This window comes from Tepidimonas sp. HKU78 (assembly GCF_049860815.1).
Lineage (GTDB): Bacteria > Pseudomonadota > Gammaproteobacteria > Burkholderiales > Burkholderiaceae_C > Tepidimonas.
The window spans coordinates 956,718-1,012,077 of the sequence record NZ_CP187547.1; the positions used below are offsets into that span (position 1 = coordinate 956,718).

The 55,360-nt window shown below is 67.4% G+C and carries 52 protein-coding genes, 1 tRNA gene and 1 pseudogene (2 of these 54 only partly in view); 38 read left to right on the forward strand and 16 right to left on the reverse strand.

All coding sequences use genetic code 11. From position 1 onward, the window contains the following. From rpsC to ACPYIS_RS04695, 5 genes are all read left to right on the forward strand, one after another. On the forward strand, positions 1-544 hold the 3' portion of the coding sequence (rpsC, locus tag ACPYIS_RS04675) for a 30S ribosomal protein S3 (RefSeq protein ID WP_424859898.1). Its footprint begins 314 nt before the window's first position; 544 of the gene's 858 nt are visible here — the last part of the coding sequence; its start codon lies beyond the left edge, outside the window; the stop codon is at positions 542-544. A gap of 2 nt (positions 545-546) precedes the next feature. Then, positions 547-963 carry a 50S ribosomal protein L16 gene (rplP, locus tag ACPYIS_RS04680; RefSeq protein ID WP_424859897.1) on the forward strand — a complete coding sequence of 139 codons (417 nt, stop codon included), beginning with the start codon at positions 547-549 and terminating at the stop codon, positions 961-963. A gap of 13 nt (positions 964-976) precedes the next feature. Beyond that, positions 977-1,177, forward strand: a complete 201-nt coding sequence (rpmC, locus tag ACPYIS_RS04685; RefSeq protein WP_314227453.1) for a 50S ribosomal protein L29 — start codon at positions 977-979, stop codon at positions 1,175-1,177. Positions 1,178-1,189: 12 nt separating this feature from the next. Next, positions 1,190-1,453: a 30S ribosomal protein S17 gene (gene rpsQ, locus ACPYIS_RS04690; RefSeq protein WP_424859896.1), complete on the forward strand. Its 264-nt coding sequence runs from the start codon at positions 1,190-1,192 to the stop codon at positions 1,451-1,453. A gap of 101 nt (positions 1,454-1,554) precedes the next feature. After that, the gene (locus ACPYIS_RS04695) at positions 1,555-2,076 is read left to right on the forward strand and encodes a peroxiredoxin (RefSeq protein ID WP_058615892.1); all 522 of its coding nucleotides are present in this window, start codon (positions 1,555-1,557) and stop codon (positions 2,074-2,076) included. Here the strand turns inward: ACPYIS_RS04695 and ACPYIS_RS04700 are convergent. Together ACPYIS_RS04700 and ACPYIS_RS04705 are read right to left on the reverse strand one after the other, a co-directional pair. Next, on the reverse strand, positions 2,021-2,587 hold the full coding sequence (locus ACPYIS_RS04700; RefSeq protein ID WP_424895015.1) for a GNAT family N-acetyltransferase: 567 nt from the start codon (positions 2,585-2,587) through the stop codon (positions 2,021-2,023). The two genes, ACPYIS_RS04695 and ACPYIS_RS04700, sit on opposite strands and share 56 nt — an antisense overlap. A 61-nt stretch (positions 2,588-2,648) precedes the next feature. Then, positions 2,649-3,329, reverse strand: coding sequence for a cytochrome b/b6 domain-containing protein (locus ACPYIS_RS04705; RefSeq protein ID WP_424895014.1), 681 nt, complete (start codon positions 3,327-3,329; stop codon positions 2,649-2,651). Positions 3,330-3,393: 64 nt separating this feature from the next. Between ACPYIS_RS04705 and ACPYIS_RS04710 the strand changes: the two genes are divergently transcribed. Further along, positions 3,394-3,837, forward strand: a complete 444-nt coding sequence (locus tag ACPYIS_RS04710; RefSeq protein WP_058615895.1) for a c-type cytochrome — start codon at positions 3,394-3,396, stop codon at positions 3,835-3,837. Between the two features lie 82 nt (positions 3,838-3,919). Here the strand turns inward: ACPYIS_RS04710 and ACPYIS_RS04715 are convergent, their stop codons facing one another. Continuing rightward, on the reverse strand, positions 3,920-4,429 hold the full coding sequence (locus tag ACPYIS_RS04715) for a TlpA disulfide reductase family protein (RefSeq protein WP_424895013.1): 510 nt from the start codon (positions 4,427-4,429) through the stop codon (positions 3,920-3,922). 206 nt (positions 4,430-4,635) lie between these two features. Here ACPYIS_RS04715 and ACPYIS_RS04720 point away from each other — a divergent pair, with 206 nt between their 5' ends. Genes ACPYIS_RS04720 through ACPYIS_RS04730 form a run of 3 tightly spaced genes read left to right on the forward strand, consistent with a single transcriptional unit; the run spans position 4,636 to position 11,348 of the window. Continuing rightward, on the forward strand, positions 4,636-5,013 hold the full coding sequence (locus ACPYIS_RS04720) for a response regulator (RefSeq protein ID WP_058615897.1): 378 nt from the start codon (positions 4,636-4,638) through the stop codon (positions 5,011-5,013). 43 nt (positions 5,014-5,056) lie between these two features. Then, positions 5,057-10,399, forward strand: a complete 5,343-nt coding sequence (locus ACPYIS_RS04725) for a PAS domain S-box protein (protein ID WP_425973920.1) — start codon at positions 5,057-5,059, stop codon at positions 10,397-10,399. Beyond that, positions 10,389-11,348: a diguanylate cyclase gene (locus ACPYIS_RS04730; RefSeq protein ID WP_299021949.1), complete on the forward strand. Its 960-nt coding sequence runs from the start codon at positions 10,389-10,391 to the stop codon at positions 11,346-11,348. The genes ACPYIS_RS04725 and ACPYIS_RS04730 overlap by 11 nt, the downstream gene beginning before the upstream one ends. A 23-nt stretch (positions 11,349-11,371) precedes the next feature. Here the strand turns inward: ACPYIS_RS04730 and ACPYIS_RS04735 are convergent, their stop codons facing one another. Next, entirely contained in the window at positions 11,372-11,788 is a 417-nt protein-coding gene (locus ACPYIS_RS04735; RefSeq protein ID WP_058615900.1) for a thioredoxin family protein, read from the reverse strand. A 31-nt stretch (positions 11,789-11,819) separates the two neighbouring features. Here ACPYIS_RS04735 and ACPYIS_RS04740 point away from each other — a divergent pair, with 31 nt between their 5' ends. The 4 genes from ACPYIS_RS04740 to ptsP are packed head-to-tail and all read left to right on the forward strand — an operon-like array spanning position 11,820 to position 14,840. Continuing rightward, the gene (locus tag ACPYIS_RS04740) at positions 11,820-12,410 is read left to right on the forward strand and encodes a hypothetical protein (protein WP_153004436.1); all 591 of its coding nucleotides are present in this window, start codon (positions 11,820-11,822) and stop codon (positions 12,408-12,410) included. Between the two features lie 21 nt (positions 12,411-12,431). Continuing rightward, complete coding sequence (locus tag ACPYIS_RS04745; RefSeq protein WP_058615902.1) at positions 12,432-12,878, forward strand: PTS sugar transporter subunit IIA; 447 nt, start codon at positions 12,432-12,434, stop codon at positions 12,876-12,878. After that, positions 12,847-13,116: an HPr family phosphocarrier protein gene (locus ACPYIS_RS04750; protein ID WP_058615903.1), complete on the forward strand. Its 270-nt coding sequence runs from the start codon at positions 12,847-12,849 to the stop codon at positions 13,114-13,116. The genes ACPYIS_RS04745 and ACPYIS_RS04750 overlap by 32 nt, the downstream gene beginning before the upstream one ends. Continuing rightward, positions 13,113-14,840, forward strand: a complete 1,728-nt coding sequence (gene ptsP / locus ACPYIS_RS04755; protein WP_424859892.1) for a phosphoenolpyruvate--protein phosphotransferase — start codon at positions 13,113-13,115, stop codon at positions 14,838-14,840. The genes ACPYIS_RS04750 and ptsP overlap by 4 nt, the downstream gene beginning before the upstream one ends. A 507-nt stretch (positions 14,841-15,347) precedes the next feature. Here ptsP and ACPYIS_RS04760 read toward each other — a convergent pair. Beyond that, positions 15,348-16,586 (reverse strand): IS256 family transposase, encoded by a 1,239-nt coding sequence (locus ACPYIS_RS04760; RefSeq protein WP_132963481.1) that lies wholly within the window; start codon positions 16,584-16,586, stop codon positions 15,348-15,350. Between the two features lie 45 nt (positions 16,587-16,631). Between ACPYIS_RS04760 and bcsA the strand changes: the two genes are divergently transcribed. The 4 genes from bcsA to ACPYIS_RS04780 all read left to right on the forward strand — a co-directional run bounded on the left by bcsA (position 16,632) and on the right by ACPYIS_RS04780 (position 24,333). Then, positions 16,632-18,566: a UDP-forming cellulose synthase catalytic subunit gene (gene bcsA / locus ACPYIS_RS04765; protein ID WP_425974102.1), complete on the forward strand. Its 1,935-nt coding sequence runs from the start codon at positions 16,632-16,634 to the stop codon at positions 18,564-18,566. A 47-nt stretch (positions 18,567-18,613) separates the two neighbouring features. Next, positions 18,614-20,902: a cellulose biosynthesis cyclic di-GMP-binding regulatory protein BcsB gene (locus ACPYIS_RS04770; protein WP_424859890.1), complete on the forward strand. Its 2,289-nt coding sequence runs from the start codon at positions 18,614-18,616 to the stop codon at positions 20,900-20,902. Between the two features lie 90 nt (positions 20,903-20,992). After that, entirely contained in the window at positions 20,993-22,033 is a 1,041-nt protein-coding gene (locus tag ACPYIS_RS04775) for a glycosyl hydrolase family 8 (protein WP_424859889.1), read from the forward strand. Positions 22,034-22,131: 98 nt separating this feature from the next. Further along, complete coding sequence (locus ACPYIS_RS04780) at positions 22,132-24,333, forward strand: cellulose synthase subunit BcsC-related outer membrane protein (protein WP_424859888.1); 2,202 nt, start codon at positions 22,132-22,134, stop codon at positions 24,331-24,333. Positions 24,334-24,359: 26 nt separating this feature from the next. Here ACPYIS_RS04780 and lipA read toward each other — a convergent pair whose 3' ends face one another. From lipA to ACPYIS_RS04795, 3 genes are read right to left on the reverse strand one after another with little or no spacing between them, the layout of a single operon-like run. Then, on the reverse strand, positions 24,360-25,334 hold the full coding sequence (gene lipA, locus ACPYIS_RS04785) for a lipoyl synthase (RefSeq protein WP_424859887.1): 975 nt from the start codon (positions 25,332-25,334) through the stop codon (positions 24,360-24,362). Between the two features lie 41 nt (positions 25,335-25,375). After that, entirely contained in the window at positions 25,376-25,999 is a 624-nt protein-coding gene (gene lipB / locus ACPYIS_RS04790) for a lipoyl(octanoyl) transferase LipB (protein ID WP_299022102.1), read from the reverse strand. 47 nt (positions 26,000-26,046) lie between these two features. Continuing rightward, a complete protein-coding gene (locus tag ACPYIS_RS04795; protein ID WP_299022059.1) occupies positions 26,047-26,313 on the reverse strand; it encodes a YbeD family protein in 267 nt (88 codons plus the stop codon). Positions 26,314-26,580: 267 nt separating this feature from the next. Here ACPYIS_RS04795 and ACPYIS_RS04800 point away from each other — a divergent pair, with 267 nt between their 5' ends. The 11 genes from ACPYIS_RS04800 to ACPYIS_RS04850 all read left to right on the forward strand — a co-directional run bounded on the left by ACPYIS_RS04800 (position 26,581) and on the right by ACPYIS_RS04850 (position 35,475). Continuing rightward, positions 26,581-27,033: an ATP synthase subunit I gene (locus ACPYIS_RS04800; protein ID WP_299022061.1), complete on the forward strand. Its 453-nt coding sequence runs from the start codon at positions 26,581-26,583 to the stop codon at positions 27,031-27,033. Between the two features lie 29 nt (positions 27,034-27,062). Continuing rightward, positions 27,063-27,932 (forward strand): F0F1 ATP synthase subunit A, encoded by an 870-nt coding sequence (atpB, locus tag ACPYIS_RS04805; RefSeq protein WP_299022064.1) that lies wholly within the window; start codon positions 27,063-27,065, stop codon positions 27,930-27,932. A 50-nt stretch (positions 27,933-27,982) separates the two neighbouring features. Next, complete coding sequence (gene atpE / locus ACPYIS_RS04810) at positions 27,983-28,228, forward strand: F0F1 ATP synthase subunit C (protein ID WP_043702567.1); 246 nt, start codon at positions 27,983-27,985, stop codon at positions 28,226-28,228. 115 nt (positions 28,229-28,343) lie between these two features. Then, positions 28,344-28,814: a F0F1 ATP synthase subunit B gene (locus ACPYIS_RS04815; protein ID WP_299022075.1), complete on the forward strand. Its 471-nt coding sequence runs from the start codon at positions 28,344-28,346 to the stop codon at positions 28,812-28,814. A gap of 33 nt (positions 28,815-28,847) precedes the next feature. Then, positions 28,848-29,378, forward strand: a complete 531-nt coding sequence (locus tag ACPYIS_RS04820; RefSeq protein ID WP_299022077.1) for a F0F1 ATP synthase subunit delta — start codon at positions 28,848-28,850, stop codon at positions 29,376-29,378. A 46-nt stretch (positions 29,379-29,424) separates the two neighbouring features. Then, positions 29,425-30,981 (forward strand): F0F1 ATP synthase subunit alpha, encoded by a 1,557-nt coding sequence (gene atpA / locus ACPYIS_RS04825; RefSeq protein ID WP_314226901.1) that lies wholly within the window; start codon positions 29,425-29,427, stop codon positions 30,979-30,981. A 38-nt stretch (positions 30,982-31,019) separates the two neighbouring features. Continuing rightward, positions 31,020-31,892 (forward strand): F0F1 ATP synthase subunit gamma, encoded by an 873-nt coding sequence (gene atpG, locus ACPYIS_RS04830; protein WP_299022082.1) that lies wholly within the window; start codon positions 31,020-31,022, stop codon positions 31,890-31,892. A gap of 45 nt (positions 31,893-31,937) precedes the next feature. Next, complete coding sequence (gene atpD / locus ACPYIS_RS04835) at positions 31,938-33,347, forward strand: F0F1 ATP synthase subunit beta (RefSeq protein WP_299022085.1); 1,410 nt, start codon at positions 31,938-31,940, stop codon at positions 33,345-33,347. 74 nt (positions 33,348-33,421) lie between these two features. Next, complete coding sequence (locus tag ACPYIS_RS04840; RefSeq protein WP_299022088.1) at positions 33,422-33,838, forward strand: F0F1 ATP synthase subunit epsilon; 417 nt, start codon at positions 33,422-33,424, stop codon at positions 33,836-33,838. A gap of 10 nt (positions 33,839-33,848) precedes the next feature. After that, positions 33,849-34,853: a YheT family hydrolase gene (locus tag ACPYIS_RS04845; protein ID WP_424895010.1), complete on the forward strand. Its 1,005-nt coding sequence runs from the start codon at positions 33,849-33,851 to the stop codon at positions 34,851-34,853. Between the two features lie 55 nt (positions 34,854-34,908). Beyond that, on the forward strand, positions 34,909-35,475 hold the full coding sequence (locus ACPYIS_RS04850; protein ID WP_424895009.1) for a DUF2946 family protein: 567 nt from the start codon (positions 34,909-34,911) through the stop codon (positions 35,473-35,475). Here the strand turns inward: ACPYIS_RS04850 and aroQ are convergent. Beyond that, complete coding sequence (gene aroQ, locus ACPYIS_RS04855; protein WP_424895008.1) at positions 35,418-35,885, reverse strand: type II 3-dehydroquinate dehydratase; 468 nt, start codon at positions 35,883-35,885, stop codon at positions 35,418-35,420. The genes ACPYIS_RS04850 and aroQ overlap by 58 nt on opposite strands. Before the next feature lie 35 nt (positions 35,886-35,920). Continuing rightward, positions 35,921-36,430, reverse strand: a complete 510-nt coding sequence (locus ACPYIS_RS04860; protein ID WP_424859884.1) for a c-type cytochrome — start codon at positions 36,428-36,430, stop codon at positions 35,921-35,923. A 212-nt stretch (positions 36,431-36,642) separates the two neighbouring features. Here ACPYIS_RS04860 and ACPYIS_RS04865 point away from each other — a divergent pair. Then, positions 36,643-36,718, forward strand: a tRNA-Arg gene (locus ACPYIS_RS04865). A gap of 263 nt (positions 36,719-36,981) precedes the next feature. Here ACPYIS_RS04865 and ACPYIS_RS04870 read toward each other — a convergent pair. Next, a complete protein-coding gene (locus ACPYIS_RS04870; RefSeq protein ID WP_144326362.1) occupies positions 36,982-37,203 on the reverse strand; it encodes a helix-turn-helix domain-containing protein in 222 nt (73 codons plus the stop codon). A 157-nt stretch (positions 37,204-37,360) separates the two neighbouring features. Here ACPYIS_RS04870 and ACPYIS_RS04875 point away from each other — a divergent pair, with 157 nt between their 5' ends. The 9 genes from ACPYIS_RS04875 to ACPYIS_RS04915 all read left to right on the forward strand — a co-directional run bounded on the left by ACPYIS_RS04875 (position 37,361) and on the right by ACPYIS_RS04915 (position 49,044). Further along, positions 37,361-37,597, forward strand: a complete 237-nt coding sequence (locus ACPYIS_RS04875; protein ID WP_144326361.1) for a hypothetical protein — start codon at positions 37,361-37,363, stop codon at positions 37,595-37,597. Next, positions 37,590-38,891, forward strand: a complete 1,302-nt coding sequence (locus ACPYIS_RS04880) for an Arm DNA-binding domain-containing protein (protein ID WP_424859883.1) — start codon at positions 37,590-37,592, stop codon at positions 38,889-38,891. Before ACPYIS_RS04875 ends, ACPYIS_RS04880 begins: the two co-directional genes overlap by 8 nt. Continuing rightward, the gene (locus ACPYIS_RS04885; RefSeq protein ID WP_424859882.1) at positions 38,878-39,867 is read left to right on the forward strand and encodes an HD domain-containing protein; all 990 of its coding nucleotides are present in this window, start codon (positions 38,878-38,880) and stop codon (positions 39,865-39,867) included. The genes ACPYIS_RS04880 and ACPYIS_RS04885 overlap by 14 nt, the downstream gene beginning before the upstream one ends. Before the next feature lie 86 nt (positions 39,868-39,953). Beyond that, a complete protein-coding gene (locus tag ACPYIS_RS04890; RefSeq protein ID WP_185969597.1) occupies positions 39,954-40,583 on the forward strand; it encodes a hypothetical protein in 630 nt (209 codons plus the stop codon). Further along, positions 40,573-43,347, forward strand: a complete 2,775-nt coding sequence (locus ACPYIS_RS04895) for a hypothetical protein (protein ID WP_425973925.1) — start codon at positions 40,573-40,575, stop codon at positions 43,345-43,347. The genes ACPYIS_RS04890 and ACPYIS_RS04895 overlap by 11 nt, the downstream gene beginning before the upstream one ends. Continuing rightward, entirely contained in the window at positions 43,344-46,541 is a 3,198-nt protein-coding gene (locus tag ACPYIS_RS04900; protein ID WP_424895006.1) for a hypothetical protein, read from the forward strand. The genes ACPYIS_RS04895 and ACPYIS_RS04900 overlap by 4 nt, the downstream gene beginning before the upstream one ends. Before the next feature lie 528 nt (positions 46,542-47,069). Then, complete coding sequence (locus ACPYIS_RS04905) at positions 47,070-48,059, forward strand: IS5 family transposase (protein WP_066708478.1); 990 nt, start codon at positions 47,070-47,072, stop codon at positions 48,057-48,059. Between the two features lie 291 nt (positions 48,060-48,350). Further along, complete coding sequence (locus ACPYIS_RS04910) at positions 48,351-48,653, forward strand: type II toxin-antitoxin system HigB family toxin (protein ID WP_424859879.1); 303 nt, start codon at positions 48,351-48,353, stop codon at positions 48,651-48,653. A 19-nt stretch (positions 48,654-48,672) separates the two neighbouring features. Next, positions 48,673-49,044: a helix-turn-helix domain-containing protein gene (locus tag ACPYIS_RS04915; protein WP_424859878.1), complete on the forward strand. Its 372-nt coding sequence runs from the start codon at positions 48,673-48,675 to the stop codon at positions 49,042-49,044. A gap of 390 nt (positions 49,045-49,434) precedes the next feature. Here the strand turns inward: ACPYIS_RS04915 and ACPYIS_RS04920 are convergent. From ACPYIS_RS04920 to ACPYIS_RS04940, 5 genes and pseudogenes are all read right to left on the reverse strand, one after another. Further along, positions 49,435-50,606 (reverse strand): IS3 family transposase gene (locus ACPYIS_RS04920; protein ID WP_424859250.1). Its coding sequence is split into 2 segments (ribosomal slippage): positions 49,435-50,351 and positions 50,351-50,606, totalling 1,173 coding nucleotides; the frame shifts between segments, so codons are not numbered across the junction. A gap of 60 nt (positions 50,607-50,666) precedes the next feature. Continuing rightward, on the reverse strand, positions 50,667-53,591 hold the full coding sequence (locus ACPYIS_RS04925) for a type III restriction-modification system endonuclease (protein ID WP_425973928.1): 2,925 nt from the start codon (positions 53,589-53,591) through the stop codon (positions 50,667-50,669). Positions 53,592-53,603: 12 nt separating this feature from the next. Then, positions 53,604-54,245 (reverse strand): hypothetical protein, encoded by a 642-nt coding sequence (locus tag ACPYIS_RS04930; RefSeq protein WP_424895005.1) that lies wholly within the window; start codon positions 54,243-54,245, stop codon positions 53,604-53,606. Continuing rightward, positions 54,246-54,536 (reverse strand): annotated as a pseudogene (locus tag ACPYIS_RS04935) (DNA methyltransferase); the annotation flags it as partial. Between the two features lie 99 nt (positions 54,537-54,635). Continuing rightward, positions 54,636-55,360 carry the 3' portion of an IS256 family transposase gene (locus ACPYIS_RS04940; RefSeq protein WP_425973930.1) on the reverse strand. The gene runs 577 nt beyond the window's last position, so 725 of the gene's 1,302 nt are visible here — the last part of the coding sequence; its start codon lies off the right edge, out of view — the gene reads right to left on this strand; its stop codon occupies positions 54,636-54,638.

Here is a 55,360-nt window from a genome sequence, read left to right on the forward strand (position 1 = left end):
AATCCGCAAGCCCGAAGTCGACGCGCAGCTCATCGCCGACAGCATCACCCAGCAGCTGGAGAAGCGCATCATGTTCCGCCGCGCGATGAAGCGCGCGATGCAGAACGCCATGCGCCTGGGCGCGCAGGGCGTCAAGATCATGTCGTCGGGCCGCTTGAACGGCATCGAGATCGCGCGCACCGAGTGGTACCGCGAAGGTCGCGTGCCGCTGCACACGCTGCGCGCCGACATCGACTACGGCACCTCGGTGGCCAAGACCACGTATGGCACCATCGGTGTCAAGGTCTGGGTCTACAAGGGTGACAACCTGGGCCGCAACGACGTGCCGTCGCTCGACAGCACGCCGCGCCCCGACGACGAGCGCCGTCCGCGCGGCCCGCGCCGCGACGGCGCGCGCCCGGCCCGTGGCAGCGCCCGCCGTGGCAGCAATGCCGCACCGGCCGACGGCAGCGACAAGCCCGCCGAGGCCACTGCACAACCCGCCGTTAAGCGCGTTCGGTCCGACGCACCCGCATCTGCAGCAGCGGACGGCAAAGGAGAATAAACATGTTGCAACCAGCCCGTCGCAAATTCCGCAAGGAACACAAGGGCCGCAACACCGGAGTCGCCACCAGCGGCACCACGGTGGTGTTCGGTGATTTCGGCCTCAAGGCCACCGACCGCGGCCGCCTGACCGCGCGCCAGATCGAGGCGGCGCGTCGCGCCATCTCGCGCCACGTCAAGCGGGGGGGACGGATTTGGATCCGCGTCTTCCCGGACAAGCCCATCACGAAAAAGCCGGCCGAGGTCCGCATGGGCAACGGCAAGGGCAACGTGGAGTTCTACGTCGCCGAGATCCAGCCCGGCAAGGTGCTGTACGAGATCGTCGGCGTGCCCGAGCAGCTCGCCCGTGAGGCGTTCCAGCTCGCCGCGGCCAAGCTGCCGCTGCGCACCACGTTCGTGACCCGCATGTTGGGCCAGTGAGGAGGAGCCGACCATGAAATCCGCTGAACTGCGCCAAAAAGACGTCGCCGCCCTGCAGGCCGAAATCCAGTCGCTGCAAAAGGCCCACTTCAACCTGCGCATGCAAAAGGCCACGCAGCAGTTGGCCAACACCGCGGCGCTGCGGCAAACCCGCCGCGCCATCGCGCGCGCCAAGACCATCCTGGCCGAAAAGCTGGCGGCCGCCGGCCAGTAAGGAGAGACCACCATGACGCAAACCAAAGTCAAGCGTACGCTGATTGGCAAGGTGGTCAGCGACAAGCGCGCCAAGACCATCACCGTGCTGGTCGAGCGCCGCGTCAAGCACGAGCTCTACGACAAGATCGTGATCAAGTCGAGCAAGTACCACGCCCACGACGAAAACGGCGAGTACAAGCTGGGCGACATCGTCGAGATCACCGAGAGCCGTCCGCTGTCCAAAACCAAAAACTGGGTGGCCACGCGCCTGGTGCAAAAGGCCTCCGAGGTCTGACGCCCAGCGCGGCGCCGGCCCGGAAATCCTGCCCTGTTGTCAGGGCAAAGGGGACGACCGACAATGCGGTCGTCCTTTTTTACTTAGCGAGGAGGTTTTCCATGATCCAAGTGGGTGATACCCTGCCCGACGTGACGCTGATGGAGTTCGTCGAGACCGAAGGCGAGGGCTGCAGCATCGGCCCGCGCCCCGTACCCGTGCGCGCCGAAGCGGCGGGCAAGACGATCGCGCTCTTTGCCGTGCCTGGCGCGTTCACGCCCACTTGCTCGGCGCAGCACGTGCCAGGGTATCTGCAGCGCTACGACGAGCTGCGCGCGGCTGGCGTGGACGAAATTTGGTGCGTCAGCGTCAACGATGTGTTCGTCATGGGCGCGTGGGCCCGGGACCAGGGGTGCGCTGGCAAGATACGCATGCTGGCCGACGGCAGTGCGGCGTTCGCCCGCGCCACGGGGCTGACGCTGGATCTGACCGCCCGCGGCCTGGGGTTGCGCAGCAACCGGTACTCGATGTTGGTCCAAGACGGCGTGGTGCGCACGCTCAACGTCGAGGGGCCGGGCGAGTTTGCGGTCAGCGACGCCGATACGTTGCTGGCCCAGGCGCGTCGGCTCCAAGCCGCAGCTTGAGGTAGTGCGCGCCCGGCAACGGGTTGTGGTAGTAAGGCGGGATTTCCTCAAACCCCAGCTCGTGGTAGAGCGCGCGCGCTGCCTCCATGTCGCGCAAGGTGTCGAGCAGCATGCAGTCGTAGCCCGCCTGCTCGGCCAACAGCACGATCCGTTCGGCCAGCTGCCGCCCCAGCCCAAAGCCCCGAAACGGCCGACGCACGAACAGCCGCTTCATCTCGCAGGCGTTGCCGTGGTCGCTCTCCAGCAGGGGGCGCATCGCGCAGCAGCCGGCCGGCTCGCCATCGACCGTGGCCAACACCAGTGCGCCCTGCGGCGGCGCGTAGACACCTGGCAGCGTGGCCAGCTCCTCGGCAAAGCCCTGGAAGCCCAAATCGATGCCGATGTCGTCCTGATACTCCAAAAATAGCGTGCGCACCGCGTCGAGCGCCGGGCCTTGCGGTGCCACCCACAAGCGAATGTCCGGTTCGGCGGCCGCGTCACCACACGGCGGCGGGTCGGATGCCTCGTTCATGCCGCGATGATAGAGCCAAGCGCGGTGCCTGGGTGGCGCGTGCGATGCAGGACAGGCGACCCTAGGCAGCGCCCAACGAAACGATCCAAACGGTGACGGCGACGCTGACGGCCGCCACGGCCAGGGCCCGCAGCCGCTCGCGCCAGCCATCGGCGCTGGCGGGGGTGCCCGGCGGCAGCGGCTTGTCGCCGTGGATCATGGGCGGCACCAGGGATTGCGCCCGCAGCCGGTACACGACGATGGCGGCCACGTGCAGCACCACCAGCCCCAGCACCAGCAGCTTGCCCCATTGCTTGTGGTAGGCCGTGGCGGCGTACGCCGTCTCTGACGACACGAAGCGCGCCAGTGGACCGACGAAGGCGATCTCGTCGTCGCTGATCAGCCCGGTGCCCACTTGCACCGCGAGCACCGTCAACAATGCAAAGACCGACAGCGCCCCCAACGGCGAATGCCCCACCGACCACAGCGGGTCGCCGCGGCCGCGCAGGTAGGCCCACAGCGACCCTGGGCCATACAGAAAGGCGACGAAGCGCGACCAACGCCCGCCCACCAGCCCCCACAGCACGCGAAAGATCAACAGCGCCAGCACTGCATAGCCCAAGCGCTGGTGCCAGGTCATCCAGTTGCCGCCCAGGTTACCGGTGATGACCAGCCCCACCACGGCCAGCACCAGCAGCCAGTGAAACAGTCGCGTGGGCAGATCCCACACGCGCACGGGTACGGTCTCGGCGGGCGTTGTCATGGCAGAGTTCGGCACATTCGCATACACTGAGGATTCCCCCAACTCTACACCAGGAGGTGTTCTCATGCAGCATCGACTTCTGTTGGCCGTGGCGGCGCTCGCGCTCAGTGGTGCGGCGCACGCGCAGTTTCAAAAGCCTGAGGACGCGGTCCGTTACCGCCAGTCGGCGTTCAACGTGATGGGCGCGCACTTCAGCCGCATCGGCGCCATGGTGCAGGGGCGCGTGCCGTTCGACGCCAAAGCCGCGCAGGAAAACGCCGCCATCGTGGCCACGATGGCCAAGTTGCCGTGGCAGGGGTTCACGCCGGACACCGAAAAAATCAAAAGCCGCACCAAGCCCGAAGCCTGGATGGAGATGGACAAGGTGCGCGCCGGTGCGGACAAGATGATGAAAGCCGTCGCCGACCTGGACGCGGCCGCCCGCACGGGCAACCTGGACGCGATCAAAAAGACCTTCGGCGACGCTGCGGCCACCTGCAAGGCGTGCCACGACGCCTACCGGGAGTAACGCGCAGAGGCATCGGGGGCGGGCTTAGTGCCCGCCCACGCCCCGCCTCGCCCGGCGACGCATCGCTTCGACGGATCCGCGCTCATCCTTGCGCCAGGAGTTTTTCCAGCAAGGCGGCTAGCGCGTTGAAGTCGGGCTCGCCCACGTAGCGCTTGACGATGCGGCCCTGCCGGTCCACGATGTAAGTGGTGGGGGTCAGTTTGACCTCCCCCCAGTCACGCGCCAGGCTGCCATCGGTATCGAGCGCCACCTTGAACGGCAGTTGCCGCGTGCGGGTGAAGTTGGCCACCCACTCCGGCGGGTCATAGCTCATCGCCACCGCCACCGTCTCGAAGCCGCGCGCGTGGTAGCGCCGGTACAGCTCGACCAGTTGTGGCATCTCCTTGACGCAGCTCACGCACGTGGTGGCCCAGAAGTTGACCAGCAACACGCGCCCGGCCAGGTCGGCGCTCGTCAGCGTGCTGCCGTCGAGCAGTCGGAAGGTGGACTGCGGTGCGCGTTCGGCGGCGCCACAGCCGCCCAAGCTCAGGGAGGCGCCCACCGCCAGCCATACGGGGGCGGTCAGCAGCCAGGGTCGCCATCGTGGGGTCATCGGTGTCATTCCTTCGTTCGTTAGCGTCGGTGTTCGTCAGCGTCGGTATCAGGGGCGGGGCCTGGGGATGAGACCACGGCAAGCGCGGTGTCGGCGAGCGCCTGCCCCTGCGGGTATGGGAGCGTGCCGCGGCGGTAAAAGTTCGACAGCGTCGATTTTGGCCTCACAATAGGGTGCACACACGGCATTCTCGTTATAAAGCACCCATGGCCCGACCCTTGCGCGTTTTGGTCGCTGACGACAACCCCCTCAACCTACGCATCGCCGCGCGCTTGCTGCGTGACATGGGCCACAGTGGCGTGTTGGTCAACGGTGGCCGGCAGGCGTTGCAGGCCCTGCAGACGCAGGCCTTCGACGTGATGTTGCTCGATGTGACCATGCCCGACATGGGCGGGCTGGAGGCGCTGGCCGAGCTGCGCGCGCTGGAGCGCGCCGGCCGGCGCCACACCCCGGTCATCATGGTCACGGCCTACGACCTGCCCGAGGACCGCCGCCGCCTGCTCGATGCGGGGGCGGATGGCTACGTGGCCAAGCCGCTCGATGCCGAGCGGCTCGCGGCCGAGCTGGCGCGCGTGGTGCCGTGACCCGAGGTTGCGAACCCGCCGCGTTGAGCAGGAGCTGTTGACGATGGAGAGCCGATCGCACCCCAACGCGCCGCCGCCGATGACGGGGCAGCCGGTGCAGCGCGGTGCTGCCTGGATGGCGGCACTGGCCGTGTTGCTGGTGTGGGTGCTGGCCGCGGCCATCTCCACATGGCTGTACCAGCGCGCGCAAGACGATCTGCAGCAACAGCTGCAACACGAGATGGACTTGGCCGAGCGGCGGCTGGACAGTGCCTTCGAACGCTATGGCGCCCTCCTGCTGGCCACGCGTGCCTGGTTGCACGCCAATCCGGCCGCCAGTGGTCTGGCCTTCGCGCGCCGCGTGGCACCCGCGGCCGTGGACGACTGGCTGGCCGAGGCGCGCACGCGGGGATTGCCGGTGGACGTGCAATACCGGCGTTTGCGGCCCGACCCCGACCCCGAGCGCGACCGCTTCATCATCGACTGCATCGAGCCCTCGGGGCAGGAGCGTTTGATCGGACTGGATATCGCGAGCGACCCCGTGCGCTGGGAGGCCATGCAGCGTGCGGTCGTCACGGGCGACTGGGCCGTGACGGCGCCGGTGCGATTGGCCAATACCGAGCGGCTCGAGTACGGCCTGTTGCTGGTGATGCCAGTCTATGAGGGCGGGTGGACTCCTGCCAGTGTGCCCGAGCGCTGGCGGCAGTTGCGCGGCTTCATCGTCACCGGTGTGCCGGCGGCCGAGCTGGTTCGCGACGCGGGCCTGCTCAACCCCAAATACGACTGGCACTGGGTGGATCCCAAGGCGTCGCCAACCCTGGCTGTGGCCGCACCAGGCCAGCCCGTACCACCTGACGATGGCCGCCGCGGCGTGGCATTGCACGATTCCGACGGTCATGGGCCCGAGGCGCTGCTGAGTGATCGCGCGTATTGGCAAGGTGCTGCCGACGCCGCGGTGCAGCGCACCCTTACCGTCGGCCAGCGCGAATACGTGCTGGGCGTGCGCAGCACCCCGGCGTTGGAGCGGCAATGGTGGCCGGTCGCGTCGGCGCTCATTGCCGTGGGTGCCTTGCCCATCGGCCTGCTGGCAGGCTGGGCGACGCTGGCCGCCTTTCGCCTGCGCCGTGCCGAGCACGAACGTCTGGAGGCGCTGCGCAGCGACGTGCAGCGCCTGTCGCTGGTGGCGCGCTACACCCACAATGCGATCATCTTCACCGACCGCGCGGGGCGCGTGACCTGGGTCAACGCGGCGTGCGAGGCGCTGACCGGCTACACGCTGGACGAGCTGCGCGGCCAGGTACCGGGTAAGCTGCTGCAGTGCGAGCGCACCGATCCGGCCGCCGTGGCCCGCTTGCGCGAGGCGGTGCAGCGCGCCGAGCCGTGCGAGGTCGACATCCTCAACCGCGCCAAGGACGGGCGCGAATATTGGATCAACGTCGAGCTGGTGCCCCTGCGCGACGAGACGGGCACCTGCACCGGCTTCATGGCGGTGGAGATCGACATCACCGAACGGGTGCGCAGCGAGGAGCGCCTGCGCGTGGCGCTGCAAGAGGCCCAGACGCTGATGGACACCGTGCGCCAACACGCCATCGTCAGCCAAGCGGCGCCGGACGGCACCATCGTCGACGCCAACGAGGCCTTTTGCGCCATCAGCGGCTACACGCGCGACGAGCTCATCGGCGCGCCACACCGCATCATCAACTCGGGCCACCACGACGCGGCGTTCTGGCACGATTTCTGGACGACGATCGCCAGCGGCCGTGCCTGGCGCGGCGAAATCTGCAACCGCGCCAAGGATGGGCGGCTTTATTGGGTCGACAGCATCGTCGCGCCGCTGTTCGACGCGCAGGGGCAGATCGAGCGCTATTTGTCGATCCGCTTCGACATCACCGCGCGCAAGGAGGCCGAGGCGCAACGGCGCGCGGCGCAGCAGCGGCTGGACAACCTGGTGCGCGCCACGGGTGCGGGCACCTGGGTGCTGGATCCGGACACGGGCGACGCCGAGGTCGATGCGCGTTGGTGGGCGATACTGGGTGAGCCAGGCGGTCCCCCGTTCATCGGCATGGCCACCTGGGCCGAGCGCGTGCACCCCGACGATCTGCCCGGCGTGCAGCTGGCGCTGCAGGCCTATGTCGAGGGCATGAGCGAGGCGTTCGAGGCCACGCTGCGCATGCGCCACCGCGACGGCCGCTGGGTGTGGGTGCGCACGCGTGCCGAGGCGTTCGAGCGCGATGCCAGCGGACGCGCCCGCGCGCTCTATGGGGCCAACCTGGACATCAGCGACGTCAAGGCCGCCGAGGAGCACGCACAGCGCGCCGAGCGGCTGCTGCGCAGCGCCATCGACACCATCGACGAGGGCTTCGTGCTCTACGACCCGGACGATCGCCTCGTCTACTGCAACGAGACCTACCGCCAGATCTACCCCATCGCGGCGCCTCTGATGGAGCCGGGACGCACGTTCGAGGAAATCATCCGCTACGGGGCCGAGCGCGGCGAGTACCCGGCGGCGGTCGGGCGCGTCGAGGAGTGGGTGGCCGAGCGGCTGGCGCAGCACCGCAGCGGGGTATCCAGCCTGGTGCAGCGCCTGGCCAGCGGGCGCGTCATCCGCATCGTCGAGCGGCGCACGCCGGAAGGGTATATCGTCGGTTTTTGCATCGACATCACCGAATTGGAGCGTGCACGCAGCGAGGCCGAGTCGGCGCGTCAGTTGCTCGAGAGCGCGCTCGACGCGGCGGGCGCCGCCCTGTGCGTGTTCGACATGGACGAGCACCTGCTGTGGGCCAATGAGCGCTTCTACTACATGCACGCGGCGCTGGCCGACATCCTCCAGCCCGGCGTGCCGTTCGAGACCTTCATTCGCACCGGGGTTCAGCGTGGTGGCATCGACCTGGGCGGCCTGGACGCCGAGGCATGGCTCGCGCGGCGACTGGCCGAGTTTCGCACCGGCACCACCGACCGTGTGGTGCGGCTCGAGGACGGGCGAGCGCTGCGCATCGTGGAGCGCATCACGCCGGCCGGGCTACACGTCGGGCTGCGCTACGACGTCACCGAGCTGGAAAACGCCCGCCGCGCAGCCGAGGAGGCCAGCCAGGCCAAGAGCCAGTTCGTGGCCAACATGAGCCACGAAATCCGCACCCCCATGAACGCGGTGCTGGGTATGCTGCAGCTGCTGCTGGGCACGGCGCTGGACGCGCGCCAGCGCGACTATGCGGAAAAGGCCGAGTCCGCCGCCAAGTCGGTGTTGGGCATCCTCAACGACATTCTGGACTTTTCCAAGATCGAGGCCGGCAAACTCGAGCTCGACCCCGAGCCGTTCGCCATCGACCGGCTGTGGCGCGACGTGGCCACCATCATGGCCGCCAGCCTCAAGGGCAAACGGCTGGAGCTGCTGTTCGACCTGGACCCCGCCATCCCGCGCGTGCTGGTGGGCGACGCGATGCGCCTGCAGCAGGTGCTCATCAATCTGGCCGGCAACGCCATCAAATTCACCGCCGCGGGCAGCGTCACCGTACGGGCACGGCTGCTGCAGCGGCACACCGATCCCGACGGATCGCAGCGCGTGCGGCTGCGCATCGCCGTCATCGACACCGGCATCTGCATCGCGCCCGAGGCACAGGCGCGGTTGTTTTCCGCCTTCACGCAGGCCGAAAGTTCCACCACGCGGCGCTTTGGCGGCACCGGGCTGGGGCTGGCCATCAGCCGCCGGCTGGTGCAGATGATGGGGGGCGACATCACCGTCGACAGCACGCCCGGGCAGGGCAGCACGTTTGCCTTCGAGGTCGAGTTAGGGGTGGCGCGCGAGGTGCCCGCGGCGCTGGCTGCGGAAGGCGTGCCGCCCGAGCTGCAGTCGCTGCGCTGCCTGGTGGTGGATGACCACCCGCTGGCGCGCGAGCTGCTGTGCCACACGGTGCAGCAGCTCGGCTGGCAGTGCGACGCGGTGGCCGATGCCGAGGCCGCGCTGCAGCGCGTGCGCGCCGCCGACGCGCCGTACGACGCGATCTTCGTCGACTGGTCGCTGCCCGGCATGGACGGCCTGACCCTGGCCGAGCGGTTGCGCACGACCCTGCCGCCGGCGCAGCGCTCGGCGGTGGTGATGGTCACCGCCAGCGGCCGCGACGTGCTGGCGCAGGTGCCGGCGCAGCGGCAGGCCGCGCTCGACGGCTTCTTGGTCAAACCGGTCACGGCGTCGATGTTGCTGGAGGCGGTGCGCATGGCGCGCGCCCAGCAGGCGGGGCCCGCGCCCCAGCAGGCCCCCATCCAAGGCACCCGGCGGCTGGCGGGCATGCGCATCCTGCTGGTGGAGGACAACCCGATCAACCAGCAAGTGGCGCGCGAGCTGTTGCAACGCGAAGGCGCGCGGGTATCGGTGGCCGACCACGGACAGGCGGCGCTGGACCAGCTGCGTGCGCGCCCCGACGGTTGGGACGTGGTGCTGATGGACATGCAAATGCCCGTCATGGACGGGCTGCAGGCGACCCAAGCCATCCGGCACCAGCTCGGCTTGACCGACTTGCCCATCGTGGCCATGACCGCCAACGCCATGGCCAGCGACCGCGAGGCGTGCCTGGCTGCGGGCATGAACGACCACGTGGGCAAGCCCTTTGCCATCGATCAACTGGTGCAGGTGCTGCTGCGGTGGGCGCCGCACGCGGTGCGCGCATCGCTGGACGGGGCTGACGAAGACGCTGCCCCCCCGGAGACGCCGTCCGCCGCCGGAGCAACCGACGCCGCGGCCGTGCACGCGCCCTGGCCCGACGCCGATTGGGTGGACGTCCCGGCGGCGCTGGAGCGCCTAGGGGGCGATCCGCGCCTGTACCAGCGCATCGCGCGTAGCTTCCTGCAAGGGCTGCCGCACACGCAGGCGGACCTGCAGACCCGCCTGAGTCAGTCCCCCGACGGTGCCCTGGCCGCGGCCCTGCACACGCTCAAGGGCACGGCGGCCACCATCGGCGCGCAGCCGCTGGCGGACGTGGCCGCCCAGGCCGAGCGCGCCGTCAAGGCGGCACTGGCCGATGGGGCCGGGGCCGTGCCGGCCGTGGTGCCGCCCTGGTGGCCGGCGCTCGCGCAGGCGCTGCAGGCCACGGCCGAGGCCCTGCCGCGCGTGCTGGCCGAGCTGGTTGCGCGCGGCCTGGTGCCACCCGAGTCTGGGGCCGAGGCCACGCGCGCCGGGGCCGACGCCGATCCCGCGCGCTGGCGCGAGTCGCTGCAGCGCCTGTACACGCTGCTGCAGGCCAGCGACATGGAAGCGCTAGACCTGCACGACCAGCTGCTGGCCGACCCCGCCGTGGCGCAGGATGCGCGTTGGGCGCCGCTGCATCAGGCGATGGAGGCCATGGATTTCGAGGCCGCAGCTGCCGCGGCACAGGCGCTGCTCGCCAGCGCACCAGGAGAGTCCGATGCCACCTGACGCCATCACGACCGCTTGGCCCGTGCGCAAGCCGCGCGTGCTGCTGGTGGACGACCAGCGCGTGCACCTGCAGGTGCTGCACCGCGCGCTCGGCGGTGACTACCAGCTCTTCATGGCCACCAGCGGTGCCCAAGCCCTGAAGGTGGCGCGCGAACAGCAGCCCGACCTGATGCTGCTCGACATCGTCATGGAAGACATGGATGGTTTTGCCGTTTTGCAGGCCATGCGGGCCGATCCGCTGACGCGCGACATGCCGGTGATGTTCGTCACCGCGCACACTGGCGAAGACATCGAGACCCGCTGCTTGGAGGAGGGAGCGGTCGACTTCATCACCAAGCCCATCAACGCCAGCGTGGTGCGCGCGCGCGTGCGCACCCACCTGACGCTCAAATTTCAGTCCGACCTGCTGCGCTCGCTCGCCTTCGTCGATGGCTTGACAGGGGTGGCCAACCGGCGCCAGTTCGACGAGCGGTTGGCCGTGGAATGGGCGCGCGCGCAACGCCACGGTACGCCGCTGAGCCTGATTTTGGCGGACGTGGACCATTTCAAGGCCTACAACGACCACGTCGGCCACCAAGCGGGTGACGAGGCGCTGCGCCGGGTGGCGGCCTGCCTGCGCGAATCGGTGCGCCGCGGCACCGATCTGGTGGCCCGCTACGGCGGCGAGGAGTTTGTCTGCCTGCTGCCCGACACCGACGCCGACGATGCGGTGCGGCTCGCCGGGCAACTGCTGGACGCCGTGCGGCTCATGGCCATCCCGCACCGGCTTGGGACGGAAGGCGGCGTGCTGACCATCAGCCTGGGTGTGGCCACGCGCCGCGGTCCGGCGCAGCCAGGCTGGCAGGCCGCCACCCTGCTGGGCTTGGCCGATGCGCAGCTCTACGAGGCCAAGCGCGCCGGGCGGGCGCGCGTGTGCGCGGCGGTGTTGGGCGAAGACGGGGGGGTTTGAGCCGCTCCCCGCGGGGTGCCGAACTAGCGCGGCGCCAATCGCTGGCGCGCCTGGCGTAAGCGCTCGTCCAAGTAAGGCCCGTAAAAGTCCGCCAGCCCCATGCCCTCCATGCGTTCGGCCAGTTCCCGCCCTTGGGCGTCCACGAACAGCAAGGTGGGCGCCACGCCGATGCGCCATTGCCGCGCCAGCGCCTGGCCCGTGGTGGGGCGCTGGTCGAAGCCGACGATGGGCGTTTGCCGGTCCAGCATGTCCACCTGCACTGCGGCGACTTCTCCGCGGCGCAGCATGGGCAGCAGGTGGCTGCGGCGCACCACGTCGCAGAACGCGCAACCTTTGAGCGTGACCATGACCACCAAGGGCTCGCCACGGGCGGCGGCGGCGCGCGCCGCGTCGGGCAGCGATGCAGGGACGGGCAACTGGTCATCGGTGCGGGTGGACATGCGCGTAGCCCTCTGGGGTAGGATGCGGAGTATGCAATGGTGCCATGATAGGCCGTCTGCCGCCGTCGTGTGGGCGGCCATGGGTTTCGTGTTCGTCGCCGGCTGCAGCCCGGCGCTGGACTGGCGCACCGCGCGCTTCGAGGCGGCGCCGGTGGAGGCAACGCTGCCGTGCAAGCCGGAACGGGCCACGCGCGAGGTGCCGCTGCGCGGCCCGCAGCAGCCGCCCGTGGCGCTGCACATGCTCAGTTGCCAGGCAGCGGGGCGGACCTTCGCGGTGGCGGCGGTGCGGCTGCCCGATGCCCCGGCAGCGGGCGCGGCGGCGGCCTCGACCCCGCCCATGGATTGGATCGAGACCTGGCAGCGCGCCAGCTGGGCCACGCTGCGCGTCGATGCCGGCGCGGCGCCGGCGCCCGCGGGCTGGCAGGCCGTGCCGTGTGCGCTGCGCGATGCCGCCTGGTCGCGCTGCTGGCGCGGCAGCGGCCAAGGGCCGGATGGCCAGCCGGTGGCGGCCGAGCTGCACTGGGCCAGCAACGGCCGCTGGCTGGTGCAAATGGCGCTCTATGGGCCGAGCCTGCCGCCCGAGGTGCACGCGCTGTTTTTCGGCGGCGTCGCGCTGCGCTGAACCCGCCCATAATCACGGGTTGTGAACGGCATCCTCGTCATCGCCCACGAACCGCTGGCGTCTGCCCTGCGGCAGTGTGTGTTGCACGTCTTTCCGGATGCAGCGCTGGCGGTCAGCGCGCTGGACGTGCCGCCGCACCAGCCGCCCGAGGTGACGCTGGCCCAAGCCCGGCACCTGATCGCCCTGCAGGGGGCCGACGATACGCTGGTGTTGACCGACGTCTTCGGTGCCACCCCCTGCAACGTCGCCGCCCAGCTCATCGACGGCGTGCACACGCGGCTGGTCACGGGCGTGAATCTGCCGATGCTGCTGCGGGCCGTGACCTACCGCCACGAGCCCATCGATACCCTGGTGGCGCGCGCCACGCTGGGGGGCACGCAAGGCGTGATGCCGCTGTCGCCCACCGCACCCCAGAACCAATCCCGCCGACCTGCCCATGATCCAGCGCACCGCGACCATCAGCAATAAGCTCGGCCTGCACGCCCGCGCCTCGGCCAAGCTCACCAAGCTCGCCAGCTCGTTTGCGTGCGAGGTCTGGCTCAGCCGCAACGGGCGGCGCGTCAACGCCAAGAGCATCATGGGCGTGATGATGCTGGCGGCCGGGTTGGGCAGTACGGTCGAGATCGAAACCGACGGCCCGGACGAGCAGGCGGCCATGGACGCCATCGTGGCGCTCATCGACGACAAATTTGGGGAGGGGGAATGACGTTCACGCTGCACGGGCAGGCCGTCTCGCGCGGGGTGGCCATCGGGCGTGCGGTGCTGGTGGCGTCCAGCCGCATCGACGTGGCGCACTACTTCATCGCGCCCGAACAAGTGGAGGCCGAGCTGATCCGCTTGCGCGGTGCGCGTGACGCGGTGATGGACGAGATTCGTCGCTTGCAGCAAGGGCTGGCGCAGGCCGAAGCGATGGAGACCCATACCGAGCTGGCCGCGCTGCTGGAGGTGCACCTGATGCTGCTGCAGGACGAGCACCTGCACGAAGGCGTCAAGCACTGGGTGACCGAGCGCCACTACAACGCCGAGTGGGCGCTGACAGCGCAGCTGGAGCTGGTGGCCAAGCAGTTCGACGAGATGGCCGATCCTTACCTGCGCGAGCGCAAGGCGGATCTGGAGCAGCTCGTCGAGCGCATGCTGCGCGCCATGCGCGGCGTGGCCTCGCCGGTGGCGGCCGCGACCCCGGGGGTGGAGGGCGACCCCCTGGTGCTGGTGGCGCACGACCTGTCGCCGGCGGACATGCTGCAGTTCAAGCAAAGCGTCTTTGCCGGCTTCGTCACCGACGTCGGTGGCAAGACCAGCCACACCGCCATCGTCGCGCGCAGCCTGGACATCCCGGCCGTGGTGGGGGCGCGCCACGCCAGCCAGCTCGTTTGCCAAGACGACTGGGTCATCGTCGATGGCGATGCGGGCGTGCTCATCGTCAACCCCACGCCGATGGTGCTGGCCGAGTACGGCTACCGCCAGCGCCAGGGCGTGATCGAGCGTGAGCGGCTCGCGCGCATCAAAAACACCCCCGCCGTGACGCTGGACGGCGAGCGCATCGAGCTGCTGGCCAACATCGAGCAGCCCGAAGACACCTTGCCCGCGTTGTCGGTCGGCGCGGTCGGCGTAGGCCTCTTTCGCACCGAATTTCTGTTCATGGGGCGGGGCGGCAAGCTGCCCGACGAAGAGGAACAGTACGACGCCTATCGCCGCGCGGTGGAGGGCATGCACGGCCTGCCGGTGACCATCCGCACCGTGGACGTGGGTGCGGACAAGCCGCTGGACCACCACCGGCGCGACGAGCACCTCAACCCCGCGCTGGGGTTGCGCGCCATCCGCTGGAGCCTGGCCGAGCCGGCGATGTTTCTGACCCAGCTGCGCGCCATCCTGCGCGCGGCCGCGCACGGCAAGGTCAACCTGCTCATCCCGATGCTGGCGCACCTGAGCGAAATCCGCCAGGTACACGCCATGCTGACCAAGGCACGCGAGCAGCTCGACCGCCGCGGCGCGGTCTACGGCCCCGTGCGCGTGGGCGCCATGATCGAAGTGCCCGCCGCCGCGCTAGCCGTGCGGCTGTTCGTGCGCCACTTCGACTTTTTGTCCATCGGCACCAACGACCTGATCCAGTACTCGCTGGCCATCGACCGTGTGGATGAGTCGGTCGCGCACCTGTACGACCCGCTGCACCCGGCGGTGCTGCGCTTGGTGGCCGACACCATCGTCGCCTGCTGCGAGGCGGGCAAACCGGTCAGCGTCTGCGGCGAAATGGCCGGTGACGTCACGCTGACCCGCTTGCTGCTCGGGCTGGGCCTGCGCAGCTTTTCCATGCACCCGACGCAAATCCTGGCCGTCAAGCAGCAGGTGCTGCGCAGCGACACGCGCAAGCTGCGCGCCTGGGCGCAGCAGGTGGTCGGCAGCGACGAGCCGGCGTTGCTGTTGGGGGATTGAGTCTGAAGGGGTGGCCGAGGTCTGCCACCGGATGTTTCCGCGATGTCGACATAAAGAAGTCGGGCTTCTGGCCGATAATCTATCGTCGTCTTCCAAACGTCAACGATCGTTCCAGCACCGAAGCGCAAAGAGATCCATGAAATTACAAGGGTTCCACCCGTGGGCGCGTGAGCCGTGGCGCGCGTGGGGTTGGGCGTGGGTCTTACTTGCCTTCGTCTGGGTGTTCTTGGCATGGATCCCGGTCCCCGTGGCGACTCAGGCGGTTTTGGCGTGGGGCGTTGTGGTTTTGGTCGCCTGCATGCAGCCGTGGGCGCGGCACAAGCCGTTGGCGCGGTTGGTGGTACTCTGCCTTGCCGCCTGGGTGACAGCGCGCTACCTCGTTTGGCGCACCACGGAAACACTGGGTTTTCACGATCCGCTGTCGTGGGTCGCGGCGGTGCTACTGTTTGCCGGGGGATGTCCTGTTTTTTGTGTGTGGGGCGGTTTCTGAATCTGTCCTCGTGTCGTTCAGCGTGGTGCGAGGGTGAAGCGGTCGCCGTATAGTATCGCGAACTGGTTCATCGCCGATTTCCACTCCTTGCTCGCCCGCTTCCAGTCCGCGGTGATGTTGCGCAAGGCCAGCCAGATCAGCTTGGTGGCCGCCTCGTCGCTTGGGAAGTGCCCGCGGCTCTTGATGATCTTGCGTAACCGCGAATGCACGCTCTCGATGGCGTTGGTGGTGTAGATGATCCGCCGCACTTCGGGCGGGAACGCGAAGAACGGGATCACCCGGCTCCACGCCCGCCGCCAGGCCGCGACCACGGTCGGGAAGCGCTGGCCCCACGGCCCTGCCTCGAACGCGTCCAGCGCGCGCTCGGCGGCCTCCGCGCTCGGTGCGGTGTAGATCGGCTTGATCGCCGCGGCCAGCGCCTTACGGTCCTTCCAGCTCGCATAGTCGAGGCTGTTGCGGATCAGGTGCACGATGCAGGTCTGCAGGGTCGTGGCCGGAAACACCGCCTCCAGTGCCTCCGGCAGGCCCTTCAGGCCGTCGGCCACGCCGATCAGCAGGTCCGTGACCCCGCGGGTCTTGAGATCGTTGAACACCTTCATCCAGAACTTCGCGCCTTCGGTGTTCTCGATCCAAAGCCCCAGAATGTCGCGGGTCCCGTCCGGCAGCACGCCCAAGGCCAGATACACCGCCTTGTTGCGCACCACGCCGTCCTCGCGGATCTTCACCCGCAGGGCATCGAAGAACACCACCGGGTACATCGGCTCCAGCGGCCGGGCCTGCCAGGCCCCCACCTCGGCCATCACCGCGTCGGTGACGGCGCTGATGAACTCCGCTGACACCTCGATGGCGTACATCTCGGCCAGATGGCCCTGAATCTCGCGCACCGACATGCCGCGGGCATACATCGAGATGATCCGGTCGTCAAAGCCGGCAAACCGGCGCTCATGCTTCGGGATCAGCTGCGGTTCGAAGCTGCCGGCCCGGTCGCGGGGCACCTCGATCCGCAGCGGCCCGCCGTCGGTCAGCACGGTCTTGCCGCTGCGGCCGTTGCGATGGTTCCCGCAGCCGCCCTCGGGGCTGGCCAAGTGCACGCCCAGCTCAGCCCCCAAGGCGCGCTCGATCACGGCCTTCTTCAGCTTCTGGAACACGGCCTCGACGCCGGCGGCGTCCATCGGTCCGGGGATCAGCTTCTCAAGCAGCTCGTCGGGAAGAATGGCGTCCGGCTTCGCGGCGGGGGTGGTCTTCTTGCGTGGCATGGGGGCTCCTGGAAGTCGTCATGGTAGGCCCCTCACACAAAAATCCTGACACCCTCGTTTGCCGCGGAACTCTACGGCATCGCGATCTACGCCTTGGGGTTGTTCGTCAATGTGTATCCCAAGGTGCGGCGGCCGGTACCGTTGCCTGCAGACCCTGCCGATTGGCCAACGGTCGATGTCTTGGTGCCCACTTACAACGAAAGTCCAGAGTTGCTCGAGACGACGTTGCTCGGCGCGCTAAACATGCGCTACGCCCCGGGAAAACTCACGGTTTATTTATTGGACGACGGTGGAACCCGGCAGCGCTGCAACGATCCGGACCCTGTGCGTGCAGCGGCGGCGCAAGAGCGGGCGCAGACCCTGCGCGCGCTTTGTCAGCGGTTGGGGGTCCAGTATTTGACCCGGGACGACAACCGCGGGGCCAAGGCGGGCAATATCAATGCTGCTTTGCCCCGCATCCATGGCGATCTCGTGGCAGTCTTCGATGCCGACCACGTGCCAACCGTCGACTTTTTGGAGCGCACGGTGGGCGCATTCTGCGCCGATCCAAAGCTATTCTTGGTGCAAACCCCCCACTTTTTCGTCAACCCCGATCCACTGGAACACAACTGGCGGGTGTTTGGCCGTATTCCCAGCGAAAATGACATGTTCTATCACGTCATTCAGCATGGTCTGGATTCGTGGGATGCTTCGTTCTTTTGTGGTTCGGCGGCGGTGTTGCGGCGCAAAGCCTTGTTGTCGATCGGGGGGTTGCCCGGGCAATCTATCACGGAAGATGCCGAGGCTGCGCTGTTGCTGCACGCCAACGGCTGGCGCAGTGCCTACATCGATCGCCCGATGGTGGCGGGCCTGCAGCCTGAGACTTATTCTAGTTTCGTCTCCCAACGAGTGCGTTGGGCGCAGGGCATGATGCAAATCATGCTTATACACAATCCGTTGACTTTGCCGGGTTTGCGTTGGTGGCAGCGTTTGGCTTATTTCAATAGTGTTTTTTTCTGGTTGTTTCCATGGGCGCGTTTGGTTTTTATGCTCGCGCCTGCCTTGTATCTGATTTTTGGTTTGCATGTCTATCAAGCCAATTTGGCACAATTTTTTTCCTATGCCCTGCCTCATCTCGCTGCCGCCCTGTTGACCAATCAGGTGCTATATGGGCGTGTGCGCTGGGCGTTTATTTCGGAGCTCTACGAGCTGGCACAGTCTTTCTACGCGGCTTCTGGTATTTGGCGTGTGTTGCGCAATCCCCGATCACCACGGTTTCTCGTGACTCCCAAGGGCGAGCAGCGAGAACAGGTTTTCATCTCTCAATTGGCGAGGCCGTTTTATGTGCTCATACTTATCGGGTTTTTGGCGCTGGGGTTTGCGGCTTGGCGTTGGATAAATGATCCGGCTGCGCGTGAAACCGTAATTATCACGGTGGCATGGCAAATTTTCAACCTGATTTTGCTCGCTGGCGTTATGGGGGTTTTGCTGGAGCGGCAGCAGCGCCGTGTCGCGCCCCGTATGCCTTCGGATGCGCGAGCGTCTTTGTGGGTGGGCAATGGTGCGCAGGTCAACGCCCGGTTCGCTGATCTTTCCGCTTCAGGCTGCCGCTTGATTTTGGATCAGTCAGTGGCTGGGCGCTATGGAGATGAGATGACGCTCGAAGTTCACGTCGATGTGTTGCAGCGGACGATCTTGATACCCACTCGGGTGGCTTGGATAAGGGGGCAGGAGATGGGATTGCATTTCGAACCTGAATCGGTTGCCATGCAGCGCGACATCGTCGCGCTCGGCTACGGCGATAGCCGACGCTGGGTAGCGTTCCGACAGCAGCGAGAGTCCCAGGAGCGTCCCATTTTGTCAGCAGCCTGGTTTCTTGTGCGTCACGGTTGGTCCGGCACAGCGGCGCATCTGTGGCAGCTGGGTCGAGAAGGCGTTCAAGGCGCGCTGCGCTTTATACTTCGCCGACAAGAACGTGGCGTTACGCCAAGGCATAGCTGAACCGATCCTGGCTCATTGAGCTTTTTCGTCTATCAAAAAAGCATTTCATGATCATGAAGAAAACAATCGCCTGGCGGTGCTGGCTCGTTGGCGTATCACTCCTAGCAGCGACGGTTGGGTGGGCGAAACCTACGGCACAACCGACGGCGGCCGTGGTCGCGGCGGCTGCGGCGGCGTCCGCACCGCGCGACGCGACGCTGCTGGCGGCACCGTTGCGCGCGTTTATGCCGAGTCCAGGGCCACTGACGTTGCGGGGCACCGACGGGCAGGCGACGGTATTCCTACCCATTGCCACGCGGCTGGAGGTGCGTCGCGCAGTGTTGCATTTGGTGGCTAAGAATTCGTTGTCTCTTCTGCAGGGGCGATCCCAGCTACAGGTGCGTCTAGGTGGGCGAGTTGTGGCTCAGGTGCCACTAGACCCGCGGTTGCCCCAATTGGAGGCGCAAATCGCATTGCCGCTGCGCGAAGTCAAGCCCGGTTACCACGCATTGACATTCGCGGTCGCGCAGCACTACACCATGGAGTGCGAAGACCCCTCTGCCCCTGAGCTGTGGACGGAGATCGACACCGAGCGATCGTGGATTCAGCTCGAAGGTGGGCTGCGCCAGTGGCAGCCGACCGTGGCCGAGTGGGGTGCAGTATTCGATAATCGCTTGTGGGGACCGCAGACACTGCTAGTGGCGACGCCTGGCGCCACCGTGACGCAACAGCTGCGCTGGGGGGGCTTGGCAGCGCAAGCGGCCGCCCTGCGGCTGGCTTACGTTCCACTGAGGGTTCGCTCTGTATTGGCCAGACCCGGCGGTGGCGACACGGGAGATCGCACCACACCCGTGCGCGTCGCCAGTGCCGAGTGGCCCGATGCCGATGCGGTGTTGATCGGCACGGCGGCATCGTTGCAGCCCCTGCTCGAGGCCAATTGGCACGCGCGTATTCGCGGTCCTTTTCTGGCGTTATGGCCTCTTCCGGAGCGCCCAGGGCGGTTTGCCCTGGTTGTCAGCGGCGCGACCGAACAGGAAGTCGATCAGGCGCTCCACGCATTGGCGCTCATGCGCACCCCGCTGCCGCGGGCGTCGGCTGCCGTCGTCTCCGCCCTGCAGTGGCCATCGTTGTCGGAGCCGCCGGGGGCGGATCGCGTGCTGCCAGGACAATCTGTCACGTTCGCGCAATTGGGCGTGCGCACGGTTCAGTGGCAAGGCCGCTTTGGTGAGTTAACCGTGCCCCTGGTTTTGCCCGCCGACCTTTATTCGCCAGATGAGTCGAGTGCTCGTCTGCGCCTGCGATTTGCGGTCGGCGCCGGTTTGCGCGAGGACTCGGTCATCAATGTCTTCGTCAATGGGCTGTTTCAAACCGCCGTTGCGCTGCGGCAGCCTGACGGCGGGTACATGCGGGATTACGCCATCTCGCTGCCGATATCCGTCTTTCGCTCCGGCCGCAACGAGTTGACGTTCGCCGTGTCCATGGTGCCCACCCGTAGCGGTCGGTGCGAATGGTTGCAAACCGACAACCTACGCTTGACGTTGTTCGATGACTCCCGTATCGAATGGCCCCAAGCGGCCCGCCTGACACAACTGCCCGATCTGGAGCTGTGGCAGCGCGCCGCGTTTCCGCACGCCAGCGTCGCGTGGGGCAGGCGTACGTCAGTCGTGGTGGCGGAACCGAAGCCCCAGGCGATGGCCGCAGCCTGGATGTTGGCGGCCAAGCTCGCCCAGGTGCAGGGATCCCCGTGGCTCGAGGCTCACTGGCAGGCGGGGCTGGACGGCCGCTGGAATCATGATCACGTTTTATTGGTGGGAGCATGGGCCGATTTGCCCCCTGACCTGCAGCCGAGTGCTTTGTTGCGCAAGGGGGGTGGTACCTGGCTGGAGGGGGTTGCCCTGAGGGCGTCGGCCGCAGGGCCGACGGTGCAGGCGACCGCGATCTGGGACGTATTGCAGGGCGGTCTGTTGGGCGAGGGAGCCTTGTTGTTGCAGACGGCGCTCCCTGGGCGTTCGGCGGGCGCGCTCACGCTACTGACGGCGGACGAGCCATCCGGGCTGCAGAATCAGACCGATGCGCTCGTCGATCCGGCGGTTTGGGGACAGTTACGCGGGGACGTCGCTTGGTGGCAGGGACGCGACGATATCTTCACGCAGTCATGGTTCGATCGATATACCGTGGGGGACGCGTCGATTTGGCAGGAGCTGAGTTTTGCACTTTGGCGCCGACCTTGGATGGGTTTGGGTGCACTGGCGTTGTTCGTGTTGGTGCTGGCGTGGGTTACGTGGAACCTGTTGCGCCGTTGGCGGGGGGCATCTTCTGCGCCTGGCGACGCGCGGATGACAACAGAGAAAGGTTGAATACCCATGGTCGTGGCGCAACGAGCCGACACGCTCTTCGATAAAGGGTGTACCCGCCGACAGGCCGCCGTTTGGACGGCTGCGGGTTTGATGGCTGCGCTTGGGGGTTTCGAGGCGCGTGCAGCCCTTGCCGGTCGGGAGTGGTCCAGTCTGTATGCCGCATGGAAAGCGGCGTTCGTACAACCCTCGGGGCGCGTCGTGGATGATGGCCAACAGGGCATCACCACATCGGAGGGTCAAGGCTACGGCATGCTGCTGGCATGGGCCGCGGGCGATCAGCAGGGGCTGGAGTCGATGTGGCAGTGGACGCGGACCCATCTGGCGGTGCGCGACGACGGTTTGCTGGCGTGGCGCTGGTCTCCCGGCGAGGGGGTGACCGACCGCAACAACGCGACCGACGGCGACTTGCTGGTGGCGTGGGGCCTGGCATTGGAGGCCCGGCATCGACCGTCGTGGCGTGAACCGGCTCGGGCGCTGGCCCAGTCGATTCGGCGTCATGCGGTGCGATCTACCAACTGGGGGACCGTTTTGCTGCCGGCTGCGCAGGGGTTCGAGACGCCGCGCGGGCTGGTCGTCAACCTTTCGTATTGGGTTTATCCCGCGTTGTTGGATCTCCCCGAGTTGGACCCTGACCCGGTCTGGGGTGAACTGATTGCCAGTGGTCACAAGCTGCTGGCGCTGGCTCGCTTCGGCACTTGGGGGCTGCCGCCGGATTGGTTGCTGCTCGTCGATCCGCTGATACCGGCGCCCGAGCGCCCAGCCCGGTACGGGTATGAAGGCGTTCGCATACCCCTCTATCTTGTTTGGGCGGGCATGGCAACGCCGCAGCGCATGCAGCCATGGCGGGATTTCTGGGCGCAGTTTCCGCGCGCGGGCTTTATGCCGGCCTGGGTCGATTTACACAACCCGTGCTTGAGTTCAGAGGCAGCCAGCCCCGGGGCTCGCTTGATCCGGGATTGGGTGGAGTCGCGCAACCCACCCGTCGTCGCCGACCGAGAGGGTTTGATACGCTCAGGGTACTACTCGGCGACGATCGGAATGCTGACTGTGGCGGCGTCCCGATGGCCGGCGGCACGAAGGCAACGGGTCGTCTCCCTCATGCGCGAAACCCATTCCCCCTTGACTCTATGAAGCGAATCCCTCGATCGCTTGCCGCCCTGCCCGACCCTATCGGGCGGCCCCGAGCCCGAGGGCCTTGTTGGCCGGTCGTCCTGGTCTGCCAGGCAGTGGTGGGAGTTGGGGCGGCGTCTGCCGAAGAGACATTGCTGTATCTGCGGCAACGACCACCGGGCAGCGTCGAGGAAGTCCGTCAGCTGCCGCCTGCCGCGGATTGGCGACGAACAGCCCAACCCCTGATCCGGCTGCAGAAGGCGCCCGAACGGGCGTCACCGCCGATATTCGGCATCGACGCGCCGCCGCAGCCCCGCGAGGCGCAGGCCCCAACACCTGCGCCAACGGCGACGAGAGAAGCGCGCCGCCGCCCGCTCGCCACCGATCGGCGTGAGCCCGCACCCGGTATTCAGTTGCGCTTGGACTGGCTGCTGCAGACGTCGCCCGTTGGCGAGCGAGCGGCGCGAGCCGGGATCGACACCGACCGCGCAACGCCGTCGGCACCGCTGGAGGATGCGTTGCAGCGCAGCGAGGCGGGCGATCCGGTGCCTGATCTGTCCGAAAGGGTGAGCCAAGCAGCGCCTGATTTGTTGGCCAGCCAAGACCCCGATCGCTGGCTACGGGTGGCGTGGGCGCTGTATCGCCAGCAACACGACCGCGAGGCAGCGGATTGGTTTCGGCGAGTGCTGGCCGCGCAGCCCGAATCCCTGCCCGCCCGAGAGGGACTTTTTTACACCTGGCGACGGCTCGGATTGTGGGAGGAGGCGCTCACCGTGGCAGAGCCGGTGGCCGGTTTGGCACGCGCGCGGGCCGATCTGGCCGTGGAGCTGGCGCTGAGCGCCCGAGAGCGTGGCGAGTGGGCGCAGGCGCGCGCCTGGCTCGAGCGGGCCCAAAGCGAAGGGCGACGCGACGAGGATGTCGAGCGCCTGCTGGCCTGGACGTCGTTGCAAGGCGGGGAAGCTGCCGAGGCGGTGCAGCGGTTCGAGGCGGTGCAGCGGTTCGAGGCGCTCTTGCGGCGTCATCCAGAGGACGACGATCTGGCGCAAGGGCTGTGGCTGGCGTTGCGCGGTGACGGCTCCCACCCCGCAGACCCCCGATGGCTGGAGGAGCTGCCCGCGCTGGCACGCGTGGACCGGCGCGAGCGTGCCCGGCGCTGGCGCGATGTGGGGTTGGCCATCGATGCGGCTGCCCTAGACGAATCGGCCGACCCAGGTCTGCAAGGGCTGGCGCAGCCGCGCCTGACGCTGGCGTGGGCGCAGCAGGAGCGCTCGGGCGAGGTCGGCACGAGTCGGCTGCGAGTGCAGCGGCAGCCCTCCCTGCAATGGCAGTGGTGGGGATACGGCGCGGCATGGACGCTCACGGTCGAGCAGCAGCAGTTCGACGTGCGGGGCCCGATACCATTGTCGCGCGTGGGCAGCGCGCTCGAGAACGGATCGCCACCGGCCGTCGCGGAGCGGGGCTGGGGCTGGGAACTCCAAGGCCGCGCGTTGGGGCCACAGGGATGGCGGTTTCGCCTCGGCTCCACTGCGCACAGCGTTGATTTGCCCGCCACGTGGACGGGCGCAATCGGTTGGCGCCAGCAAACGGACGACCGCGCGTGGGAGGCGCAGGGGTTTCGCCGCGCGATACAGGAGTCGCGCCTTGCCGCCACAGGATGGCGCGATCCGGCCGGCGGCCAGCCTTGGGGGCGCGTGCTGGGACAGGGGGTGCGCATCGAGGGCAATATGGCGTGGCCGACGCCCGGGCAGCGTATCGGCGCGGAATGGCTCTGGGAGCGCCTCAGCGGCGTGAACGTCGCGTCCAACACCCATCGCTCGGTTGACTTCAGTTGGATGCACGACGGGTCTTTGCCGTCCATGCGTTGGGCCGCTGTCGGTCCCTACATCACGTTCGAGCAATACGGGCGGCGCCTGTCGGACTATCACTGGGGGCACGGGGGGTATTTCAGCCCCCAGCGCTTGCTCAGCAGTGGGATAAGAGCAGCATGGCAGACGCGAGAGCCGCACGCGTGGGTCTTGGCGGGGCAGGCACAGGTGGGATGGCAAACCCTTCGTGAAGACGCCGCACCGTGTTTTGCCTTGCCGCCGCCGATCACGCCCGGCCCGTGTGAGGGGCTGTCCGCCAGCCGGAACGCCGGTTGGACGGGCAGCTTGGCATTGCAGGGTGCGTGGCGGCTGGATCCGCGCTGGGCGCTGGTCGGCAGCGTCTTGCTCCGTTCCGCGCCGTCATACCGGGAACACAGCTGGACCCTTGGGCTGCGCTACCACTGGGCTCCCCGGGGCCCGATCGTGGGGCAAGATCTGCCCGCACCGTTGCGCTGATACGCCTGCCAGCGCAACGGCCCGGCTCAGGCCACCCCCGCCGCATGCGCCTGCTGGTCGGCGTGGTAGCTGCTGCGCACCAGCGGGCCGACGGCGGCGTGGGTAAAGCCCATCGCCGCTGCTTCTCGTTCGAACATCCGAAACGTCTCCGGGGGCACGTAGCGGCGCACCGGCAGGTGGTGCGTGCTGGGCGCCAGGTATTGCCCGATGGTGAGCATGTCCACGCCGTGGGCGCGCAGATCGCGCATGACCTGCAGGATTTCCTCGTCGGTCTCACCCAAGCCCACCATCAGGCCGCTCTTGGTCGGGATGTGCGGAAAGCGTTCCTTGAACTTGCGCAGCAGGTTCAGGCTGAACGCATAGTCCGACCCCGGGCGTGCTTGCTTGTACAGGCGCGGCACCGTCTCCAGGTTGTGGTTCATCACGTCGGGCGGCGCGGCTTGCAGAATGTCGAGCGCGCGGTCGTCGCGGCCGCGGAAGTCGGGCACCAGGATCTCGATGCGTGTCTGGGGTGAGAGCGCGCGCACGCGCTGGATACACGCCACGAAGTGCCCCGCACCGCCGTCGCGCAGGTCGTCGCGGTCCACGCTGGTGATGACGACATAGCGCAGTTGCAGGGCGGCAATGGTGCGCGCCAGGTTTTCTGGCTCGTCGGGGTCGAGCGGGTCGGGGCGGCCGTGGCCCACGTCGCAAAACGGGCAGCGGCGCGTGCATTTGTCACCCATGATCATGAACGTCGCCGTGCCTTTGCCGAAGCACTCGCCGATGTTGGGGCACGACGCTTCTTCGCACACAGTGACCAGCCGGTTGGCGCGCAGGATGTCTTTGATTTCGTAAAAGCGCGTGCTGGGGCTGCCCGCCTTGACGCGGATCCACTGCGGCTTTTTGAGCGCGGGTGCCGCCTCGACCTTGATCGGGATGCGCATCGTCTTGGCCGCGCTCTTTTGCTTGGCGCTCGGGTCGTAGGCGGTGGCGGTGGGGGTGGCGGTCGGGGTATTCATGGGGCGATTTCGGCAGGCGCGCGGCGCACTCGCTGCCGCATTCAGCAGCGCGGCGCGAGGAGCGCTTGCAGTTGTTGGGCCAGTTCCGCCTGCACGGCGGACACCGACGCGGGCACCCCAATGGTAGCAAGGTCAACCGTGCGCAGGCCCGCGTAACCGCAAGGGTTGATACGGGAAAAGGGGCTCAAGTCCATCGCCACGTTGAGCGCGACGCCGTGGTAGGTGCAGTGGCGGTGCACCTTGATGCCCAGCGCCGCGATCTTGCCCAGACCGGCGAACGGGTCCCCACCTGGTCGGGGGCCGGTCAGGGCGGCGTGCGCAAACGGATCATCCAGCCGCACGTAGATACCCGGAGCGCCCGCCACGCGGTGCCCGGTCACGCCCCACGCGGCGAGGGTGCGGATGACCGCCTCCTCCAGCCGGTGCACGTATTCCTTGACGAAGTAGCCGGCGCGGCGCAGGTCGATCAGCGGGTAGGCCACCACTTGGCCGGGGCCGTGGTAGGTGACCTGGCCGCCGCGGTTGGTGGCCACCACCGGAATGTCGCCCGGGGACAGCAGGTGTTCGCGCTGGGCCGCCAGCCCCAGGGTGAAGACCGGGGGGTGTTCGCACAGCCACAGCTCATCCGGGGTGGTGGGCTGGCGTTGCGCGGTGAACGCCTGCATCGCCTCGTAGGTCGGGGCGTAGGGCACGCACCCGAGTGCGCGCACGATCACAGCACCACCCGCACCATGGGGTGGGTGGTGAGCGTGCGGTAGAGCTCGTCGAGCTGCTCGCGCGAGGTCACGCGCACCACGAGTGTCAGGCCCAGGTAGCGCCCACCGCGGCTTGCGCGCCGTTCGATGGTGGTGGCGTCGAAGTCGGGGTCGAACTGCCGTGCGACGTGCGCCATGGCCTCGGCGAAGCCCTCGGCGTGCGCGCCCATCACCTTGAGCGGGAAGTGGCAGGGGAAATCGAGCAGCGGTTTGGCGTCGTGCATGCGGTGGCGAATCGTTGGTTGGGGTTTGCCTCTATAATAAGGAGCTTTGCCAGCGTGGCCACAAGCCCAGCTGGTGCCGCGTCCGCTGTCAGGCGCACGTCATGCGAAGTGTCGATCATCGCGGGTTTGGCAGTGTCAGCGCAACGTTCCGATTCCTCTTTGGATCCCGAGTCGTCCGCAAGGGTGTCGCCCCGCAAGGCGGGATTGGCTGCGGCTAACGGGTGGGATGAGGTCGAAGATGGGGATGATGCGCTGGATTGCAAGCCCTTGACGCCCGAAGAGGCTCGTGAATGGCGCGCGCGGTACTCCGCGCCGTCGGTGTGGCGGGTGGTAGCGTGGCAGGTCGCGCTGACCGTGTTGGCGGCGGGCGTGGCTGGGGTCGGCGTGTGGGCTGGCATGGGCGGCACGTCGATGGTGGCGTCGGTGGCATACGGCGGGCTGTGTGTCGTGCTGCCGTCCGCGGCCATGGCGTGGGGCATGACATCCAGCGCGCTGACGCGTTGGCTGCAGCGTGCCGCGCCCGGTGTGGCGCGGGCGTCGCTGGCGGGTTGGTTATGGTGGGAAGGGGTCAAGGTGTTGTTGACGCTGGCCATGCTGTGGTCGGCGCCGCGCTGGATCCCGGACCTGAGCTGGCTGGGCCTGGTGGCCGGGCTGGTGGTGGTCCTCAAGTCGTACTGGCTGGCCTGGGCGGTGCGGCCAACGGCGCGAGGGCGGGCGTAAGGTTTGACGAAACTGGAATGGGATGACGAATGGCAGCAGAAGGACATGCACCGACCGCGGGTGAGTACATCCGGCATCACCTGGTTCACCTGACCAACCAGAAGCAAGGCTTCATCGTCGATTTTTCGGTGATCAACATCGACTCGGTGGTGTTTTCCGTGCTAACGGGGCTGCTGGGCGTGTGGCTGTTGTGGTTGGGCGCGCGCCGCGCCACCGCCGGGGTGCCGGGGCGCTTCCAGGCCGCGGTCGAAATCCTCGTCGAGCTCGTCGAGACGCAAGCGAAAGGTGTGATTCACAACGCCGCCAGCCGCAGGGTCATCGCGCCCATGGCGCTGACGGTGTTCGTGTGGATCTTCTTCATGAACGCCATGGACCTGCTGCCGGTGGACTTGCTGCCGGCCATCTGGCACGCCGTGGGCCCGGCGCTGGGCTACCCCGACTACCTGCGCGTGGTGCCCACCGCCGACCTGTCCACCACGCTGGGGCTGTCGGTGTCGGTGTTGTTGATGTGCCTGTACTACAACATCAAGATCAAGGGCCTGGGTGGCTGGGCGCACGAGCTGGTCACCGCGCCGTTTGGCACCAGCAAGAACCCGTTTTGGGCGCTGCTGCTGGGTGTGGTGAACTTCCTGATGCAAATGATCGAGTTCGTGGCGAAGACGGTGTCCCACGGCATGCGGTTGTTTGGCAACATGTTCGCGGGTGAGTTGGTCTTCATGCTGATCGCGCTGCTCGGTGGCTTCGCCGCGCTGTCGTTCACGGGTGGCCTGCTCTTCGTCGGACACCTGATCGCGGGCACGGTGTGGGCCATCTTCCACATCCTCGTGATCACCCTGCAGGCGTTCATCTTCATGATGCTGGCCCTGATTTATCTGGGTCAGGCGCATGATGCGCACTGACGGTTCGTTTTTCCCCTAAACCTTCCTCTCAACCTCCAAAAGGAACCATCATGGAAAACATTCTGGGTCTCGTTGCTCTGGCTTGCGGCATCATCGTCGGTCTGGGTGCCATCGGCGCGTCGATCGGCATCGCCCTGATGGGTGGCAAGTTCCTCGAGTCCTCCGCTCGTCAGCCCGAGCTGATGAACGATCTGCAGACCAAGATGTTCATTCTGGCCGGTCTGATCGACGCGGCCTTCCTGATCGGCGTGGCCATCGCGCTGCTGTTCGCGTTCGCCAACCCGTTCGCGATCTGATCGTTCTGCGGTGAGGAAGGGTGCGCTCGGGCGCGTCAAGCCCCGAGTGCACGCCGATCGAACCCGGCATCAGTCTCTCGCTGCCCACCCCGCACTCCATCCGAAAGGCGTTGCGATGAACATCAATGCAACCCTCTTTGCGCAGGCCATCGTCTTTGCGATCCTGGTGTGGTTCACGATGAAGTTCGTGTGGCCGCCGATCGCCAAGGCGCTGGACGAGCGTGCGCAAAAGATTTCCGAAGGTCTGGCCGCCGCCGAAAAGGCCAAGACCGAGCTCGCCGTGGTCAACAAGCGTGTCGAGGATGCGCTGGTGCAGTCGCGCAACGAAGCCGCGGCCCGTCTGGCCGACGCCGAGCGCCGCGCCCAGGCCACGATCGAAGAAGCCAAGGCGCGCGCGGCCGAAGAAGCCGCCAAGATCATCGCCGCGGCCAAGGCCGAGGCCGAGCAGCAAGCCGTCCAGGCGCGCGAAGCGCTGCGTGAGCAGGTGGCGCTGTTGGCCGTCAAGGGTGCCGAGCAAATCCTGCGGCGCGAGGTCGACGCGGGCGTGCATGCCGAGCTGCTGCAGCGCCTCAAGACCGAACTCTGACCCCCAACGACCCGCGCGTCCGAAGGTTGAACCATGGCCGAACTTGCCACCATTGCACGACCCTACGCCGAAGCGCTGTTCCAGGCCGCTGGCGCGCAGGCGGGCGACGCCTGTGAATGGCTCGATGAACTGGCCGCCATCGCGGCCGAGCCGGCACTCGCGGCCTTTGCCGCCGACCCCAAGGTCCGCCCGGATCAGGTGTTCGACGTCATCACGGGTGTGATGAAGGCGCCGCTGCCGGAGATCGGCCGTCGTTTTCTGCGCACCGTCATCGACAACGACCGTGTCGCGGCGCTGCCCGAGATCGCGCGTCAGTTCCGCGAGCGCGTCAACGCGCAGCGCGGCGTGGCCGATGCCACCGTCGAGAGCGCCTTCCCCATCGATGCGGCGCAGTTGGCCGAGCTGCAAGGCGTGCTCGAGCGGCGGTTTGGCCGCCAGCTGCGGCTGCACGTGCAGCTGCGCCCCGAGCTCATCGGCGGGGTGCGCGTGGTGGTGGGCGATGAAGTCCTCGACACCTCGGTCAAGGCCCGCTTGGAACACATGCGTGTGGCGCTGACGGCCTGACGGCTGGCCCAACGCCTGAAGTCGAACCTCCGAAAAGGAAAGCGTCATGCAACTCAATCCCGCTGAAATCTCCGAACTGATCAAGTCCCGCATCGAAGGGCTGGCCCCGTCGACCGACGTGCGTAACCAGGGCACCGTCGTGTCCGTGACCGATGGCATCGTGCGCATCCACGGCCTGTCGGACGCCATGCAGGGCGAAATGCTCGAGTTTCCCGCCGGCAAGGATGGCCAACCCACCTTTGGCCTGGCGCTGAACCTGGAGCGTGACTCGGTCGGCGCCGTGATCCTGGGCGAATACGAACACATCTCCGAGGGCGACACCGTCAAGTGCACCGGCCGCATTCTGGAAGTGCCGGTGGGCCCCGAGCTGATCGGCCGCGTGGTCGACGCGCTGGGCCGCCCCATCGATGGCAAGGGCCCGATCAACGCCAAGCTGACCGATGTGGTCGAAAAGGTGGCGCCGGGCGTGATCGCGCGCAAGAGCGTGGACCAGCCGGTGCAGACGGGTCTCAAGGCGATCGACTCCATGGTGCCGATCGGCCGCGGCCAGCGTGAGCTGATCATTGGTGACCGCCAGACCGGCAAGACCGCGGTGGCCATTGACACCATCATCAACCAAAAGGGCCAGAACATGGTCTGTATCTACGTCGCCATCGGTCAGAAGGCGTCGTCGATCAAGAGCGTGGTGCGGGCCCTGGAGCAGCACGGGGCGATGGACTACACCATCGTCGTGGCCGCATCCGCGTCCGAGTCGGCCGCGATGCAGTTCCTCGCGCCGTACTCGGGCTGTACGATGGGCGAATACTTCCGTGACCGCGGCCAAGACGCCCTCATCATCTATGACGACCTGTCCAAGCAGGCCGTGGCCTACCGTCAGGTGTCGCTGCTGCTGCGCCGCCCGCCGGGGCGCGAAGCCTACCCGGGCGACATCTTCTACCTGCACAGCCGCCTGCTGGAGCGCGCGGCGCGCGTCAATGCCGAGTACGTCGAGAAGTTCACCAACGGTGAAGTCAAGGGCAAGACCGGGTCGCTGACGGCGCTGCCCATCATCGAGACGCAAGCCGGTGACGTGTCGGCCTTCGTGCCCACCAACGTGATCTCGATCACCGACGGCCAGATCTTCCTCGAGACCAACCTCTTCAACAGCGGCATCCGTCCCGCGATCAACGCCGGTATCTCGGTGTCCCGCGTCGGTGGTGCGGCGCAGACCAAGCTGATCAAGTCGCTCTCGGGCGGTATTCGTACCGACTTGGCGCAGTACCGCGAACTGGCGGCGTTTGCCCAGTTTGCGTCCGACCTGGACGCGGCGACCAAGAAGCAGCTCGACCGCGGCGCGCGCGTGACCGAGCTGCTCAAGCAGCCGCAGTACAGCCCGCTGCCCATCAGCCTGATGGCCGCGTCGCTGTATGCCGCCAACAAGGGCTACCTGGACGACATCGACGTCAAGAAGGTGCTGCCGTTCGAGGCCGGGCTGCACGCGTACCTGAAGGACAAGCACGCGGCGCTGCTGGACAAGCTCGAGACGCAAAAGGCGATGGACAAGGACGCCGAGGCCGAGCTCGACGCCGCTATCCGCGCCTTCAAGCAGACCGGCACCTACTGATTCCGGGCGCAACCGGGAATCCCCCCGAAGGAGCAGCGATGGCAGCAGGCAAGGAAATACGCGGCAAGATCAAATCGGTGGAAAACACCAAGAAGATCACCAAGGCCATGGAGATGGTCGCCGCCTCCAAGATGCGCAAGGCGCAAGAGCGCATGCGCACCGCCCGGCCGTACAGCGAGAAGGTGCGCCAGATCGCGGCCAACCTCAGCCGGGCCAACCCGGAGTACGTGCACCCGTTTATGGTCGAACACCCGGATGCCACCGTCAGTGGCATGATCGTGGTGACGACCGACAAGGGCCTGTGCGGCGGCCTCAACACCAACCTGCTGCGCGCGGTGACCCATCAGTTCCGTGAGCTGCAGTCCAAGGGCCACACGGCCCAGGTGGTGGCGATCGGCAACAAAGGTTTCGGCTTCATGAACCGCATCGGCGCGCCGGTGGTCTCGCACGTCACCGGGCTGGGCGACACGCCGCACCTGGAGCGCCTGATCGGGCCGGTCAAGGTGCTGCTCGACGCCTACGCCCAGGGCAAGCTCAACGCCGTCTATCTGTGCTACACCAAGTTCATCAACACGATGAAGCAGGAGCCGGTGGTGCAGCAGCTGCTGCCCCTGACGGCGGCCGAGTTGGAGCAGGGCGGTGACGCCGCGTACGACTGGGACTACATCTACGAGCCCGACGCGCCCACCGTCATCGACGAGCTGCTCGTGCGCTACGTCGAGTCGCAGGTCTATCAGGCGGTGGCCGAGAACATGGCCTCCGAGCAGTCGGCCCGGATGGTGGCCATGAAGGCCGCCACCGACAACGCCGGCAACCTGATCAGCGAGCTCAAGCTGGTCTACAACAAGACGCGCCAGGCCAGCATCACCAAAGAGCTGTCGGAGATCGTCGCCGGTGCCGCGGCCGTCTGACGCCGTCCGCCCTCTCGTCTTTTCCCTATCGACAAGGTTTCAATCATGGCTCAAGTTCAAGGCAAGATCGTTCAGTGCATCGGCGCCGTGGTGGACGTGGAGTTTCCGCGCGACCAGATGCCCAAGGTCTACGACGCGCTGAAAATGGAAGGCTCGCCGCTGACGCTGGAAGTGCAGCAGCAGCTCGGGGACGGCGTGGTGCGCACCATTGCGCTCGGTTCGTCCGACGGCCTGCGCCGCGGCATGACCGTCTACAACACGGGCGCGCCCATCACCGTGCCGGTGGGTAAGGCAACGCTGGGGCGCATCATGGACGTGCTGGGTCAGCCGATCGACGAGCGCGGCCCCATCGACCAGTCGCTGACCAGCTCCATCCACCGCAAGGCGCCGGCCTACGACGAGCTGTCGCCCTCGACCGAGCTGCTCGAGACCGGCATCAAGGTGATCGACTTGATCTGCCCGTTCGCCAAGGGCGGGAAGGTGGGCCTGTTCGGCGGTGCCGGCGTGGGCAAGACCGTCAACATGATGGAGCTCATCAATAACATCGCCAAGGCGCACTCGGGTCTGTCGGTGTTTGCCGGTGTGGGTGAGCGTACCCGCGAGGGCAACGACTTCTACCACGAGATGATGGAGTCCAAGGTCGTCGTTGCCGACAACCTGAGCGAGTCCAAGGTGGCCATGGTGTACGGCCAGATGAACGAGCCGCCGGGCAACCGCCTGCGCGTGGCGCTGACCGGCCTGACCATCGCCGAGTCGTTCCGCGACGAAGGCCGCGACGTGTTGTTCTTCGTGGACAACATCTACCGCTACACGCTGGCCGGTACCGAAGTGTCCGCGCTGCTGGGCCGTATGCCCTCGGCCGTGGGTTATCAGCCCACGCTGGCCGAAGAAATGGGCAAGCTGCAAGAGCGCATCACCTCGACCAAGGTCGGCTCCATCACCTCGATCCAGGCCGTGTACGTGCCTGCGGACGACCTGACCGACCCGTCGCCCGCCACCACCTTCGCGCACTTGGATGCGACCGTGGTGTTGTCGCGCGACATCGCCGCGCTCGGTATCTACCCCGCGGTGGATCCGCTGGACTCCACCAGCCGTCAAGTCGACCCCAACATCGTGGGCGAAGAGCACTACACCACGACCCGCTCGGTGCAGGCCGTGCTCCAGCGCTACAAGGAACTGCGCGACATCATCGCGATTCTGGGCATGGACGAGCTGTCGCCCGAGGACAAGCTGATCGTGGCGCGCGCGCGCAAGATCCAGCGCTTTCTGTCGCAGCCGTTCCACGTGGCGGAAGTGTTCACGGGTCAGCCTGGCAAATATGTGCCGCTGAAGGAAACCATCCGCGGCTTCAAGATGATCGTCAACGGCGAATGCGACCACCTGCCGGAGCAGGCGTTTTATATGGTCGGCACCATCGACGACGCCTTCGAGAAGGCCAAGAAGCTGGCCGCCTGATCGGCCCCGCCGGGTGCGGTCGTCGCGGCCGAGTCGTCGGCGCGGCGCCCCCCGGTGATTGAACAGGAGTCGAGATGAACACGATACAGGTCGAAGTGGTCAGCGCCGAAGAGTCGATCTTCAGCGGTCCGGCCAAATTCGTCGCGCTGCCCGGCGAAGCGGGCGAGCTGGGCATCCTGCCCGGCCACGTGCCGCTGATCACGCGCATCAAGCCCGGTGCCGTGCGCATCGAGAAGGCCGACGGCGAGGAGGAGTTCGTCTTCGTCGCCGGGGGCATCCTGGAGGTGCAGCCCAAGGTCGTGACCGTGCTGTCCGACACCGCCATTCGTGGCAAGGACCTGGACGAGGCCAAGGCCAACGAGGCGCGCAAGGCGGCCGAAGAGGCGCTCAAAAACGCCAAGAGCGAGGTCGATCTGGCCAAGGCGCAGTCGGAGCTCGCCATCATGGCGGCGCAGATCGCCGCGTTGCGCAAATATCGCCAGAAGCGCTGACGCGCGCGCGATGTGGCCCACCGACTGGCCACGGCCCCCGGTGTGGCAGCACAACGGCCACTGGCAAACGATTGGTGCTGCGCTGTGGGGCCGCGCAGGCGGCTCGACTGCCGTGCGTTGGCGGCGCACGCGCTGGCTCACGCCAGACGGCGACTTCATCGACGTCGATCACGCGGTGCCCCCCGGCGCCGTGGCGCTGGTGGTGTTGTTTCATGGACTGGAGGGTTCGTCCGCGAGCCACTACGCGGGGGCGTTCGCGGCGGTGGCGACGCAGCGCGGCTGGGGCATCGCCGTGCCGCATTTTCGCGGTTGCTCGGGCGAACCGAACTGGGCCCCTCGCGCCTACCATTCTGGGGACTACGAGGAGGTGGGCTGGATGCTGGCCCGTGCCGCCCAGCAGTGGCCGATGCTGCCGCGTGTGGCCGCGGGGGTGTCGCTGGGCGGCAACGCGTTGCTGCGCTGGTTGCAAGAGGCAGGCGAGTCCGCCAAGGCCACGGTGCGCGCCGCCGCGGCGATTTCGGCGCCGCTAGACCTGGCGGCCGCGGGCGCGGCCATCGACCAGGGGTGGAACCGCCTGCTGTACGCGCGCCATTTCTTGCGCACCATGCGACGCAAGGCGCAGGAAAAAGCCGCGCGCTACCCCGGCCTGTTCGACCTGCAGCGCGCCCTGGCGGCGCGCACCTTGCGCGAATTTGACGACGCCTTCACCGCGCCGCTGCACGGCTTTCGGGGCGTGGACGATTACTGGCGCCGCGCCTCCGCCAAGCCGCACCTGCACGCGGTGCGCGTGCCGACCCTGGTGCTCAATGCCCGCAACGATCCCTTCGTACCCGCGGCCAGCCTGCCCACGCCCCAGCAGGTGAGCGCGGACGTGCACCTATGGCAGCCCGCCCGGGGTGGTCACGTCGGCTTTGTCGAACCGATCGCACCCGGCGACTGGCGGGGCGACGTCGCGGCGCTGCCCGCGCAGGTGTTGCCGTGGCTGGCGCGGGCAGCGCAAATACCGCTGGCGTGACACAATCGCGGCGCTGAAGGCTCGGCGTCCGTGCCGGGCAGAAAGAGACGCAGCGATGGACGAGATCGTCAAAGCCGCCATGGCCAAGTGGCCCAACGTGCCGGACTGCTATGGTTGGCTCGGGTTGGACGCGCGTGGGCGTTGGTGGATGCGGGATGAAGCCGCCCAGGCGGCGGGGCCGTTCGCCGGTCCCGGGGCCACACCGGCGAGCCGCGGCGCGGAGCTGCGCCACGAAAAGCTGATTGCCTTCATCGGGCGCAACTACGCTGCGGACGAGCGCGGGTGTTGGTACTTTCAGAACGGCCCGCAGCGAGTGTTCGTCGAGCTCGAACGGGCGCCATGGGTTTGGCGCGTCAGCGCGGATGGGAAAGTCGTCAGCCACACGGGGGTCGAAACCACGGTCGACGACGCGTGGCTCGACGAAGCGGGTTATCTGTATTTGGCTGGGCCGTTGGGGGTCGGGATCGTCCATAGCCAAGACATGCACCTGGCCGCCGACTGGGTGGCAGCAGGTCGTTGGAATCCGCGACCGTGTCACGCCGCAGAGCTACCGGCGCGCTACGGCTACGTGCTCAGCCCCGCCGCCCTACGCCGCGCCAGCGCGTCGAGCGCCAGCAGATAACCGTCGACCCCAAAGCCGATGATGCTGCCCGCCGCGACCGGTGCGATCCAAGAATGGTGCCGGAACGGCTCCCTCGCGTGTACGTTGGACAGGTGGACCTCGATCACGGGCATGGGCGCCACACCCTTGATGGCGTCGTGCAGGGCGATCGAGGTGTGGGTGTAGGCCCCGGGGTTGAACACCACACCGACCGCCTGCCTATCGCGGTAGTGCTGCCCCCACGCGTGCAGGTGATCCAGCAGGACCCCTTCGTGGTTGCTCTGCACGCACTCGACCGCCACGCCCAGCCGTTCGCCATGGGCGCGGCAGCGCGCCTCCAGGTCGGCCAGCGTATCGGCCCCATACACGCTGGGTTCGCGGGCACCTAGCAGGTTCAGATTCGGCCCGTTGAGGACCAGCACGCGCGCCATGGTGAGCTACCTGCGCGAGGGGGCGCGGATGGTGCTTACTTGCCGTTGCCCGCAGGTGCTTCGGGCTCAGGGAAGTTGGCGCCAGCCTCGTTGGCCATGTAGGCCACGGCGCGGGCGATCTCAATGTCGCGGAACGCGCCACCGCCTTGCGCACCCATGGCGCCTTTGCCTTTGAGGGCCGAGTTCACCAGCGTATCGAAGCCTTGCGTGATGCGCGGCGCCCATGCGGCTTTGTCGCCAATTTTCGGTGCGCCGACCAACCCCGCGTCGTGGCAGGCCGCACACTGGGCTTTGTAGACGTCTGCACCGGCCGCCAACGGCCGGTTGGCGTCGCGCAGCTCGACCGTGCCGACTTTTTGTATCCGCTGCGCGGTTGCCAGCTCGGGGTTGACCACGCCGGCCTGCGGCTTGGCGTCGCGGGTGACGTACGACACGAGACCGATGATCAACGCCACCGGGACGACGAACGAGAAAAAGGCCGTCCACCACAGTTGCTTCGGGGTTTTGATCGGGCCAGTGTGGCTGTCGTGCGCATGCTCGCTCATGGTGTCCCTTCTAGGCAGGCGATGAGTAAACCCTTGCATTATATCGGGGTCAACGAGCCCGCGGCGGCCCTGCCCCCGCGGCATGGCCGGCCCTGCTAGAATGTGGCTTTCTTTGTGTGCGGCTGTAGCTCAGTGGATAGAGTGTTGGCCTCCGAAGCCTGTGGTCGTCCAGGCAACGCACGAAAATTTGACGACAGGTCTCAGTGCCCAACGCGGCTGTAGCTCAGTGGATAGAGTGTCGGCCTCCGAAGCCGAAGGTCGTGGGTTCGATCCCCGCCAGCCGCGCCAAATCAAGCACTTATGAGATCCCGGGATGATGTCATGCCCGAGTTTTAGACCATTGATGACGGCTTCGACGCCGATTCTGCCGCCGATCTCATCGGTCGACCGATGGTCATCTCCTCAAAAGCGACCTTGCCATGGCCCATCCGTGGCCCAGCCGTAGCCCATGGCGGCTCGATTCGCTTCCCTTCGTGACCATCGGTCTCGTGGCCCATTGAGACTGTTCCGTCGGCAACCAGCGACGTCCAGCGCGGCGCACGCCGACGAAGTCAATCGGCTTGACTGGCGTTCCCGGGCACGTGCTCGAACAGATCCCCCACGGACACGTTGAACAGGGTGCACAGGCGATCGATGGCATCCAGATCAACGCGGGTCGCTCGCTCGTAGTACAGCAACGTGACGGTGTTTCGGTTTAGGCCCGTCTGACGTGCGACATCACTGATCTTGAGCTTGCGCTCGCCCATCAAGCGCGAGAGATGGCAGCGGATCATGTTTGTCTCTGTAGAAAAGTTTCATGCAGGATAGCACAACGCTGTTGCAAACGCCAAAATCCATGCTATAATGCGATCCAGGATAGCAAAACATCATTCACGATGTCGTTTGGCTATCCTGTGCATGAACCCTGTTTCGTCAAAGGAGGCTTGAACGATGAGTTGTACCTATCTCACGACTGACGAGCTGGCCCGGCGGATCAAGTACGACCCGCGCACGATACGCAACCGGCTCAAAGACAGCGTCTTGCTGGAGGGGCGGCACTACATCCGACCTTTCGGCGGGCGCAAGACGCTCTACATCTGGGAGCACATCGAGGCCGACATGGCCAAGGCGTCACAGAACGATGCCTTCGCGATTCCGCTGCTGGGGGGAGGTGCCATCCATGGCTAGTATCCGCGTCTTGCCCACCAAGGGCACGCTATTCATGGACTTTCGCGTGGGAGGTCGGCGCTATCGGGAATACACCGCACTGCCCGACACCCCCGCCAACCGCCGCCGTCTGCAAAAGGTTCTGGACCGCATCGAGGCCGAGATCGCCGCTGGCACCTTCGACTACGAGCGCATCTTCGGGCGGCCGGCGCCGGCGGCATCGGCCGCGTCCAAGGAGCTGTTGCCACCAGTGCCAGCCAGTGAGCTCGTGCCGGCGGCAGCCCCTGCCGCGTCGGCCGCCGCAGCGTCGGCAACACCGCGCTTTGCCGACTTTGCCGAGCAGTGGTTCGCCGAGGCCAGCGTCGCGTGGCGGCGCAGCTACGTCATCACACAGCGCGGCGTGCTGGATCGATACCTGCTGCCGCACTTCGGAGATCGGGCGGTCGGCAGCATCACCAAGGCCGATGTCCTGGCGTTTCGGGCAACACTCGCCAAAGTACCCGCCCGAGGCCGCCAGGGCACCTTGTCGCACCGACGCATCAACGCGATCATGAAACCGCTGCGCCAGATCCTCAACGAAGCCGCCGACCGATTCGAGTTTACCTCGGCCTTTCGCAACATCAAGCCGCTCAAGATCAAGCGCAGCGACGTCATGCCCTTCACACTGGAGGAGGTGCAGCGCATCTTGCGGGCGGTGCGCCCGGACTGGCGCAACTACTTCGTGGTGCGCTTCTTCACCGGCATGCGCACGGGCGAAGTGCACGGGCTCAAATGGCACCACGTCGACTTCGAGCGTCGCCTCATCCTGGTGCGCGAATCCTTCGTGCTGGGCGAAGACGACGAGCTCAAGACCGACGGCTCCATGCGCGACATCCAGATGAACCAAATGGTCTACGAGGCGCTGGCCGCGCAGCGCCGCGCCAGCCGCGAAGACGCGCTGTACGTGTTTGCCAACCGCGCTGGGCGCCCCATCGACAACAAGAACTTCATGACGCGGGTGTGGTACCCGCTGCTGCGCCACCTCGATTTGGCGCCGCGGCGGCCCTACCAGATGCGCCACACCGCCGCCACGCTGTGGCTGGCCGCCGGCGAGTCGCCCGAGTGGATCGCGCGCCAGCTCGGGCACAGCAGCACCGAGATGCTGTTTCGCATCTACTCGCGCTTCGTGCCCAACCTCACACGGCGCGATGGCTCGGCCTTCGAGCGGTTGCTGTGCCAGCACCTCGGGCCAGTGGGCGTGGTCGGCGCGGGTGCCGCCGCCGTCGCCACCGATGTCGACCATGGTGCCTGGGAGGGCAGCCATGAGCGCGTATGAACCGCCGGCGCTGATGCCGGCGACGGCGTGCCCGGGCGTGGCGCGCCACGTACTGGTGCGGCTGCTGCGCCCGCGCGGCGTGCCCGATGGCGGCCGGCGCCGGCTGCGCGCCGAGGTCTGGGTGCCCGGGCAGGGCACGCGCACCCTGCACTGGAGCCAGCCGCTGCGCGCTGACACCCTCGCGCCGGGACGGCTGGCGCGCGCGGCCGTCGCCGAAGCGGACCTCGCCGCTACCGCGCCCATCGAGGCGCTGCGCGTGTGGCCCGCGGCGCTGGCGGCCGACGTCGATCTGCTGCAGACCGTGCCCGATGCGTGGCTGGGCCCGCAGGCGGCGCACACCCGCGCCGCCTTTGCGCTCCTGTGGCAGCGCCTGAGCGAGCCGATGCGCGCCTGGTTCAACGCCCTGTTTTGGCGCCACCCGCAGCGCCTGTGGGCCTTTGTCCAGGCGCGCGCCTCGCTGCAGCACCACCACGCGCGCGCGCACGGTCTGCTGCAGCACAGCCTGGACTGCGCGCAGCGCGCGCTGCGGCTGGCCGCCGGCGACCCCAGCGTCGACGCCGAGGTGCTGATCATGGCCGCCTTGCTCCACGACCTGGGCAAGGCCGACGAATACCGGTGGGATGCGGCGCAGCGGCGCTGGCGGCTGACGCTGCGCGGCGAGCTGATCGGGCACCGCCTGAGCACCCTGCAGTGGATGACCGAAGCGCTGGCCGAGCTGCCCCTCGCATCGCGGCCGCAGGCGCTGCGCGAGATGGCGGTGCACCACGCCATCCATGCCTGCTGGGCCCCGGACTGGGTCGGGCTGCGCCGACCGCGCACTCCCGAGGCGCTGGTGCTGGGCAGCGTCGATGCCCTTTCCGGCCAAATCGACCTGATCGAGCAGTGTCGCGCCCGCGGCGCGCCGGCAGGACGCTACGTGCCGGCGCTGGGCACGCGGGTCTACTGGGGGCTGGGGGCGTCTGCGACGGCGACCTGAGCGCGCGGGCGGGCAGGGCGCGCCCACGCGCTGCGCCGTTTTGGGTAGCATGCGCGCGTGCGACCTTCCGCTTGCACCGCGCCGCCATGTCCCGTCGCCCCGCCACCGCCGCCTGCCCAACCACTCCCGCCGCGCCCGCCCCTGCCGCGTCAGCGGATACCGCATCGTGCGGCGCACCGCTGCCGTGGATCATCGCGGCTGACCACCCGTGGGCGGTGCAGCTGCAGCTGGCACGGGTGCCACTGGCGGCCATCGTGGCCGACGCCGAGGCGGACCTGCAGGGCGAGCCGGGCGCGGCGATCGTCGACTGGAACGCCTGGACGTTGCCGGCGGTGCAGCTGCTGGCGCTGCTGAGCCCCATCGTCGTGCGGCGCACCCGCGGCGGCCAGTGGCGGCTGCTGGCCGGAGCGCGCACCTGGGCCATGCTGTGGCAATGTCTGGGCCGCGACGCCGAGGTCGTGGTGCTGGTGCTGAGCTGCCCCCGATCCCAGGCACCCGCGGTGCGTGCCTTGCTGGCGGCGCTGGACGCCGTGGGGCAGCGGGCGCTGCACCGCTGGGCTGCGGGCCTCAACGCGCTGCGCGAGCGCTACGAGCGGCTGCCGAGCGCGCCGCTGCCGATGCTGCGTGATGCCCAACTCCAAACCCTGGCACAGGCGCTGGGCTGCACCACCGCGGCGCTGGCCAAAGCCCTGCGGAGTGAGCGCCATGAGCCATGAACCGCCGGCTTGGCGCGCGCTCATCGACGCCGCTGTCGCCGACGGCGCCGACGCTGCGGCGCTGCGCGCGCTGCTGCACGACGTGCGCGCGCACCCCGAACTCATCGGCCATGCCCGCATCTTCGCGTGTATGGCCGCGATCCTGCAGCATGCCCAGCGCGGTGACTTCGGCGCGCTGCCCGCGCTGCCGCCCGAGCGCCTGCGCCAGTGGCTGGAGGGGGCACGCTGGGCCGCCGATTGGACCCGAGCCCACGCCGCCGACCTGCGGCAACACCCGCTGCTGGCGCCGCTGCTGCACGGCGCTGCCGGTGCACGCGGCCACCCGCTCATGCGGCATGGCATCCGCGCCGCACCACTGGTGTCGGCGCTGTGGAACGAACACGAGCGGCCGGGCAGCGCGGCGGCGCCGAGCCTGGCGCGGCTGCAAGGCCACCTGCTGCTGGGCAGCTTGGCGCTGCTGCGCGATCGGCACTCGTCGGCTGCGGCACGCGACGCCCTGCCGAGCGCGACGCTGGCCAACGCGGCGCTGGTGGTGCGCGAGTGCAGCCTGGCCCGTGCCGAGCCCTTGCTCGCAGCCTTGCCGGTGGCGCAGGACACTGCCACCTTCTTGCAGACACTGGCCCGCGCCCGGCGTGAGGCCCTGCTGGCGCTGGCGGCTGCGCACAGCGCCGCGCCCGCGTCTGCGCGGCAGCGCCACCGTTGGGCACTCTATCTGGGCTACCTCATCGCCTGGGCCCAGCGCTGCGTGGGTCGGGTGCGCCCGCGCGCGCGCCGCCGCCGCGGCGGCGGTCGCGGCCCGCGCCAGCCCGTGCACGGCTGGGTCGGCTTGATCGGGCCTGCGATGCGGCGTCAAGCCCCGGAGCTGCTGCCACCGCAAGACGAAGACGAGGAGGCGCTGTGGTGGTACGACGACCTGCCGCGCGACGAGCGCGAGCTCGCCGACGTCATCGGCCAGGAGCAAGCGCTGGGGGCCTCGCCGCTGGAGACGGCCGAGCCGCTGTACGAGCTCCTCGATGCGCGCGCCTGCGGCGCACGCTTGTTTGCCGGCCGCTGGGGGCAGCCGACGCGGCAAAGCGCCGCACAGCGCTTCGGCTGGGACTGGCGCGTGCTCACACCGTGGGAGCTGCAGTGTCTGGGGCGGGCCGTGCGCGCGGCGCTCGACGCTGGCCAGCAGCGCGGCGCCGCCGGTGGTGCGCGCGCGCAGGCCGGCGCGCTCGTACTGGTCGCGCTGCTGCTGGGCCGCAGCCTGGAGCAAGCGCGCACGCTGCGCTGGCGTTGGGTGCACGCGCCCAGCGCCGAAGACGCCCTGGTTGCGGTCCTGCGCCAGGCGCTCATCGATGCGCCCACCCTGCTGTGCTGGGGCCCGCCGGGGCACGAGGCGGCGCCGCCCGAGCCGCTCGGATGCGTGCTGCCGGCGCTGCAGCCACGCTACCGCGTCCCGCTGCCCGAGGCGGTGCAGGCCTGGGGCGAGCCGGTGGCCGCAGCGGTGTTTCTGCCCGGCGCCACCCACTGGTGGGCGCTCGTGCTGCGCGCCAGCGGCGCGCCCGAGCGCGCGCGGCCGCACAGCCACGCCAAGCTGGTGTTCAGCACCCAACCGAGCACGCTCGACGCCCAAGCGCAGGCGCTGCTGCAGGCCATCGGTGAGCCGCGCATCACGCCGCAGCGCATCGCGCAGACGATGCCAGCGATCCTGCTGCACGTCACGGCAGACGCCAGCTGCGTGTGGCTGACGCTGGCGCAGACGCAGCACGCCGGCGAGCCCCGCCTGCACTACACCCAGCACACGCTGGCGCACATCGCCCAGGCCTGGACGCAGGGCTGCGCACGGCTGGCGCCGTGGCTGGCCGCCCTGGGGCCGCCGCAGCCAGCAAACGCACCGCACCCAAGCGCCGTGCTGCCACCCACACCCGCAGCGGCAAAGGCAGAGGCAGAGGCAGCGCCCGCCTGGCCCATCTGGCGCGCGGGGGCGCGCTTCGTGCTGCAAGAAGCGTGGCTGCAGGCGCTCGTGCGCGACACCCAGCGGCGCCTGGCGACCAAGGTGCGCAGCTGGGCGCAGCTGCGCGAGTACCACGAGACCTGGGTGTTCTACACCGTACTGCTGCAGCTGCTGTGCACCGGCATGCGCGCGCAGCGCGACCTGCTCGGGCCGTGGCAGGCCTGGCGGCAGATGATCGACGCGGCCGGCTCGCAACTGTGCGCGCTCAGCGACAAGGCCCCAGCCTGGCACGACCGCACGCGCGTGGTGTGGCTGCCGGCGGCGCTGACGGCGCACTTCGCCCAGCACCGCCGCCACCTGCAGGGGCTGCAGCAGCGCCTGGCCGAGTACGGGGTGCTGTGGCCGCTGGATGAGGCCAACGGGCTGGCCGTCTTCGACGGCGATGCCCAACAGCCCGCCCTCAGCAGTGTCGGCGCCTACTGGATGGGGCAGCAGCTGGCGCGCCGCCTGCACACCGTCTCGGCCGCCGCGACCGCGCCGAGCGCATCCTCAGCCGCGCTCGCGCCCGGTGCCGACGATCTGGTGCCGCCCAACTTCGCGCGTGCGCGGCTGCGCTCGCGGCTGCTCGGTGCTGGCATGCGCGCCGAGGTGATCGACGCCTACCTCGGCCACGCGCGTCAGGGCGAGTGGCCCTGGGGGCCGCTGAGCACCTTCGACTGGCGCGGCGCCCTCGCCGATCTCTGCGTCGCCATCGAGCACGACCTCCAGTCCCTGGGCATCGTGCCCCTGGTCAGTGCCCTGGCCGCACCCACCCGCTCACCGGCATGAAACCCGTGGCCGACATCGAGGCCCTGTGGGCGCGCCTGGCGCACGGTCAAAGCGCGCAGGCCACCGCGTCGCTGGCCGCGCTGCGCGCCGTGCTGCGCGAGCACGCCGACAATCCCCATGCGCAGTGGTTGTGCGAGGGCGTCGGCCCGATGGCCGACGCCAGCAGCGCCAGCGCGCTGTGCGAGGCGCTGGTGCAACACTGTCTGAATCAGCCCGACGCGGCAGCGCCGTCGGCGCGTGCGCGCCACCACGCGGGGCTGCAGCGCGCCGCGCAGTGGCTGCGCTGGGTCTACCAGCTCGTGCGGGCGCTGCGCGCGGCCGCGCGCGCCGCCGTCGTCGAGCCGCCGGCGCCGACACTGCTGCTGGCCGCCGTGCACCCACCCGAGAGCCCCTTCGCCGGGCAGGCGCTGCAGCGGCTGCAGCGCGCCGAGCGCTGGCGTGCTGCCTTGCTCGAGGCCTTGCGCCGGCCCGCATCGGTCTCGAGCGCCCCGCGGTGGCTGGCGGCGATGCTGCTCAGCGCGACCCTGCTCGGCGGCTTGCTTCAGCGGCGCGCCCTGCAGGTGCTGCGCGCGTGCCTGTGCGCGAACGCGGCGCTGCCGCGCACCGGCTTGGGCGTGCCCTACCTCGACATCGAGCACCCCGCGCGCGGCGCGCAGCGCGCGCGACTGCAGCGCTGGCTGTTCGATCCGGTCAGCGCCTGGCTGCTCGAGCACCGCCCGGGTGGTGACATCGTCGCGCCGTCGTCGCTGCCGGCGCAGTGGCGCCGTCTGCTGGGCAGTGCCCACGCGCCGCGCGACCTCGACGACCTCATCGAAGGCGCCAGCGTCCTGTGGCTGCGCTGGGGCACGGCGCTGGACGTGCAGCTCATGCGCGGACACTACCCCACCCACGATATCGAGCCGCGGCTGTGGCAGCAATTGAGCGCGTCGCTGGGGGCTGACGAGCAGCCGCGCGCGGCCGCACGGCTCATCGCGCCTGCCGACGACGAGGAGGACGAGGCCACCGCCGAGGAGGCCCAGCCTTGGGCGGCGGACGCCGCGCTGCTGTACCCGTGGCTGGACGGCCTGTGCACCATCGCCGCTGCCGACGGCCCCTGGCCGACCGAAGAGTCGGCGTGGCAGCAGCGGCTGCAGGCCGCAGGCACCGCGCTGCCCGACACCCAAGCGGTGCTGCTGCGCTGGCTGGCGGCGCTGGCGGTGCGGCGCGCCCAGCAAAGCCCGTCGGTGCAACGGCGCATCGCGCACCAGGTGCACACCCTACTGCCGGCATGGGTGGCGGTGCTCGGCCAGCTGGGCAGCGCCGAAGCAGCCGACGCCGGCGCCGAGCCAGACGGCGGCGATGAGCCGCCGCTGCCCGACCCCACCCAGTGGTCGCACGAGGAGCTCGACAGCGCCGAGCAGCTGCTGCTGGCGTCGGCCAGCGCACGGCGCCAGCGCACGCTGCGCCTTGCCTGGGCGGGGCTGCGCCGCAGTATCGAGCGCACCGTCGCCGGCCGCAGCCGAGCGCGCGAGCGCGTGCCCGACGGCGTCGATGCGCGGCCGCTGCCGGCCGGCGTCTTGATGCGGGCGCTGCAGACCCTGCAGCGTCAAGCGCTGCTGCAGCGCGACCCGCAGAGTCCGCCGGCGTTGTGGGAGATGGCCTGGCTCAGCGCGGTGCTGGCGTTTCGCACCGGCATGCGCCGCGCCGAGATCCTGGGCCTGCGGCTGCTCGACATCTCTCCCGAGCCGGACCTGACGATCGTCGTGCGCCCCACCGCCCAGCGGCGGCTCAAGACCGCGCATGCGCAGCGCATCATCCCCGCTGGCGCGCTGCTGCTGCCCGCCGAGCGCCAGCGCTTGCTGGCCTGGGTGCACCAGCGCTGGGCCCAGATTGGCGCCGATCCCCGCGCTGCGTTCGCACCCGCTCGGGCGCAAGTGCCGCTGTTCGACCTCGACCTCGGCCGCACCCGCGCCTCGGCCGAGCGCACCGCCGAGCGAATCATCGAGGCGCTGGCCGACGCTCTTGCCGGCGCGCACATCCACCACTTGCGCCACGCCTTCGCCACCTGGACCTACCTGGCCTTGCGCGCCGTGGAGCTGCCGCCCATCATCGATGTCTTCGCTGGCGACCCCGACACGCAAGCCCTGCTGCGCCGCGGCGCCGAGCTGCACCGCGCCTTGCTCGGGGGACCATCGGGCAGCGCGCGCCAAGCGGCCTTCGCCGTGGCGCGGCTGCTCGGACACACCTCGCCGCTGGTGTCGCTCGAGCACTACATCCACGCCCAGGCCATCGTCACCTGGGCGCTGGCGGTGCGCGAGTGCGAGCGCTTGGCGCAGCTCGGCGACCGCGACGGCGTGGCGCAGCGGGCGCTGCGGGCGTGCGCTGTCACCAGCGCCCCCGCTGCGACCGAGGCCGCCGGCAGTGTGGCGGCCGCACCCGCATCGATCGGGTCGGCTGCTGCCGCCGTGCCCGCGCACTGGCCCTTGCCCGGCGCCTACGCCGTGCTCGGCCAGTTGCAGGCGACCCAGGGCGATGCCGTCGCTTGCGTGGATCGCGTGCGCGCGCACCTGCCCGCTTTGGAGCTGAGCGAGCCGCAGGCCCACGCACTGCTGCAGCGCGCCGCCGAACTGGCGCACTGCCTCAGACGTGACGACGATCCTGCCTTCCGCTGGCCCACCGGCGTGCGCCGCGCTTGGGTGCGCGACGGGCCGCACGGCCCCTACCTCGCGCTGCCGAGCCTGCGCGCGCCGGCTTGGCTGCAGCAGTGGCAGCGGCGCTGGCCGCGTAATGCCGACATCCGCGCTCTGGCGCTGCCCGCCTTGCGCATTCATCTGCTGCGCACCACTCCGCGCCGGCGCGACGTCGCTTTCTGGGGGGCGGAGCAAGCAAGCGCCCTGCAGACCTATGTTCGGCTGCTGGTGGGGCTGGGCCTGCACGACGATGGGCTGCGCGTGGTGCTGCGCCGCGCCGATGGCAGCACCGACTTGCCGCCCTGGGTGCACGGGGCCGTGCCCGAGCCCGCGCTGCGCCAAGTGCTGCAGCGGCTGCCGCGCGTCGGCCTCGCGGTCAAGGATGCGGGCCGCGCCGGTGCCTTTGCGCGCTGGCTGGGGCTGGAGTGGAGCGCGGGCCGCAACGCCCGGCCCGACACGCTGACCACCGCATTGATCTTGCTCGGGCTGCTCAGCGCGGGCGAGGCGCCGCTGGCGTGGTCGTGAATGCGCCTGTCATGTGCTGGCGCTCGTGTTCAATATGGTTCACGCTGTCGTTTTGCGCTGCGCCCGCACCAGCGTTGCGCGAGCGGCAACGGGTCCAGATAACCTCGGGTCGAACGTGCGCCCGTAGTGATCGCAACAGGCTTCGACACGGATGAGAACTTTCGTGGAGAGGGGGATCGCCTCGCGTTCCGCAGGCGGCTCGCCGGTAGCCGCCCGCTGTCGGACTGGGGCCAGTTGCTGGCCGCAGCCCGTGCCAGTCGCGGCACCTTCGTCGGCTCGCATCGGGGGCTGGGCCTCAATTCGCCGGGGAACCGTCGAGCAGCGCGTGAAAGCTTGGTGCTGCGAGCGTCGCTTGCTATTTCGCTACTGCGGGTTCCTGAGCAAGTCTGCGTGCGTCAGCGGAGTTGGTCGTCGAGGGTAGGAAGAGCGAGGCGGAACACGGAACCGAACCCGCGTCCGAGTATGCGGTTCTTTAGGGAAGGTCTGCAAAACCTTCCTGCCAGACTGCCGGGATGGGACAATAGCGACATGAAGCAGATGAGTCTGGAGGCGCCGATGTATACGGGCTTTGAGCTGCGCGCCAAGCGCACCCGCAAGCGTGCGTTTTTGGAGCAGATGGACCGTGTGGTGCCGTGGGCAGAGTTGGTCGCACTCATCGAGCCGTATGCGCCGAAGGCGGGTCCCAAGGGTGGGCGGCCACCCTTTGCGGTAGAGAAGCTGCTGAGGATTCATTTTTTGCAGCAGTGGTTTGGTCTGTCGGACCCGGCGGTGGAGGAAGCCTTGTACGACACGCCGCTGCTGGCGAGCTTTGTTGGTCTGGACCTGGGGGTGGATGTCGTGCCGGATGAGAGCACCATCCTGCGCTTTCGCCACCTGCTGGAGCAACACGGCCTGAGCCAGCGTATCCTCGAGACGGTCAATCGCATCCTGACCGAGCGTGGCCTCATGCTCAAGAGCGGCACCATCGTGGATGCCACGCTCATTGCTGCTCCCAGCTCGACCAAGAACGCCCGCCGTGAGCGCGACCCTGAGATGCACCAGACGAAGAAGGGCAACCAGTGGTACTTCGGCATGAAAGCGCACGTTGGGGTCGACGCCGAGACAGGGCTGGTACACACGGTGGTGGCCACCGCTGCCAACGTCTCGGATGTGACGCAGGCGCATCGGCTCTTGCACGGGCAAGAGACCGACGTCTTTGCCGATGCGGGCTATCAGGGAGTGGACAAGCGAGCGGAAAACCAGGGCAAGCAAGTCGCTTGGCACGTGGCCATGCGGCCGGGCAAGCGCCGGGCATTGGACAAGCGCACTTTTCTTGGCCAGGTGATGGATGCCTTGGAACGCACCAAGGCGCGCATTCGTGCCAAGGGTGAGCATCCGTTTCGGGTACTCAAATGCCAGTTTGGCTACCGCAAGACGCCCTATCGAGGCTTGGCCAAGAACGGCGCGCAGCTCAACGTCCTGTTTGCGCTGGTCAATCTGTGGCTGGCGCGCAAAGCCTTGCTGGCTGCGACGGGATAAGTGCGCCCGCAGTGGGCTCACTGGGGCCGGATGAGGCTGCAGAGGGCCCACGAAGGGGCTTGCTGGAGCCCAAGAACCGTTCAGCATCTGTTTCGATCCCATCCTACGAAACGATATTGACCCTGAACTCGTCGCCACGAACGAGTGGGCGGGGTAGTGCAGAGGTTCCTTAGCAAAGCACTGATCTGGAGGGCGCTCGCCTCTATCAAATGGCCGGTTTGCATCGTGAAAACTCCAGGCCCGGTCGGTGCAGGGTTGCGATAGTCCCAAAATGGGACTACACTGCGACTCATGCGCGTGATTGCCGTGTCCACTCTTCGAGCCTTCTGGGAGCGCCATCCCGACGCTGAGCAGCCGCTGAAGGCTTGGTATGAGGAGGCAACGAATGCGACCTGGACCCAGCCCGCCGACATCAAGGCGCAGTACCGCAGCGCCAGCGTGCTGAAGAACCGTCGCGTGGTCTTCAATATCAAAGGCAATGACTACCGGCTGATCGTGGCCGTTGCGTACAAGTTGCAGATCGTCTACGTGAAGTTCGTCGGCACCCACAAGGAGTACGACGCGGTGGACGCCGAAACCATTGATGCGGCCTGACCGGCCACGGAGGAAAAACATGGACATCCGCCCCATCCGCACCGAAGCAGACTACAAGGCCACGCTCAAAGAGATTTCGGCCTTGATGGAGTCCGACCCCGATCTGGGTACGCCAGAGGGTGATCGCCTGGACATCCTGGCCACGCTGGTGCAAGCCTACGAGGCCAAGCACGTACCCATCACCGCGCCCGATCCGGTGGAAGCCATCAAATTCCGGATGGATCAGAGCGGCCTGTCCGTCAAAGACCTTGAGCCGATCATCGGCAAAAGCAACCGCGTCTACGAAGTCCTGAGCCGCAAGCGCCCGCTGACTCTGGCCATGATCCGCAGGCTGCACAAGAGCCTGGGCATCCCGGCCGACGTGCTGATTGCGGAGACGGCCGCAGGGTGATCATCGAACACGGAACTTGGCTTCCACGTTGAACAGCGTTGTCATGGGGCACCTGTTTTGGAGAAGAAGATGCACTACCCCGTGATGACCGAAAGGCAACTTGCCTTCCGCTGGAAGATCAGCCTGAAAACCCTGCGGCGCTGGCGCCTCCGCACCGCCCGTTCACGCACCTCGGGTGCGTACCTCGTCAATTTGTTGCTCATGGCTCCATCCTCTCAAGGTTTGGAGCCTCCGGGAAAGGCGGGGCGATTCAGTGGAGAAGATTCATACGGCGTTTAACCAATCTCTTATCGCTCCTACGCAATAATGTCATCAACGGTTCGGGCCACCACATATCGAGCCGGTGTCTCTGACCTTGCCCGCGAGTTCCGGATCCCATAGCTGAGACCGTTACGCAGCCTGCCTTTTCTGGGCGGCAAGCCAAGCCCGTTCGAATTGCATCGGACTGACATAGCCCAACGACGAATGAAGCCGCCGGTGGTTGTAGAACGTCAGCCAGTCGACGATCTCGTCCATGGCGTCGCGCCGGGTCTTGAAGCGTTTGCCGTGCAGCCTGCCCACCTTGAGCGAGCCCCACAGGCTTTCCGTGGGCGCATTGTCCCAGCAGTTCCCCTTGCGACTCATCGAGCTGCGCATGCCGTAGCCGGTCAGCGCCTTCTGGAAGTCGGCACTGCAGTATTGGCTGCCGCGATCGCTGTGGCATATCAGTCCCGGCGGCGGATGGCGGCGGAACCAGGCCATGTGCAACGCGTCAATCACCAGCTCGCGCCGCATGTGCGGCTGCATCGACCAGCCCACGACCTGGCGGCTGAACAGGTCGATGATCACCGCCAGGTACAGCCAGCCCTCGTCGGTGGCCACATACGTGATGTCGCTCGTCCACACGGCGTTCGGCGTGGCCGGCTTGAACTGCCGATCCACAAGGTTCGGCGCCACCGGCAGCTTGTGGTTGCTGTCGGTCGTAGCCTTGAACTTGCGCTTGCCTCGGGCGCGGATGCCGTGCAGGCTCATGAGCTTGCGAACGCGCTCCTTACCCACCCGAATGCCGCGTGCCAGCAGTTCCTTCCAGATCCGCGGCCAGCCGTACTCGCCACGCGTTTCGGCATGGATCGCTCGGATATGAACCAGCAGAGCATCGTTGCTGATCCCACGTCGTGGTCGTGCCTGGCGCACACGGTGGTCGTGGTACCCACTGGGGCTCACCCCCAGAACTGCGCACGCCACCGACACGGGCCAGCGCTTGCGGTTACGCTCGATCCAGGCGTACTTCACCCCCGCTCCTTCGCGAAGTACGCCGTCGCTTTTCCCAGGATGTCGCGCTCCATCTTGACCCGCGCCAGCTCCGCGCGCAGCCTGGCGATCTCCATCTGCTCTGGGCTCACCGGCTTGCTTCCAGCCCCCGCCAGACGACCGTCTCGGTCCGCACGGATCCAGTTGTGCAGCGTCTGTTGCGCAATGCCCAGGATCTTCGCCGTCGCCGCCATGCTCTGGCCAGCCTTGACCAGCCTGACCGCTTCCAGCTTGAACTCCAGCGTGTAGCGCGCTCTCGTTGCCTTCGTCACTTCCGTTCTCCTTGCCTGTATTCAACCACTCAGCAAGGGATCCGGTTTCCAGGGGCAAGGTCACTCTCGAACCTCCAATGCCTTGAAGTGCGCCTTCCCGCATTTGATCTTCGCGCTCTCCTTGTCGCCGAGATCGTCCATGAACAGGCTGCTCTTGGTCTCGACCACGAGGTAGAGCCGCTCGGCACCATCCTTCTCCACCAGAACTGCCCAGTCCGGGTTATACGACCCGAGCGGTGTCGGTACCTTGAACCAGCCGGGAAGCTTGGCGTAGACCTTGACCGCCTCGTTCTTCTCGAGGCCGTCCGCAAATGCGGCTTCCGTGCCCGAGTCGTAAACGACACTCTCGAATACGGACTTCCTGGTTTCGGTGAGCATGTTCCTGATGTAGCCGGTCAGCTCTTCCTGTTCGAAGAGCTCCTGCGCGTAGTAGTACTCATCGCCGAGCCGTTGGTACTTGATCCCATCCACGATCGCCAGCCGCTTGCATCGATTGATCGCTTCGGCGGCCAGCTCGATGAAGGCCTGCGGGTTCCGCTTGAAGTCATCCAATCTCCCGCAGCCAGTGAGGACGCGGCAGATGGTGCGACGCGTGAGCTGCGTGCGGTCCTGGAGCTGGGTGAGCAGGTCGGGAAGCTCGATGTCGGTTTCGTCCAGGACCACCGTTTGTGCGCCGTCACGTTCGGTCGCTTCCACGCCCCCCTTGCCAATGGCGATGTCCGCCTTTCGCCACTGCAACCGCGTTTTCGGAAGCGGCGGCGCGTCGCGCAGCGCCTTGATGCACGCCTCGACCAGCTTCTCGTTGTCGAATTCGACCCGGTAGGTGGTCTTGTCCTTGATCCGGTCCCACAGCGCCTTGAACTCCGGACTGTGGAGGATGGCCTGGCGCGGCCGCACCTGCCGGCGTTCGTCGGCGTTCTTGATCTCGAGGCGACCGGCGACCTTCGCGATGATGTCGGCGATCTGGGCATGGTGCGGACGGAACTCATCCGGCAGCTCGATATGGCCGTTGGCCAGCGCCTGTTTCAGGGACTCCTGAACCTTGCCGCGGGCGTCGATATACCCGGCCGACCTGAGATGCTCCCAGAGCGCCTTCGATTTTTCGAGCCCCAGTGGCGTCATCTCGCCGCTCTCAGAGGTAACCTTCACGGCCACGAAGTGGTGCGCTTCCAGGATGCCGAACCGGATGCCGGTCTCGGCCTCGATCTCCTTCTGCAGGTTCTCGGCGAATTGTTCGTAGCTTTCGGTCGCGATCACGGTCAACGTGTTGACATCGAACCCGCGAACGCGCTGGCCATCCTGGTTCACGCAAAGCCGCAGCCCCCGGCCGATGGTCTGCCGCCGCTCGCGCTCCGTCCTGATGTCGCGCAGCGTGCAGATCTGGAACACGTTCGGGTTGTCCCAGCCCTCGCGCAGCGCCGAGTGGGAGAAGATGAACTTGAGCGGGGTGTCGAAGGAGAGGAGTCTTTCCTTGTCCTTCATGATCAGGTTGTAAGCCTGCTCTGCCGCCTCGCGACCGGCTTGATTGCTCTCGGTCGTATCCACCGCGCGCTTGGACTTCTTGTCGATGGAAAAGTACCCCTCGTGAACCTCCTCTGCGGCGCGGCTCAGGTCTACTTCCTGGAACAGCGGCCGGTAGTCGGGATGGTTCGCGAGGCGCTTGTACTCCTCCTCGAAGATGCGCGCGTAGTCGCCTTTGACCGGATTGCCGTCGTCGTCGTACTGCCTGTACTTCGCGACTTCGTCGATGAAGAACAGGGACAGCACCTTGATCCCGAGCGGGCGCAGGCGCTTCTCCTTGTCCAGATGTTCCTTGATGGTGCGGCGGATCATTTCGCGCTGAACGGCCAGCGGATCAACGTCACCCCATGCCTGGCCCGGGCGCAGGTACTGCTCCCCGCCGGGCACCCGAAGCTCGAGGAACTCATTTCCTTTGGCAACGCAGATCTCGCCGATGCGACAGTCGCGGTAGATGGGACGGCGGGTCGTCTGCTCCAGGTCGTCGCCGTCGTACACGGTGACCTCGCGGCGCTGCACGCCGGTGGCTGTCTCCACATCCAGCTCCACCCTGGCGCTGATGCTGCCGCGTTTGTTGCTGACCGACACCAGACGCACGAACGGCCTGTTGTGCGCGTCTTCCACCGTTGCCGACGCGACCTCGATCTGCTTGACCAGCCGACGCTCGTAGGCGTCCACCGCGTCGAGGCGGTAGACCATGTGGTGCTTGTCCACGTGCGTGGCGGAGTAGCGCAGGGTGCAGAGCGGGTTCATGGCATCCAGCGCCTGCTTGCCCGCGCCCGTCAGCCCGCCGTCCACGCTCTGCGGCTCGTCCACGATCACGATCGGGCGCGTGGCCTTGATCAGGTCGATGGGCTTTTCACCGCCGGTCTTCTCGCTGTCCTTATAGAGGTTGTTGACGTCCTTCTTGTTGATGGCGCCGACCGTCACCACCATGATCTGGATGTGTGCGTTGGTGGCGAAGTTGCGCACCTGTCCGAGCTTGGCGGAGTCGTAGAGGAAGTAGTCGAAGGGCACGCCTGCGTAAAGGCTCCTGAAGTGATCCTCCATGATCTGGAGCGACTTGTAGACGCCTTCCTTGATGGCGATGGACGGCACCACGATCACGAACTTGGTGAATCCGTAGCGTTTGTTGAGCTCGAAGATCGTGCGCAGGTAGACGTAGGTCTTGCCGGTGCCGGTCTCCATCTCCACCGTGAAGTCGCCTGAGGCGAGCGTTTCGGACGGAGCGATGCCGTTGCGAAGCTGGATGGCCTGGAGGTTGGCCAGCAGTTCCTCGTCGAGCAGCGTCAGGCGGTTGCCGATGCCAAGGTCGTTATGCGCGAAGCCAAGGCGCATCTGCGTGTCCGCAGGGTCGCGCGTAACCGTGAATTCGGTGCGGCAGATTTCCTGCCCGCGAAACAGGTCGCAGACCGCCTCGATGGCCTGGAGCTGGTAGTCGAGATCGGGTTCGAAGTGCAGTTTCATGGGCGCGCGTACTCACAGACTCCGAACGTTGGTGATACCGTGCTGCTCGAGGATCGCGGCCATGTTGGTCTTGGCCACGTCGTCGGCGAAGGCGCTGTCGCGGAAAACGCAGGTCGTGTCGCCGGCGGGCGCGAGCGCCTTGTGCCAGTCCACGATGCCCTGCGCCAGCGCTTCCACTTCGGCCCGCTCGATCTTTGGCGCGAGGCATGCCATCAGCACGCCCCCGCCGACGGAGTGAACCTCCTTGCCGGCGAACGTGCGTGTCTCGATGGGGACGCAGAGGTCGAGGCCGAGCTTGAGCAGCAGCTCGTACAGCACATCGGACTCGGTGCGATCGGCCTTGATGTGTTCTATGGACTCAAGGAGCGTCTGGTCAAGGTTGTCGCGGTCGGGCTCCCACGCGCGGATGTTGCTGGAATCGAGCTTGAAGACACGGAAGCCGAGGTCGCCCGTGTACGTCGGGTTCTCGTCCTTGATCTTCTTTGCGGCGCGGCGGAGGCGCTCCTTGGTCAGCTCGGCGATGTTGCGAGGCTTATTGAGTTTGTCGCAGAAATCGGCGGCAACCTTCTGATCCTTGTTATCCGAGTCGAGTCGCTCTGGAAGCTGGGCGAGGATGTAGCGGCGATTGCCACCATCGGCGGCGTTCTGCGCCATGACAGCATGGCCGGTAGTGCCAGACCCAGCAAAGAAGTCCAAAACGACGGAATCCTTGTCGCTCGTGATCGATAACAGAAAGGATAGCAATTTAGTGGGCTTTGGATTGTCAAATAATTGCAATCCCATTAGATGCGCAAGCTCGGTCTTCCCGGTTCGAGTTCGTCCGAACCGATCGTCTATAAGAAGACTTCGCGGAATCGCTCCATCTTTGCGGTAGTTCTTTGTATAGACGTAACCATCCTTGAATACGAGCTCATCGTACCGTGCGGCGACGGTTTCCCTGGGGATGTCCTGTTTTTTGTGTGTGGGGCGGTTTCTGAATCTGTCCTCGTGTCGTTCAGCGTGGTGCGAGGGTGAAGCGGTCGCCGTATAGTATCGCGAACTGGTTCATCGCCGGGGGATGTCCTGTTTTTTGTGTGTGGGGCGGTTTCTGAATCTGTCCTCGTGTCGTTCAGCGTGGTGCGAGGGTGAAGCGGCCGCCGGGGGTATCGCGAACTGGTTCATCGCCGATTTCCACTCCTTGCTCGCCCGCTTCCAGTCCGCGGTGATGTTGCGCAAGGCCAGCCAGATCAGCTTGGTGGCCGCCTCGTCGCTTGGGAAGTGCCCGCGGCTCTTGATGATCTTGCGTAACCGCGAATGCACGCTCTCGATGGCGTTGGTGGTGTAGATGATCCGCCGCACTTCGGGCGGGAACGCGAAGAACGGGATCACCCGGCTCCACGCCCGCCGCCAGGCCGCGACCACGGTCGGGAAGCGCTGGCCCCACGGCCCTGCCTCGAACGCGTCCAGCGCGCGCTCGGCGGCCTCCGCGCTCGGTGCGGTGTAGATCGGCTTGATCGCCGCGGCCAGCGCCTTACGGTCCTTCCAGCTCGCATAGTCGAGGCTGTTGCGGATCAGGTGCACGATGCAGGTCTGCAGGGTCGTGGCCGGAAACACCGCCTCCAGTGCCTCCGGCAGGCCCTTCAGGCCGTCGGCCACGCCGATCAGCAGGTCCGTGACCCCGCGGGTCTTGAGATCGTTGAACACCTTCATCCAGAACTTCGCGCCTTCGGTGTTCTCGATCCAAAGCCCCAGAATGTCGCGGGTCCCGTCCGGCAGCACGCCCAAGGCCA

What these genes read in the sequence shown, in the direction of transcription:
- rplP (WP_424859897.1), top strand. Translation starts at nt 547, where the DNA reads ATGTTGCAACCAGCCCGTCGCAAATTCCGCAAGGAACACAAGGGCCGC.
- rpmC (WP_314227453.1), top strand. Translation starts at nt 977, where the DNA reads ATGAAATCCGCTGAACTGCGCCAAAAAGACGTCGCCGCCCTGCAGGCC.
- rpsQ (WP_424859896.1), top strand. Translation starts at nt 1,190, where the DNA reads ATGACGCAAACCAAAGTCAAGCGTACGCTGATTGGCAAGGTGGTCAGC.
- ACPYIS_RS04695 (WP_058615892.1), top strand. Translation starts at nt 1,555, where the DNA reads ATGATCCAAGTGGGTGATACCCTGCCCGACGTGACGCTGATGGAGTTC.
- ACPYIS_RS04700 (WP_424895015.1), bottom strand. Translation starts at nt 2,587, where the DNA reads ATGAACGAGGCATCCGACCCGCCGCCGTGTGGTGACGCGGCCGCCGAA.
- ACPYIS_RS04705 (WP_424895014.1), bottom strand. Translation starts at nt 3,329, where the DNA reads ATGACAACGCCCGCCGAGACCGTACCCGTGCGCGTGTGGGATCTGCCC.
- ACPYIS_RS04710 (WP_058615895.1), top strand. Translation starts at nt 3,394, where the DNA reads ATGCAGCATCGACTTCTGTTGGCCGTGGCGGCGCTCGCGCTCAGTGGT.
- ACPYIS_RS04715 (WP_424895013.1), bottom strand. Translation starts at nt 4,429, where the DNA reads ATGACCCCACGATGGCGACCCTGGCTGCTGACCGCCCCCGTATGGCTG.
- ACPYIS_RS04720 (WP_058615897.1), top strand. Translation starts at nt 4,636, where the DNA reads ATGGCCCGACCCTTGCGCGTTTTGGTCGCTGACGACAACCCCCTCAAC.
- ACPYIS_RS04725 (WP_425973920.1), top strand. Translation starts at nt 5,057, where the DNA reads ATGGAGAGCCGATCGCACCCCAACGCGCCGCCGCCGATGACGGGGCAG.
- ACPYIS_RS04730 (WP_299021949.1), top strand. Translation starts at nt 10,389, where the DNA reads ATGCCACCTGACGCCATCACGACCGCTTGGCCCGTGCGCAAGCCGCGC.
- ACPYIS_RS04735 (WP_058615900.1), bottom strand. Translation starts at nt 11,788, where the DNA reads ATGTCCACCCGCACCGATGACCAGTTGCCCGTCCCTGCATCGCTGCCC.
- ACPYIS_RS04740 (WP_153004436.1), top strand. Translation starts at nt 11,820, where the DNA reads ATGCAATGGTGCCATGATAGGCCGTCTGCCGCCGTCGTGTGGGCGGCC.
- ACPYIS_RS04750 (WP_058615903.1), top strand. Translation starts at nt 12,847, where the DNA reads ATGATCCAGCGCACCGCGACCATCAGCAATAAGCTCGGCCTGCACGCC.
- ptsP (WP_424859892.1), top strand. Translation starts at nt 13,113, where the DNA reads ATGACGTTCACGCTGCACGGGCAGGCCGTCTCGCGCGGGGTGGCCATC.
- ACPYIS_RS04760 (WP_132963481.1), bottom strand. Translation starts at nt 16,586, where the DNA reads ATGCCACGCAAGAAGACCACCCCCGCCGCGAAGCCGGACGCCATTCTT.
- ACPYIS_RS04770 (WP_424859890.1), top strand. Translation starts at nt 18,614, where the DNA reads ATGATCATGAAGAAAACAATCGCCTGGCGGTGCTGGCTCGTTGGCGTA.
- ACPYIS_RS04775 (WP_424859889.1), top strand. Translation starts at nt 20,993, where the DNA reads ATGGCTGCGCTTGGGGGTTTCGAGGCGCGTGCAGCCCTTGCCGGTCGG.
- lipA (WP_424859887.1), bottom strand. Translation starts at nt 25,334, where the DNA reads ATGAATACCCCGACCGCCACCCCCACCGCCACCGCCTACGACCCGAGC.
- lipB (WP_299022102.1), bottom strand. Translation starts at nt 25,999, where the DNA reads ATGCAGGCGTTCACCGCGCAACGCCAGCCCACCACCCCGGATGAGCTG.
- ACPYIS_RS04795 (WP_299022059.1), bottom strand. Translation starts at nt 26,313, where the DNA reads ATGCACGACGCCAAACCGCTGCTCGATTTCCCCTGCCACTTCCCGCTC.
- atpB (WP_299022064.1), top strand. Translation starts at nt 27,063, where the DNA reads ATGGCAGCAGAAGGACATGCACCGACCGCGGGTGAGTACATCCGGCAT.
- atpE (WP_043702567.1), top strand. Translation starts at nt 27,983, where the DNA reads ATGGAAAACATTCTGGGTCTCGTTGCTCTGGCTTGCGGCATCATCGTC.
- ACPYIS_RS04815 (WP_299022075.1), top strand. Translation starts at nt 28,344, where the DNA reads ATGAACATCAATGCAACCCTCTTTGCGCAGGCCATCGTCTTTGCGATC.
- ACPYIS_RS04820 (WP_299022077.1), top strand. Translation starts at nt 28,848, where the DNA reads ATGGCCGAACTTGCCACCATTGCACGACCCTACGCCGAAGCGCTGTTC.
- atpA (WP_314226901.1), top strand. Translation starts at nt 29,425, where the DNA reads ATGCAACTCAATCCCGCTGAAATCTCCGAACTGATCAAGTCCCGCATC.
- atpG (WP_299022082.1), top strand. Translation starts at nt 31,020, where the DNA reads ATGGCAGCAGGCAAGGAAATACGCGGCAAGATCAAATCGGTGGAAAAC.
- atpD (WP_299022085.1), top strand. Translation starts at nt 31,938, where the DNA reads ATGGCTCAAGTTCAAGGCAAGATCGTTCAGTGCATCGGCGCCGTGGTG.
- ACPYIS_RS04840 (WP_299022088.1), top strand. Translation starts at nt 33,422, where the DNA reads ATGAACACGATACAGGTCGAAGTGGTCAGCGCCGAAGAGTCGATCTTC.
- ACPYIS_RS04845 (WP_424895010.1), top strand. Translation starts at nt 33,849, where the DNA reads ATGTGGCCCACCGACTGGCCACGGCCCCCGGTGTGGCAGCACAACGGC.
- ACPYIS_RS04850 (WP_424895009.1), top strand. Translation starts at nt 34,909, where the DNA reads ATGGACGAGATCGTCAAAGCCGCCATGGCCAAGTGGCCCAACGTGCCG.
- aroQ (WP_424895008.1), bottom strand. Translation starts at nt 35,885, where the DNA reads ATGGCGCGCGTGCTGGTCCTCAACGGGCCGAATCTGAACCTGCTAGGT.
- ACPYIS_RS04860 (WP_424859884.1), bottom strand. Translation starts at nt 36,430, where the DNA reads ATGAGCGAGCATGCGCACGACAGCCACACTGGCCCGATCAAAACCCCG.
- ACPYIS_RS04870 (WP_144326362.1), bottom strand. Translation starts at nt 37,203, where the DNA reads ATGATCCGCTGCCATCTCTCGCGCTTGATGGGCGAGCGCAAGCTCAAG.
- ACPYIS_RS04875 (WP_144326361.1), top strand. Translation starts at nt 37,361, where the DNA reads ATGAGTTGTACCTATCTCACGACTGACGAGCTGGCCCGGCGGATCAAG.
- ACPYIS_RS04880 (WP_424859883.1), top strand. Translation starts at nt 37,590, where the DNA reads ATGGCTAGTATCCGCGTCTTGCCCACCAAGGGCACGCTATTCATGGAC.
- ACPYIS_RS04885 (WP_424859882.1), top strand. Translation starts at nt 38,878, where the DNA reads ATGAGCGCGTATGAACCGCCGGCGCTGATGCCGGCGACGGCGTGCCCG.
- ACPYIS_RS04890 (WP_185969597.1), top strand. Translation starts at nt 39,954, where the DNA reads ATGTCCCGTCGCCCCGCCACCGCCGCCTGCCCAACCACTCCCGCCGCG.
- ACPYIS_RS04895 (WP_425973925.1), top strand. Translation starts at nt 40,573, where the DNA reads ATGAGCCATGAACCGCCGGCTTGGCGCGCGCTCATCGACGCCGCTGTC.
- ACPYIS_RS04900 (WP_424895006.1), top strand. Translation starts at nt 43,344, where the DNA reads ATGAAACCCGTGGCCGACATCGAGGCCCTGTGGGCGCGCCTGGCGCAC.
- ACPYIS_RS04905 (WP_066708478.1), top strand. Translation starts at nt 47,070, where the DNA reads ATGAAGCAGATGAGTCTGGAGGCGCCGATGTATACGGGCTTTGAGCTG.
- ACPYIS_RS04910 (WP_424859879.1), top strand. Translation starts at nt 48,351, where the DNA reads ATGCGCGTGATTGCCGTGTCCACTCTTCGAGCCTTCTGGGAGCGCCAT.
- ACPYIS_RS04915 (WP_424859878.1), top strand. Translation starts at nt 48,673, where the DNA reads ATGGACATCCGCCCCATCCGCACCGAAGCAGACTACAAGGCCACGCTC.
- ACPYIS_RS04925 (WP_425973928.1), bottom strand. Translation starts at nt 53,591, where the DNA reads ATGAAACTGCACTTCGAACCCGATCTCGACTACCAGCTCCAGGCCATC.
- ACPYIS_RS04930 (WP_424895005.1), bottom strand. Translation starts at nt 54,245, where the DNA reads ATGGCGCAGAACGCCGCCGATGGTGGCAATCGCCGCTACATCCTCGCC.